This window comes from Salipiger pallidus (assembly GCF_014643635.1).
In the GTDB taxonomy this organism is placed as follows: domain Bacteria; phylum Pseudomonadota; class Alphaproteobacteria; order Rhodobacterales; family Rhodobacteraceae; genus Salipiger; species Salipiger pallidus.
On sequence record NZ_BMJV01000011.1, the window covers coordinates 1 to 56857 of the forward strand.

The 56857-nt window shown below is 65.7% G+C and carries 48 protein-coding genes and 2 pseudogenes (1 of these 50 cut by a window edge); 21 read left to right on the top strand and 29 right to left on the bottom strand.

Annotated elements, in window-relative coordinates:
* Positions 1–106 precede the first annotated feature (106 nt).
* Positions 107–858: pseudogene (locus tag IEX41_RS21620) on the top strand (IS5 family transposase); the annotation flags it as partial.
* 279 nt (positions 859–1137) lie between these two features.
* Here IEX41_RS21620 and IEX41_RS19300 read toward each other — a convergent pair.
* The 5 genes from IEX41_RS19300 to IEX41_RS19320 form a co-directional block, all read right to left on the bottom strand.
* On the bottom strand, positions 1138–2004 hold the full coding sequence (locus IEX41_RS19300; protein ID WP_188791964.1) for a hydroxymethylglutaryl-CoA lyase: 867 nt from the start codon (positions 2002–2004) through the stop codon (positions 1138–1140).
* A gap of 4 nt (positions 2005–2008) precedes the next feature.
* A complete protein-coding gene (locus IEX41_RS19305) occupies positions 2009–3331 on the bottom strand; it encodes a TRAP transporter large permease (RefSeq protein WP_188791965.1) in 1323 nt (440 codons plus the stop codon).
* A gap of 1 nt (position 3332) precedes the next feature.
* On the bottom strand, positions 3333–3872 hold the full coding sequence (locus IEX41_RS19310; protein WP_188791966.1) for a TRAP transporter small permease subunit: 540 nt from the start codon (positions 3870–3872) through the stop codon (positions 3333–3335).
* Between the two features lie 61 nt (positions 3873–3933).
* On the bottom strand, positions 3934–4968 hold the full coding sequence (gene dctP, locus IEX41_RS19315) for a TRAP transporter substrate-binding protein DctP (RefSeq protein WP_188791967.1): 1035 nt from the start codon (positions 4966–4968) through the stop codon (positions 3934–3936).
* Between the two features lie 22 nt (positions 4969–4990).
* Positions 4991–6304 carry a hydroxymethylglutaryl-CoA reductase, degradative gene (locus IEX41_RS19320; RefSeq protein WP_188791968.1) on the bottom strand — a complete coding sequence of 438 codons (1314 nt, stop codon included), beginning with the start codon at positions 6302–6304 and terminating at the stop codon, positions 4991–4993.
* A gap of 115 nt (positions 6305–6419) precedes the next feature.
* Between IEX41_RS19320 and IEX41_RS19325 the strand changes: the two genes are divergently transcribed.
* A complete protein-coding gene (locus IEX41_RS19325; protein ID WP_188791969.1) occupies positions 6420–7760 on the top strand; it encodes an aminotransferase-like domain-containing protein in 1341 nt (446 codons plus the stop codon).
* 243 nt (positions 7761–8003) lie between these two features.
* Here the strand turns inward: IEX41_RS19325 and IEX41_RS19330 are convergent, their stop codons facing one another.
* The 11 genes and pseudogenes from IEX41_RS19330 to IEX41_RS19385 form a co-directional block, all read right to left on the bottom strand.
* The gene (locus IEX41_RS19330) at positions 8004–9029 is read right to left on the bottom strand and encodes a LacI family DNA-binding transcriptional regulator (protein ID WP_229673380.1); all 1026 of its coding nucleotides are present in this window, start codon (positions 9027–9029) and stop codon (positions 8004–8006) included.
* A gap of 50 nt (positions 9030–9079) precedes the next feature.
* Positions 9080–10354 (bottom strand): D-tagatose-bisphosphate aldolase, class II, non-catalytic subunit, encoded by a 1275-nt coding sequence (locus tag IEX41_RS19335; protein ID WP_188791970.1) that lies wholly within the window; start codon positions 10352–10354, stop codon positions 9080–9082.
* A 32-nt stretch (positions 10355–10386) separates the two neighbouring features.
* Positions 10387–11331, bottom strand: coding sequence for a tagatose kinase (locus IEX41_RS19340; protein WP_188791971.1), 945 nt, complete (start codon positions 11329–11331; stop codon positions 10387–10389).
* A gap of 3 nt (positions 11332–11334) precedes the next feature.
* Positions 11335–12309 (bottom strand): ABC transporter permease, encoded by a 975-nt coding sequence (locus tag IEX41_RS19345; protein WP_188791972.1) that lies wholly within the window; start codon positions 12307–12309, stop codon positions 11335–11337.
* Positions 12306–13814 carry a sugar ABC transporter ATP-binding protein gene (locus IEX41_RS19350; RefSeq protein ID WP_188791973.1) on the bottom strand — a complete coding sequence of 503 codons (1509 nt, stop codon included), beginning with the start codon at positions 13812–13814 and terminating at the stop codon, positions 12306–12308. Before IEX41_RS19350 ends, IEX41_RS19345 begins: the two co-directional genes overlap by 4 nt.
* Before the next feature lie 90 nt (positions 13815–13904).
* The gene (locus IEX41_RS19355) at positions 13905–14792 is read right to left on the bottom strand and encodes a substrate-binding domain-containing protein (protein WP_188791974.1); all 888 of its coding nucleotides are present in this window, start codon (positions 14790–14792) and stop codon (positions 13905–13907) included.
* 334 nt (positions 14793–15126) lie between these two features.
* Positions 15127–16227, bottom strand: a pseudogene (locus IEX41_RS22050) (transposase).
* Positions 16228–16988: 761 nt separating this feature from the next.
* On the bottom strand, positions 16989–18038 hold the full coding sequence (locus IEX41_RS19370) for an ABC transporter permease (protein WP_188791977.1): 1050 nt from the start codon (positions 18036–18038) through the stop codon (positions 16989–16991).
* A 12-nt stretch (positions 18039–18050) separates the two neighbouring features.
* The gene (locus IEX41_RS19375) at positions 18051–19583 is read right to left on the bottom strand and encodes a sugar ABC transporter ATP-binding protein (protein WP_188791978.1); all 1533 of its coding nucleotides are present in this window, start codon (positions 19581–19583) and stop codon (positions 18051–18053) included.
* 75 nt (positions 19584–19658) lie between these two features.
* Positions 19659–20660, bottom strand: a complete 1002-nt coding sequence (locus tag IEX41_RS19380) for an autoinducer 2 ABC transporter substrate-binding protein (RefSeq protein WP_188791979.1) — start codon at positions 20658–20660, stop codon at positions 19659–19661.
* Between the two features lie 81 nt (positions 20661–20741).
* Positions 20742–21752 (bottom strand): ABC transporter permease, encoded by a 1011-nt coding sequence (locus IEX41_RS19385; RefSeq protein ID WP_188791980.1) that lies wholly within the window; start codon positions 21750–21752, stop codon positions 20742–20744.
* Between the two features lie 254 nt (positions 21753–22006).
* On the opposite strand from IEX41_RS19385, the gene IEX41_RS19390 reads away from it, so the two are divergent.
* The 5 genes from IEX41_RS19390 (at position 22007) to IEX41_RS19410 (ending at position 27375) form a co-directional block, all read left to right on the top strand.
* On the top strand, positions 22007–23011 hold the full coding sequence (locus tag IEX41_RS19390) for a dihydroxyacetone kinase subunit DhaK (protein WP_188791981.1): 1005 nt from the start codon (positions 22007–22009) through the stop codon (positions 23009–23011).
* Between the two features lie 12 nt (positions 23012–23023).
* Complete coding sequence (gene dhaL / locus IEX41_RS19395) at positions 23024–23656, top strand: dihydroxyacetone kinase subunit DhaL (protein WP_188791982.1); 633 nt, start codon at positions 23024–23026, stop codon at positions 23654–23656.
* Positions 23657–23853: 197 nt separating this feature from the next.
* Complete coding sequence (locus tag IEX41_RS19400) at positions 23854–24465, top strand: DAK2 domain-containing protein (RefSeq protein ID WP_188791983.1); 612 nt, start codon at positions 23854–23856, stop codon at positions 24463–24465.
* Entirely contained in the window at positions 24462–26552 is a 2091-nt protein-coding gene (locus IEX41_RS19405) for a bifunctional sugar-binding transcriptional regulator/dihydroxyacetone kinase subunit DhaK (protein WP_188791984.1), read from the top strand. Before IEX41_RS19400 ends, IEX41_RS19405 begins: the two co-directional genes overlap by 4 nt.
* Before the next feature lie 295 nt (positions 26553–26847).
* The gene (locus IEX41_RS19410; RefSeq protein ID WP_188791985.1) at positions 26848–27375 is read left to right on the top strand and encodes a type 1 periplasmic-binding domain-containing protein; all 528 of its coding nucleotides are present in this window, start codon (positions 26848–26850) and stop codon (positions 27373–27375) included.
* Here IEX41_RS19410 and IEX41_RS19415 read toward each other — a convergent pair.
* Positions 27356–28105, bottom strand: coding sequence for a class I SAM-dependent methyltransferase (locus IEX41_RS19415; protein WP_188791986.1), 750 nt, complete (start codon positions 28103–28105; stop codon positions 27356–27358). The two genes, IEX41_RS19410 and IEX41_RS19415, sit on opposite strands and share 20 nt — an antisense overlap.
* Before the next feature lie 124 nt (positions 28106–28229).
* Between IEX41_RS19415 and IEX41_RS19420 the strand changes: the two genes are divergently transcribed.
* Genes IEX41_RS19420 through IEX41_RS19430 form a run of 3 tightly spaced genes read left to right on the top strand, consistent with a single transcriptional unit; the run spans position 28230 to position 31217 of the window.
* Positions 28230–29366: an ABC transporter substrate-binding protein gene (locus IEX41_RS19420; protein ID WP_188791987.1), complete on the top strand. Its 1137-nt coding sequence runs from the start codon at positions 28230–28232 to the stop codon at positions 29364–29366.
* A gap of 43 nt (positions 29367–29409) precedes the next feature.
* Positions 29410–30471, top strand: coding sequence for a FecCD family ABC transporter permease (locus IEX41_RS19425; protein WP_188791988.1), 1062 nt, complete (start codon positions 29410–29412; stop codon positions 30469–30471).
* Positions 30465–31217 (top strand): ABC transporter ATP-binding protein, encoded by a 753-nt coding sequence (locus IEX41_RS19430; RefSeq protein ID WP_188791989.1) that lies wholly within the window; start codon positions 30465–30467, stop codon positions 31215–31217. Before IEX41_RS19425 ends, IEX41_RS19430 begins: the two co-directional genes overlap by 7 nt.
* A gap of 35 nt (positions 31218–31252) precedes the next feature.
* Here the strand turns inward: IEX41_RS19430 and IEX41_RS19435 are convergent, their stop codons facing one another.
* The 3 genes from IEX41_RS19435 to IEX41_RS19445 form a co-directional block, all read right to left on the bottom strand.
* Entirely contained in the window at positions 31253–32482 is a 1230-nt protein-coding gene (locus IEX41_RS19435) for a type II toxin-antitoxin system HipA family toxin (RefSeq protein WP_188791990.1), read from the bottom strand.
* Positions 32479–32784, bottom strand: coding sequence for a helix-turn-helix domain-containing protein (locus IEX41_RS19440; RefSeq protein ID WP_188792075.1), 306 nt, complete (start codon positions 32782–32784; stop codon positions 32479–32481). Before IEX41_RS19440 ends, IEX41_RS19435 begins: the two co-directional genes overlap by 4 nt.
* A gap of 498 nt (positions 32785–33282) precedes the next feature.
* The gene (locus IEX41_RS19445) at positions 33283–33975 is read right to left on the bottom strand and encodes a GntR family transcriptional regulator (RefSeq protein ID WP_188791991.1); all 693 of its coding nucleotides are present in this window, start codon (positions 33973–33975) and stop codon (positions 33283–33285) included.
* A 175-nt stretch (positions 33976–34150) separates the two neighbouring features.
* On the opposite strand from IEX41_RS19445, the gene IEX41_RS19450 reads away from it, so the two are divergent.
* From IEX41_RS19450 to otnC, 6 genes are all read left to right on the top strand, one after another.
* Positions 34151–35551, top strand: coding sequence for an NAD(P)H-dependent oxidoreductase (locus tag IEX41_RS19450; protein WP_188791992.1), 1401 nt, complete (start codon positions 34151–34153; stop codon positions 35549–35551).
* 71 nt (positions 35552–35622) lie between these two features.
* Positions 35623–36573: a tripartite tricarboxylate transporter substrate binding protein gene (locus IEX41_RS19455; RefSeq protein WP_188791993.1), complete on the top strand. Its 951-nt coding sequence runs from the start codon at positions 35623–35625 to the stop codon at positions 36571–36573.
* 189 nt (positions 36574–36762) lie between these two features.
* The gene (locus tag IEX41_RS19460) at positions 36763–37266 is read left to right on the top strand and encodes a tripartite tricarboxylate transporter TctB family protein (protein WP_188791994.1); all 504 of its coding nucleotides are present in this window, start codon (positions 36763–36765) and stop codon (positions 37264–37266) included.
* A 22-nt stretch (positions 37267–37288) separates the two neighbouring features.
* On the top strand, positions 37289–38788 hold the full coding sequence (locus IEX41_RS19465; protein WP_188791995.1) for a tripartite tricarboxylate transporter permease: 1500 nt from the start codon (positions 37289–37291) through the stop codon (positions 38786–38788).
* A gap of 46 nt (positions 38789–38834) precedes the next feature.
* A complete protein-coding gene (gene otnK, locus IEX41_RS19470) occupies positions 38835–40088 on the top strand; it encodes a 3-oxo-tetronate kinase (RefSeq protein ID WP_188791996.1) in 1254 nt (417 codons plus the stop codon).
* A complete protein-coding gene (gene otnC / locus IEX41_RS19475; RefSeq protein ID WP_188791997.1) occupies positions 40085–40729 on the top strand; it encodes a 3-oxo-tetronate 4-phosphate decarboxylase in 645 nt (214 codons plus the stop codon). The genes otnK and otnC overlap by 4 nt, the downstream gene beginning before the upstream one ends.
* 260 nt (positions 40730–40989) lie before the next feature.
* Here otnC and IEX41_RS19480 read toward each other — a convergent pair whose 3' ends face one another.
* Genes IEX41_RS19480 through IEX41_RS19490 form a run of 3 tightly spaced genes read right to left on the bottom strand, consistent with a single transcriptional unit; the run spans position 40990 to position 43712 of the window.
* Positions 40990–41862 (bottom strand): isocitrate lyase/PEP mutase family protein, encoded by an 873-nt coding sequence (locus IEX41_RS19480; protein WP_188791998.1) that lies wholly within the window; start codon positions 41860–41862, stop codon positions 40990–40992.
* A 12-nt stretch (positions 41863–41874) separates the two neighbouring features.
* Entirely contained in the window at positions 41875–43029 is a 1155-nt protein-coding gene (locus tag IEX41_RS19485; protein ID WP_188791999.1) for a PrpF domain-containing protein, read from the bottom strand.
* Positions 43026–43712 (bottom strand): GntR family transcriptional regulator, encoded by a 687-nt coding sequence (locus IEX41_RS19490; protein ID WP_188792000.1) that lies wholly within the window; start codon positions 43710–43712, stop codon positions 43026–43028. The genes IEX41_RS19485 and IEX41_RS19490 overlap by 4 nt, the downstream gene beginning before the upstream one ends.
* A gap of 210 nt (positions 43713–43922) precedes the next feature.
* Between IEX41_RS19490 and IEX41_RS19495 the strand changes: the two genes are divergently transcribed.
* From IEX41_RS19495 to IEX41_RS19510, 4 genes are all read left to right on the top strand, one after another.
* Positions 43923–44915, top strand: coding sequence for a tripartite tricarboxylate transporter substrate binding protein (locus IEX41_RS19495; protein WP_188792001.1), 993 nt, complete (start codon positions 43923–43925; stop codon positions 44913–44915).
* A 169-nt stretch (positions 44916–45084) separates the two neighbouring features.
* Positions 45085–45552 (top strand): tripartite tricarboxylate transporter TctB family protein, encoded by a 468-nt coding sequence (locus tag IEX41_RS19500; protein ID WP_229673389.1) that lies wholly within the window; start codon positions 45085–45087, stop codon positions 45550–45552.
* 1 nt (position 45553) lies between these two features.
* Positions 45554–47062 carry a tripartite tricarboxylate transporter permease gene (locus IEX41_RS19505; protein WP_188792002.1) on the top strand — a complete coding sequence of 503 codons (1509 nt, stop codon included), beginning with the start codon at positions 45554–45556 and terminating at the stop codon, positions 47060–47062.
* Positions 47063–47066: 4 nt separating this feature from the next.
* On the top strand, positions 47067–48131 hold the full coding sequence (locus IEX41_RS19510; RefSeq protein ID WP_188792003.1) for an AbrB family transcriptional regulator: 1065 nt from the start codon (positions 47067–47069) through the stop codon (positions 48129–48131).
* A 144-nt stretch (positions 48132–48275) separates the two neighbouring features.
* Here the strand turns inward: IEX41_RS19510 and IEX41_RS19515 are convergent, their stop codons facing one another.
* Genes IEX41_RS19515 through IEX41_RS19540 form a run of 6 tightly spaced genes read right to left on the bottom strand, consistent with a single transcriptional unit; the run spans position 48276 to position 56147 of the window.
* Positions 48276–49685, bottom strand: a complete 1410-nt coding sequence (locus IEX41_RS19515) for an L-serine ammonia-lyase (RefSeq protein ID WP_188792004.1) — start codon at positions 49683–49685, stop codon at positions 48276–48278.
* Positions 49685–50959 (bottom strand): serine hydroxymethyltransferase, encoded by a 1275-nt coding sequence (gene glyA / locus IEX41_RS19520; protein WP_188792005.1) that lies wholly within the window; start codon positions 50957–50959, stop codon positions 49685–49687. The genes IEX41_RS19515 and glyA overlap by 1 nt, the downstream gene beginning before the upstream one ends.
* Before the next feature lie 46 nt (positions 50960–51005).
* Positions 51006–51554, bottom strand: coding sequence for a sarcosine oxidase subunit gamma (locus tag IEX41_RS19525; RefSeq protein WP_188792006.1), 549 nt, complete (start codon positions 51552–51554; stop codon positions 51006–51008).
* Positions 51551–54571 carry a sarcosine oxidase subunit alpha gene (locus IEX41_RS19530; protein WP_188792007.1) on the bottom strand — a complete coding sequence of 1007 codons (3021 nt, stop codon included), beginning with the start codon at positions 54569–54571 and terminating at the stop codon, positions 51551–51553. The genes IEX41_RS19525 and IEX41_RS19530 overlap by 4 nt, the downstream gene beginning before the upstream one ends.
* Complete coding sequence (locus tag IEX41_RS19535) at positions 54568–54882, bottom strand: sarcosine oxidase subunit delta (RefSeq protein WP_188792008.1); 315 nt, start codon at positions 54880–54882, stop codon at positions 54568–54570. The genes IEX41_RS19530 and IEX41_RS19535 overlap by 4 nt, the downstream gene beginning before the upstream one ends.
* A gap of 11 nt (positions 54883–54893) precedes the next feature.
* Positions 54894–56147, bottom strand: a complete 1254-nt coding sequence (locus tag IEX41_RS19540) for a sarcosine oxidase subunit beta family protein (protein WP_188792009.1) — start codon at positions 56145–56147, stop codon at positions 54894–54896.
* A 140-nt stretch (positions 56148–56287) separates the two neighbouring features.
* Here IEX41_RS19540 and IEX41_RS19545 point away from each other — a divergent pair, with 140 nt between their 5' ends.
* Positions 56288–56857, top strand: partial view of a GlxA family transcriptional regulator gene (locus IEX41_RS19545; protein ID WP_188792010.1) — the 5' portion only. The gene runs 456 nt beyond the window's last position; 570 of the gene's 1026 nt are visible here — the first part of the coding sequence; the start codon lies at positions 56288–56290; its stop codon lies beyond the right edge, outside the window.

Consider the following 56857-nt stretch of genomic DNA (forward strand, 5'->3'; position numbering starts at 1 on the left):
CAATGCTAACCTTCTCCATGGACGCTTCCTCCTCGTAGCGAATTTCGACACCGCTACCTTGGCACAGCGATGCCGTGAGGGGGCGTCCACACCATCAAGAGGGGGCAAAGCCCTGTTCAGACTGTCGCTGCGCCAGGCTTCCGTGATTGTGGCGAGCCTGCAGCCTCTGGCGGGTCTGGACTGGCCTAAGCGGGATTTCTCGAGGCCGTGCCGCAGGCAGAAAACCCCGGCCATTCAGCTCCCCAAGTGCCACGCCGACGGGCCGCTGAACCTGCTCGTGCCCTCTCGGGTAACAGACAACACGAGAATGATGTTCTTTGGCGACGGTGACGGCGAATGACAGGCCCGCGAGTATGGCCCGCAGGGCGAGCGGCAGTGGCGCAAGGTCCATCTGGTCATGGATCCAGCCACTTCGGGCACCCGCGCCGTGGAATTCACTCTCAGCCGTGGCGGCGACAGGCCCGTGCTGCCAGAGCTGCTGAGCCAGATTGCGGTGGGCGAGCAGATCGGCACAGTCACCGCCGATGCGCCTACGACGCGTGCCTCTGCCACAAGGCCCTCATCGGGCGTGATACTGTCCCGATTATTCCGATCCGCAGGAGTGGACGCATATAGAAGGAGGACTGCCCGGCGGCATGCGTCCGGAACGAAACCTTGCGCGCCATCCGAGACTATGACCGGGCCTTCTGGAAACGTTGGACGGGCTATCACGCCCGAAGTCGGGTCAAGGCAAAGTTGCGCTGCCTGAAAGCCTTCGGCAAGCGCATCGCCGCAAGAGACCCCGACTGCCAGACCGCCGAACTCCACATCCGCAGCGCCCTCATGAACCGCTTCTCGGCCCTCGGCACCGCCGAGATCAAACCGTGGCATGACCTCAGAGGGATAAGGGAAGTCACGCTTCAAGCCGGACTTTTGCAGCAATGCCGTCTGTCTGCTTGCCTGGGACACAGGATCGGAGACGAAGGCGGCGAACCGCAAATGGATGACCTTCCACAACCACCAGCGCCCTCACTCTGCCCTCGGCGGCAAGCCACCGGCGCGGGTGTACCGGCAGAGCAATGATATTAACCACCCGATCAACAGGTGCACAGAGTCGCTTAATTTACGCCAGAACCTGTCCAATGATCCGGGAGTAGCTCAGATGCTGGTCAGCTCATGCGCGATGCGCTCAGCTTCCGCCAGTTTGCCAAGGTCAATCCCGTGAGCCAAGCCATACGCTTCGATCACTTCGAGCACGCTGCGTGTGTCGACATTGCCGCGCGCTCCGGGAGCGTAGGGGCAGCCGCCGAGTCCCGCAACCGAAGCGTCGAAGGTCCGCAACCCCCTCTCGAGCGACAGCTCGACAAGCTCTGCCGCGCGACCGGTGGTGTCGTGGAAATGCCCTGCAAGCCGATCAGGCGGTGTCTCGTCAAGCAGCGCCGCAAGCAGCGGCTCCAGGGTGTCCGGGGTGCCTGCGCCGATGGTATCCCCCAGCGATACCTCGTAGCATCCTGCCTCGATGAGGCGCCGCGTCCAGCCCGCCACCGCACCTGGCGCGGTCGGGCCGTCGAAGGGGCAGGAGATGACCATGGACAGGTAGCCCCGCACCGGCACGCCTGCGCCCCGTGCCGCTTCAAGCACGGGGGCAAAGCGAGCGAAGCTGTCCTCGATCGAGCAATTGAGATTGGCGCGGCTGAACCCCTCGGAGGCGGAGGCAAAGACCGCCACCTCGTCGCAGCCCGCCGCCAGCGCGCGTTCGAAGCCGGTGAGGTTGGGCGTGAGCGCGGCATAGCGCACGCCGGGAGCACGGACGATCCCGGCCATCACCTCGGCGGCGTCGGCCATCTGCGGCACCCAGCGCGGGCTGACGAAGCTTGTCGCCTCGATCCGGCGAAAGCCGCTGCGCGACAGGGCGTCTATGAGTGCGATCTTGCCCGCGGCGGGCACCATGCCGCCGCGGCTTTGCAGCCCGTCCCTTGGGCCAACCTCGAACAGGGTTACCTCGGGGGGCGCTTGGGGGGGCATGGCGTCACCTGGCATTGGCCGACAGCGCCTCGGGCAGCCATGTCACCAATCCCGGGAACAGTGCAAACAGGATCAGGATCACTAGCTGGATCAGGAAGAAGGGCACCACGCCGCGATAGACTTGCCCAATGCCGATGCCCTTGGGCAGCACGCCCTTCAGGTAGAACAGAGTGTAGCCGAAGGGTGGGGTTATATAGGCCATCTGCGCGGTGATCATGAAGAGCACGCCGAACCACAGCGGATCGAAATCAAGCGCGGTGATGATCGGCAGGAACACCGGCACGCAGAGCAGGATGATGCCGATCTCGTCTAGGAACAACCCGAGGAAGATCAGGATCAGCATCATCGCCGCCAGCACCAGCCAGCGCGAGGCTTCCAGTGTCTCGACGAAATTCAGCAGAGAATCCGCGCCTCCGGTGGCCACGAAGGTCGAGATGAAGGCCCGCGCGCCGATGGTGATCCACAGGATCATGGCGGTGACGCGCAGGGTGTCGGTGGCGCTGTCCGATAGCATCGACAGCGAGAAACGCCGCGTCACCAGAGAAGACGCCGCAGCGCCGAGCACGCCCACCGCAGCCGCTTCGGTCGGGGTGGCGATGCCGGTATAAATCGAGCCCAGTACGCCGACCACAACGAAGGCGGGCAGGATCAGGCTTTTGAGTTTCGACAGCTTCTCCCGCAGCGGTACGTCCTGAATGTCGTCTGGTGTGGGGGCAAGCTCGGGGTTGATCCAAGTTCGCACCAGGATGTAGGCGATATAGCTGCCCGCAAGGATGAGGCCCGGCAAGATGCCCGCGGCGAACATCTGCCCGATCGAGATCTGCGCGGTGATGGCGTAGACGATGGTGATGACTGACGGCGGGATGAGGATGCCCAGCGTGCCGCCCGCGCAGATCGCGCCGAGCGCCAGCGGCGGGTAGTAGCCGCGTTTCAGCATCGAGGGCAGGGCGAGGATGCCCATGGCCGCCACCGCCGCGCCGACGACGCCGGTCATCGCTGCAAGGATGGTGCAGATCGCGATGGTGCCCACCGCGAGCCCGCCGTTGACCCGCGCGAACCATGTCTCCATCGCGTCGTAGAGCGCATCGATGATCGCCGATTTCTGCAGGATCGAGGCCATGAGCACATAAAGCGGGATCGCCATGAGGCTTTCCGAGGTCATCGTCTCGAAGGTATTGAGCACCGCCACGATGAGCGCCGCCGGCCCCCACAGCAAAATGGTCGAGATGAAGGCGATGGCCCCCAGCACAAAGGCTAGGCCCGCGCCGCTCAGCATGAAGATGATGAGCGAGACGAACATGAAGGCGAGGATGAGCGAGCTTTCCATCTCAGTGCGCCTGCATGTTGTTTACGGGGCTGGTTTGAGGGTCGGGCCCCGGGCCGGGGTGAGTGCCATGCAGCACCGCGATGGCATCGGCCAGCGCCTGCAGGGCGAGCAGCAGGGCCGCCAGTGGCAGGAACAGCTTGGCGGGCCAGATCTGCGGGTTCCAGGCGGAATAACTGGTTTCACCGTAGCTGTAGCTTTGCCAGACCAGCGGGGCGGAGAACCACAGCAGGATGAGGCCGAAGGCGGCTGCCAGCAGCAGGCCCATGAGGGTCAGCACTGTGGCCAGCCGTCCAGTGGCCTTGTCCGACACGATGTCGACCGCGACATGGCCACCGAGATGCAGCAGGTACGGCCCGCCCAGCAGGAAGAACGGCCCGAAGACCAGCGTTGCCAGCTCGGGGGCCCAAGAGGTGGGGGAGGCAAGCAGGTAGCGCGACAGCACCTCCCACAGCATGAGAAGGACGATGGCATAGACGAGCCATTTCGAGGCAGCGAAAAGACCGCGGTTCAGCGCGGTGATGCCACGGGCGAGGTGCAGCATGACGGACTCCGGGAATGGGGAAGGGCCGGCCGGGCGGTGCCAGCCAGCCCTTTTGGGACGCTCAGAGCAGGCGCAGCTCTTTCATCAGGGCGATCTGCGAGTCCATCATGCGCTTCGACAGATCGTCGCTCGCGGCCTTGGCCCAGCTGTCCACCGCCTTGGCGCGGTTCTCTGCGACATCCTGCGGATCGAGGTCGATCACCTCAACGCCCGCCTCCTGGAACTTGGCGATGTACTCGCCGTTGGCCACGATGATGTTCTGCCGCAGCGCGCCCGAGATCTCACGGGCGGCAACCGCCAGCGCGGCGCGCTGCTGGTCGTCGAGTGCGTCATAGGCGCGGGTGTTGGCGACATAGGAGGTCGCGGTCGAGGGCTGGTGGAAGCCCGGCAGGATCAGGAACTTGGCGACCTCGTGCAGGCCTTCCTCGTAGTTGGCCTTAATGTCGCCGCGGTCGGCGATGTCCACGAGCCCCTTGTCGAGCGCCGAGTAGACCTCGGAGGTCGGCAGCGGCGAGACCGAGACGCCGAAATCGCCCATCACCGCGGAGGCAAGGCCCACGAAACGACCCTTGAGGCCGTTGAGGTCGGCAATGGTCCGGATCGCGACGCGTGAATGGATCGGCTCTTCGCCATAGACCGTGGGGGCGACATAGGTAAGCCCCGCCGGGGCGTAGCTTTCCCGCGCCAGCTCAAGCCCGCCGCGTTCGTAGAACCACGCTTCGTACTGGTCCGCCTCGGGGAAGCCGAAAGGCACCGTCGAGGAAAAGCCATGCGCGGGGATCTTGCCCGCAGTGTAGCCGTCGAAGGTCTTCATCATCTCGAAGGCACCGCCGCGCACAGCGTCGAAGGCCTGTGCCGCGGGGACGATCTGGCCGCCCGCAAAGGGCGTGATCTCGAGCGAGCCACCGGTAAGCTCGGCGACACGGGCGCAGAACCGCTCTTCGAAGATCTGCGGTGTGGTGCCGCCGCCCCAGAGCGCCTGCATGCGCCAAGTGGTCTTGCCCTGCGCGCGCACCGAAGTGGCGGCAACGATGGCGGGGGCCGCAAGAGCGGCGGCCCCGAGGCGCAGCATGCTGCGCCGGGTCGAAATGGTCATGGTCTTCCTCCCTGTCTGATCTTCAGGTGCCCTCCAGCACCCGCTTTGCACGGGCGACGCTGACGTCCCCCGCTGCGACGATGGCCTTGGCCACCCGGTCGATATCGGCACCGGCAGCACCGGCGGTGATGGCGATGTTGCGCGCGTGCAGGGTCATGTGCCCGCGCTGGATGCCCTCGGTGGCCAGCGCCCGCAGCGCAGCCATGTTCTGTGCAAGGCCCACCGCTGCAGTGATCTCGGCCAGTTGCTGGGCAGAGTCCACCCGCATCAGCCTCAGCGCCGCCTGCGCTGCCGGGTGGGTCCGCGTTGCGCCCCCGACGATCCCCAGCGCCATCGGCATCTCAAGCGTGCCGACGAGTGCCCCTGCGCTGTCGATCTCCCAGTGGGTAAGCGAGGTATAGCGCCCCGAACGCGCCGCATAGGCATGGGCCCCGGCCTCGATGGCGCGCCAGTCGTTGCCCGTGGCCACGACCACGGGGTCGATGCCGTTCATGATGCCCTTGTTGTGGGTCGCCGCCCGATAGGGATCGACGATGGCGAGGGCGCAGGCCTCGACAATGCCGCGCGCCACTTCGGTGCCGTCCAGCGACTTTGTGGTCAGCGCTTCGGCGGGCACGCGCACGCTGGCGGTGACCAGACGGCGGTCTGCAAGGTTCGACAGGATGCGCAGCCGGACCTTGCCAGAGGTGATCTCTTCGATCCGGGGGGCGAGCAGTTCGGCCATGGTGTTGACCGTGTTGGCACCCATGGCGTCGCGCACGTCCACCAGCAGGTGCATGACCACCATGGGCCCGATGGGCGTGTCGTCGAAGACATGTACCTCGAGATCCTTGCACCCGCCGCCAAGGCCGACCAGCACGGTATCACGCGAATTGGCCAGCGCGATCAGCTCGTCGCGATGCGCGAGGATCCGGGCCCGCGCGCCGCGCGGATCTCCTAGGCCCAGCACCTGAACCTGCGCCCGCATGATCGGGGTGGTACAGGTCGCGGTGAAGCCGCCGCCGCTGCGCGCGATCTTGGCCATATAAGAGGCCGCGGCCACGACCGAGGGTTCCTCGACCGCCATGGGCACGAGATGCTCGCGCCCGTTCACCACGAAATTGGTGGCAACGCCCAGTGGCAGCTCGAACATGCCGATGACGTTCTCGATCATGCCGTTGGCCGTGGCGAGCGGCAGCACGTTGCCTGCCAGCCGGCCTTCATCGGCTGCATCGAGCCCGGCCGCTGCCACCACGGCGCCCAGGCGCTCCTGCGGTTCCATGTCGCGCATGCCTTCCACGCGCGATCCACCGTGCTGCGCGGCACCGGCCTGCACTGTTTGAGCTGTCCCGGTCATCTGGTCCTCCCCCTCGTTCGAGCCGGATACTGACCGGTTTCCACCGGCATGTATTGGTACAGTTGGAAAAATTGCGCCTGTACTGTACACGTCGTTTTCAGGGTACAGATGGCGCATGGCACAGACCAAGACAGACCGTATCTTCGAGGCGCTCGAGACCCGCATCCTGCAAGGCGAGCTACCCAACGGCGCCCGGCTGGACTCGCTTCGGCACGCCTGCGTGCAATATGGCGTGTCCAAGAACATCATGGTCACTGTCTACGACCGGCTGGTGGCGCGGGGGCTGGTGAGCTCGCGGCAGGGGGCGGGGTTCTTCGTGGCGCATACGCCCTCGATGGCGGAAGAGCCGCAGAACCTGCAGGAGGCGATCGACATCGTGTCGCTTCTGCGCGCGCAACTTGACCGGCCACACAACGTGCTTGCCGGCGACGGACGCCCGCCGGAAAACTGGCTTCTGAACGCCGTGCCCAGCCTAACCCTGCCCACGGGCGAGGGCGGCTACGGCACGCCGCATGGGCTTTTGGCCCTGCGCGAATACATCGCCGCAGCGCAGCTGGCGCAGGGCATCGAAACGTCGCCCTCGCAGATCGTCACCACCTTCGGGGCCAACCATGCGCTTGATCTGCTGATCCGCCGCTTCGTGCGGGAAGGCGATGCGGTGCTGGTGGATGACCCTGGCTACTACCCGCTCTTTGCCAAGCTGAGGCTTGCGGGGGCCATGGTCATCGGCGTGCCACGGCGCCCCTGCGGTCCCGATCCCGATGCGCTGCGCAGCCTCGCGCGGGCGCATGGTGCAAGGCTCTTCTTCACGCAGTCTCTGGGGCAGAATCCCACGGGCTGCTCCATCGACCTGCCCACCGCCCATGCCATCCTTCAGGTCGCCGACCGGCAGGACATGCTGGTTGTGGATGACGATCCCTTCCTCGACCTGCCGGGAATCGAGGGCACGCGGCTGGCGCATCTCGACCAGTTCAACCGTGTGATCCAGATCGGCAGCTATTCAAAGACGCTCACGCCGTCGCTGCGGTCCGGATACGTCATCGCGCGGCCCGATATCGCCTCAAGCATCGCCGAGCTGAAGATGATCCTTTCGGTCAGCAGTTCGAGCTACACCGAGCGCATCATTGCCAACCTGATCCGCAGCCGCCGCTACGAGAAGGTCAAGGGCACCATGGCCCGGCGGCTTGCGGTGGCTCGGACCGAGGCAATGCAGCGCCTGTCGGCACTGGGCTTACGACTGTTCGCGCAGCCGCAGGGCGGGCTTTACGGCTGGCTCAGGCTGCCGGAGGGTCTCGACGATCTCGAGGTCGCGCGTGAGGCGTCTGCGCAGGGTATCTTCCTCGCGCCTGGATCTCTGTTCCACGCGGACAGTGCAAATCAACCGCCAAGCATGCGCATCAATTGGAGCCGGGTGAACGACAGCCGCTTCTACTCCTTCATGCGGGGACTCTCATAGGAATACGACGGGCCTGTCTGCACGTTCTGGGCCCACCTTGCCCCGAGGGCGATCGGCAGCCGGCTGGTGCCCTTGTCACTAGAGGTCCATTCGAACCCCTACGCCCCGTGACTTTTTTAACTACGGTTCCGATGCCGACCGCGCAGCGTATGATGCCCAACCTATCGTGTAGCTTCTCATAGGATCGCGCTCTCCAGCGAGCAGACCTTGTCAGTCTCGCTGCGCCGCAGGCAAAGCCAAGGATCAGGCGGATTCGCGCAGCTTCAGCTCAGCCCGCAACAGCATGTTGCGCGGTTTGGGAGTTCGGTCCCTTTCGATGCAGGCGATCAGCTCGGACATGGCAAGATGCGCCATCTCGCCATAGTTCTGCGCCACGGTGGTGAGCGGCGGGCAGGCGAACCGTGCCTGCGGATGATCGTCATGCCCGGCAATGCGCAGATCGCAATCCTCCCCGCGCCCGACCTTCAGTCCTGCCTCCCACGCCGCAAGCTGCGCCCCGAGCGCAATCCTGTCGTTGGCGCACAGCAGCGTACGGCTGGGCAGTCCCTGCGCAATCGCCGCGCAGGCGCACTCACGTCCGAAGCGCTCGAACTCCCAGCTGTCGTTTTTCGGGATCGGCAGCACCTGGGGCGTATGGCCCGCCGCCTCCATCGCCCGCTCATAGGCGTCAAGGCGCGCCGCCGCATTGCGGTTGATCCCCGGCATCCCGAGATAGCAAGGTGCCTCGCCAGAGCGGCAGAGGTAGTCGACTATCAGCCCCATGCTCTGAGCGTTGTCGGTGCCCACGAAGGCCGCCGGATGGTCGGGCGGGCTGTCCACGTAAACCAGCGGGATCTCTCCCTCGAGCTGCTCGAGCCGGGCGCTGTGGCCGGTGGCGCCGGTGGGAACCACGATCAGCCCTGCCACGGTCATGGATTGCAACCGGTCGATGGCAGAGCTTTCCAGTGCATGCTGCCCATTGGTCGAGAGCATGAAGGCAAGGTAGCCGGCCTTGGCCGCCAGTTCCTCGACCGAGCGGGTGAGCTCCATGTAGAACGGGTCGGTGGAATTGGGGATGATGATGCCGATGATCCGGCTGCGCCGCCGCTTGAGGTTCACCGCGAAGATGTTCGGGCTAAAGCCGCTTTCCTTCAGCGCCGCCTCGATGCGGCTGCGGGTGGTGTCGCGCACGGAGCCGGGATCGTTGAAGAATTTCGACACGGTCGGGCGCGACAGCCCGACGTAGGCCGAGAAATCCTCCATCGTCCGGATGTCAGTGCGTTTCACCATGCGGCCCGTTCCAATCCTGTCCTGTTCCCCTTGCGGCCCAGCTTCTAGCCTCAGGCTCCGCAGGCGGAAAGGTAATCGTGCATCATCGCCTCGACCGCAGCCAGCGCCAGCGGCTCTGCCTGCGCCTTGAGCGTCCCGCCCCGCACGGCAGCATAGCGCGCACCAAGGTACTGGCTGATCAGCGTTTCGGGCAGGGTCCTGCCCTCCAGGAGCGCAAAGAGCTCGGCCACCGCCGCCTCGGCATCGGGCTGGGGCCAGTAGTAGCGGATGCGGTCCGAGTAGCTGAAATGCCGTTGCAGGGCACGTTCCGCGTCAGTGCCTTCGTAGTAGCGGTCCCAGTTGGCCGGCGCGGCCTGCATCACGTCCTCCATGGTCTGGCGCAAGGTGCGGGTGCGCTGGCCAGGGAACAGCTCCTCGGCGATCTGGTCGAGCCCGTAGAGCGCCTCGCGCAGCATGAAGGTCAGGCCCGGCCCGACCTTGAGGATGGCAAAGCCGTCCCGAACCAGCGCGGCCAGCCCGGCGCGGCGCTGGTAATCGGTGGAATGCGCCTCGAAGCAGAGGCCGGGCAGATCCTTCAGCGCCTCCGACAGGGGCTGCGCCGCCGCGCTGTCATAGTCGATGACGTTATGGTTGCCGAACTCCACGCCCGGCTGCACCACGGCGGCGATGACGCGGGCGAAGGCATCGTCCTCTCCAGCGGCGGCAAAGGCCTTGCGGTGCACCTCGACCGTGGTGCGTGCCGCATCGGGATCGGTCAGCTCGAGCGTGTCCAGCTCTTCCATTGCACCGCCGGGGATCGGGACCTCGGTGCCGATGATGTAGACCGGGGCAATGCCGCCCTCGGGCCGCGCCGCTTCGGCGGCGGCGGCGAGGCGGGCGGCGCGGGTGGCGGTGGTGGCATCGTCAAGCGCCACCGGCTCGCCCTTGCAGCCCATGGAGCAATCAAGGTGCAACTTGGTAAAGCCCGCCGCCGAGAAGGCGCGGATCATCACGTCTGCCTTTTCCATCGCCTCCTCCGCGGGCAGGGCCTTCCACGGGTTGGGGCCAAGGTGGTCGCCGCCAAGGATGAGGCGGGCGGGGTCGAAGCCCTCGCGCGCGGCGATGTCCTCGACGAAGGTGCGGAAGTCCACGGGGGTCATGCCGGTGTAGCCGCCATCTTGGTTGACCTGGTTGCAGGTCGCCTCGATCAGCAGGGGCATGGCGGTGGGGGCGGTGGCGCGCATGGCGGCGCGCAGCACCATGGCATTGGCCGAACACACCGACGGAATGCCCGACGGCCCGGCCTTCTGGCGCCAGCTTGCGATGTCGTGCAGGGGGTTGGTCATGGGATCTGTCCTAAGTGTTCAGGCTATGGTTTTCAGGCGGTTTCGCTGGCGCTCAGCAGGCTGGCCAGTTCCGCGAGGGTGGAGGTGCCCTCCATGGGGCCAAGCTGCGTAACGGCCCGAGCCCCAGCGGCGTTCGCATGGGCAAGGGCGCTGGCGGGATCGGCCCCATTCACCCAGAAGCTGACGAAAGCGCCGCCAAAGCAGTCTCCCGCGCCGGTCGGATCGATTTCTTCCACGGCAATCGGCGCGGCTTCGGTGCGTCCTGCAGCGTTGAAGTGGCTCGCGCCTTCGGCCCCGCGCTTGATAACGATCTCGCCCACGCCGCGCGCGAGCAACTCAGCGACCGCCTCAGCCTCGGTCCGGGCCTTGGTGAAGAGAAAGATCTCGTCGCCCGAGGGCAGGAACAGGTCGGTCTGCGCCAGCACCTCGTCCAGCGCCTCACGCAGGCCGGGGGTGCCCAGGATCTCGGGCCTCAGGTTGGGATCGAAGCTGAGCGTTCCGCCGTTTCCCTTCACAACCGCGATCGCCTCCATGGCGCGCTCCGCAAGGCCGGGAGCCGACAGCGCGGTGCCCATGACATGCATGTGCGTGCAGCTTTCCATCACCGCGCGGCCATTGGGCGTGGCGGGCAGGGTGCCGCAGGCGGCGTTGGCGATGTTGAAGACGAACACCCGCGAGCCGTCCTCACGGTAGCGCACGAAGGCCGAGCCGGTGGTCTCGCCATGGGCGATCTCGACCCCGCTCACGTCCACCCCGTCGGCGCGGAGCCGGTCGAGGTTGAGCTGGCCAAAATCATCCCCCCCCACGCGCCCGAGGATGGCGCAGGGCGTACCGAGCTTGCCCACCTGATCGATGAAGATGGCAGGCGCTCCCGAGGGGAAGGGGCCAATCAGAGGCTGCGCCTCGAGAAAGCCGCTGCCCTTGGTGGTGGCGACGATCTCCACGAGGATCTCGCCGACGGTCAGGACCTTTGCCATGGCTCAGCCCTGCCGCTGCTTGGAGCGCACGTCGAGCCAGACGGCGATGAGGATCACCAGCCCCTTGACGATCAGCTGGTAGAAATAGGGCACCGACAGCATGTTCATGCCGTTGTTGAGCACCCCGATGATGAGCGCGCCGATCAGCGTGCCTACCATGGTGCCGACCCCACCCGCCAGCGATGTGCCGCCCAGCACGGCAGCGGCGATGGCGTCAAGCTCGTAGCTCATGCCAGCGTTGGTCTGCGCCGAATACAGCCGCGAGGACAGAAGGATGCCCGACACCGCCGCCATCACGCCCGAGATCATGAAGATCTTGATCTTCATCGCATCGACGTTGATCCCGGAATAGAGCGCCGCCTCGCGGTTGCCACCCGTGAGGTACGCCTTGCGCCCGAAGGTGGTGTGCGCCAGCGCGATATGGTTGACGAGGAACAGCACCACGACGATCCAGATGATGATGGGCAAGCCGAGGAAGCTGTTCGCGCCGATGGCGATCCAGGTGGGGTCCATGTTCATGGCCGGGGCGCCGCCGGTGGGCAGGCTGACGAGGCCGCGGTAGATGCTCATGGTCGCCACGGTGACGATGAAGGATGGCAGCATCAGCTTGGCGGTCATGGTGCCATTGAACAGGCCCAGCACCGCCCCCGCCGCCAGTGTCAGCACCAACGCTGGGACAAAGCCCCAGCCCAGCCCGATCACCTGCGCGCCGACCATGCCCGCCACAGCGATGATCGACCCGATGGAAAGGTCGATCTCGCCCAGCAGGATCACCCATGTCATCCCGAAGGCGGCAATGGCGATCACGGCCACCTGCTGGAAGATGTTGGTGAAATTGGCCAGCGACAGGAAGCGGTCGTTGGTCACCGAGAAGATGATGCAGAGCGCCAGCAGCGCCAGCACGATGCCCGCGTACTGGCGGATCATAGCGCGCAGATAGCTATGGCCGGCGGTTTCGGTCGTTGTGGTATCGGTCATTGGACATGTCCCGTGGCAAAGGTCATCACCCTCTCGGGTGTTAGCGTGTCGCGGGGGGCGGTGGTCGCCACGCGGCCCTCGGACATGATCATCACGCGGTCGGCAAGCCCCAGCACCTCGGGCAGTTCCGAAGAGACCATGAGGATCGCCGTGCCCTCCGAGGCAAGCTCGCGGATGATGCGGTAGATCTCGAATTTTGCGCCTACGTCGACGCCGCGGGTGGGCTCGTCAAGGATGAGGATGCGCGGTCTGGTGGCGAGCCACTTGGCTAGCACCACTTTCTGCTGGTTGCCGCCCGACAGAGTGCCGGTCACTGTCTCGATGGACCCGGTGCGGATGCCAAGGCGCTTGACCTCGCCTTCGGCGGCGGCGCGTTCGGGGCCGCTGCGCATGAACCCGCGCCCGGAAAAGCGGTCAAGCGCGGCCATGGTCACGTTGGGCCGCAGCCCGTGCGACAAGACCAGCCCCTGTTCCTTGCGGTTCTCGGTGACGAAGCCGATCCCTTGCGTGATCGCCTGCGCGGCGCTGGTGATGCGCACCTCCGCGCCGTCAATCTCGATCCGGCCCGTATCAGGCGGCAGCATCCCGAAAAGCGCGTTCATCACCTCGGACCGGCCCGAGCCGACAAGCCCGAACACCCCGAGGATCTCGCCCGCCTTCAGAACAAAGCTCACGTCCTCGAAGGCATCCTTGCGGGTCAGCCCGCTAACGCTGAGCACGGGCGTGTCACTGGGCGAGGCCACGACATCGAGCCGGGGCGGGTAGATCTCGTCCATGCGGCGCCCAACCATCATCGCGATCAGCGCGTCGATGGTGGTGTCGTCCTTTTCCACCGTGGCGACATATTCGCCGTCGCGCACCACGGTGATGTCATCCGACAGGCGCATGATCTCTTCCATGCGGTGCGAGATGTAGATCACCGCCTTGCCCTGCGCGATGAGCTTGTCGATGATCCGGAACAGGATCTCGGCCTCACTGTCCGACAGCGACGAGGTCGGCTCGTCGAAGATCACCACCCGCGCGTCATGGCTGAGGCCCTTGGCGATCTCGACAAGCTGGCGCTGAGCGATCGACAGGTCCGCCACCCGGGCGTTCACGTCAAGTGGCAGGCCGAGCTCGGCCACCAGTGCGCGGGCCTGCGCCACCAGCTTGCGGTCCGAGATGAAGCCCATCCGCGTAGGTTCACGCGTGGCGAGGATGTTCTCGGCAACGGTTAGGTTGTTGCACAAGCTCAGTTCCTGAAAGACGATGGCCAGCCCGGCGGCGGCGGCCTCCTGCGGGGTGCGCGGACGGAAATCCTTGCCGCCAAGGGTGATGTCACCCTCGGTGGGCAGCTGCACCCCCGCAAGGATCTTCATCAGCGTGGACTTGCCTGCACCATTCTCGCCAAGGATCGTGTGAACCCGGCCCGCGCGGACCGTCAGGTCCATGTGCCGCAGCGCGACGATGGGGCCGAAGGTCTTGCGGACCCCGGTCAGGTGCAGGACGACGTCACAATGCTCCATGGCGGCCTCCTTTGGGAACTTTGGCTAAGGGCTGGCCCGCCGCGCGGGCGGGGTGGGACCGGCAGCTGATATACCGCCGGCCCCAAAGGCTTATTGCCCGGTGTAGACGCCCGGAACGATGGGCTGCTCGGCGGGAACCTCTTCGCCGTCCATGATGGCAAGCGCGGTGTCGACCGCCATCTTGCCCATCTGGTCGGGGAACTGCTGGATCACGCCGATCATCACGGGATCGCTGTCGACCGCGTTCCGCGCCTCTTCCATGCCGTCAAAGCCGATGACCTTGACCTGCTCGGCGAGCCCTGCGCTTTTCACCGCCACGGCGGCGGCGAGGGCGGCATCGTCACCGAAGCCGAAGATGCCGTCGATCTCGGGGTTGGCCTGCAGCATGTTCTGCGCCGCCGCAAGCGCCTCGGCGCGGGTGATGCCGGTCTGCTGTGCGACGATCTCGATACCGGGGAACTCTTCGAGCCCCTTCTTGAAGCCGTCGATGCGGGCCACGACCGATTGCACGGTGGGATAGTCGATGATTGCCACCTGGCCTTCACCGCCCAGCTGTTCGCCCATCAACTTTGCCGCTTGCACGCCGCCGGCGTAGTTGTCGGTGCCGATGTAGGAGGTCACGTCCACGCCCGTCGCGGGCACGTCCACGGTGATGACCTCGATCCCGGCGGCCTTGGCCTTCATGATCGCGGGCAGAGCGCCCTGGCTATCAACCGGCGAGATTACCAGCACGTCGACACCTTTGACGATGAAATCCTCGACGTCCGCCAGCTGCTTGGACAGGTCCTGGTTCGCGATGGACACCTCGAGCGGAACGTCTCTGGCCTCGGCCTCGGCCACCATGGCGTTGTTGATCTCGATGTAGAACGGGTGCTGCTGGGTCAGTAGCGACGCGCCGATACCCTCGGCCGATGCGCCGGTTGCCGCCAGAAGCGCTAGCGTCGTCGACGCAAGGAGATTGCGGGTGATGGTCTTCATGGTTGTTCCTCCCAGAACATATGGACGCGCCCATGAAATGCGGGCGGAGTCCCCTCCGATGTGTACTCGAGTATAATATAATTTTACTTGAGTAAACTATAGAGACGGGATTTTCTTCAGGCAGAAACGGGATCCCACTCATGAGCTACGATTTGGTATGACCTCGGAGCGCCAATCCGCTGACAGGATGCTCAGCTCCTACCCCAGCTCTTGTGCACAAATCGCGTGAGAGATCCCCCTCGTGAACCCCGAATGGCAGCAGATCTGAATGAGCAGACCCGCCCCCACCTACAGGACCACCCGATGTGCGCACTACTTGAAGCGCGCGCACCCATTACCTGCGACGGTAGGGGCGTCGGCCCCTTTCCCCCACCATCATTTCGAGGAAGAGCTCGGCCGGTGCCGCCATCCGAGACATTTGCGAGGCGCGTTGTTGAGCTGGTCGCAGAGTTGCTTCAGCTCGAGCTCGGTCGTGGCCGCGACGTCGCGCTGCCTTGGAAGCCAGTGACCAAGTTGGCGGTTGGTGTTCAGGGCTGTGCCTGTCTGCCAAGACGAGGAGGGGTCGCAGACCCAGGTCTGGGTTCCTAGCTATGCCTGCAGGTGCGGCCATGATACGAACTCCGTGCCGCGGTCGAAGGTGAGGGATCTGTGGCCCGCCAGTTCAGATCCCGAACCGCCTTCACGAACTATGTCCCTCTCGGCAGATTGCGTCATGCTCTAGCACGACGCAACCGCCTGCCGGGCAGTGCATGACCGGTTTTGCGCGCCTGTTGGCGTTCTTCAGCAGCACGACACGTTTGACCAGAGAAGTGACGTTGGTCTGACCTGGATTGATTGAGCAGCATTAAATCAGCCTCCCAGTGTCCAAATTCCCCGCGGTGTGCGACATCATCCGGGCGGAAGAGGATACTGACATCACGGTCGATTTTCAGCGCGGCGCTTGCGGGCGCGATGTGGTTGGCGGGCCTTTCAGTATTCGGGTAGGTACCACAAAAGCTCCTGCGCCATGCCTTCCTTCAAGTAGATGTAGTGGTAGATCGTTTCCTGGCAGACCCGGAGCGTCACACCTTCGTGGACCAGCCGGTTGCCGATTTGCTCGGGCGTCCCGTCGACCGGCAGGCGCGTGCGCAGCATACTGCCGAGAGGGGGCCGTTCTTGATCCGCTCGACCACCTGATTTCGAAGCTAAGGATGCCGGATCAGCTTGCGCTGGCGGGCGCCCCGACTGTTGGCTCGGTGATGCGCAGCGGCGCCGTAGTAGCCATCATAGCCCGGCAGGCACTCATCGCTGAACCAGTTTCGTTTGGCCTTGCGATGATAGTGGCTTTCGAGCGAGGCAACACGCGCGCCATCTCCCGGACAGGGGACTTTGCCAGCTTCCAGCGTTCGATCTGGACACGGTCCATGACGCTCAGTTGCGCGCAAATCGCTCCAATGGTAGACTCTCTCCATTAGATAACCATCTGTTTTCTAAGGGGAGTCGCACTTGAGGGTAGCGCGCACCCCTGCCGCCATGGTTGCCGCGTAATGAGGATTATGAATTATAATTCAACCCTCCGATTGACACTTTTCATGGTCCGTCGCGCCTCAGAGCCCATCATCGGCCTGCCTTCCGAATGCACAAGGCCGTATGATGGTGGCTATAGCGACCTGGGCCCATATCCGGCTCTCAACAGCCCGAAGACCCTGGGCGACGCCAAGGACTGTGCAGTGCCGGGGAGGTGCAGTACCGGCCCGCAAATTCCCGGCAGAAACGAACGCAGCGATTGGACTCTGAGGATCGGCACAAGCCACAGGTCGAACAGCAGGCAGCTCTTCGACCTGTGCAGCGGTCTGCGCGGCCACGGCAGCCTTGCGACGGCGCAGACCGCGATCAGCGCATCGGCCGCACCTGGTACCAGGGTCCCGCCAAAGGTTCGCGCCGCAACTATGGGCGGTGTGGCCTTGGTCACCTAAGCGAAGCCAAGCTCGAGGCGGATCCGATCAGCATCCTGCAGCCTCAGCGCCCCCCCTTGGACCGAGACCCTGCCTACGCGGTGGCGGCCTCGCGGGTCCTGACGGTGCACGGCGGGCGGCAGATCGAGCTTGGTACCAGCCGCGGCATCGCCGGCGGCGACGCCAATCCACAAATAGGTCTGTGGACAACAGTCCGCCACCGCTTGCTATGTTGGTGACTGCCCGGCGACGGCAGGATGGGTCAGGTCGCGCGCACCTTGTCGAGCCGGGCAAAGAACAAGCCGGCCACGAGAATGAAGCCGCCAAGGATCGCCGTCTGCCAACTGCTCGGGATGCCTACGAGGATCAGCACGTTGCTGACCAGCGTGATGAGCAGCACGCCCAGCAGCGTGCCCTGCACCGTGCCCGACCCGCCGGTGATACGGGCGCCGCCGAGGACCACCGCTGCGATGACCGGCAGCTCAGTGCCCGCGAGATCGAAGGGGTTGGCAAGGCGGTTGGCGGTGACGTGTATCACCCCCGCCAGTCCCGCCAGCAGACCGGCGAAGGCAAAGGCAAAGACCCTCACCCGGCCCACCCGGTAGCCCAGCCGCGCCGCGATGTCGGGCTTGCCGCCCACCGCGAAGATCGCGCGGCCGATCATGGTGAAGTTCAGCATCCACCACGTCAGCAGCGCCGCTACCACCAGCACGAGGAAGTAGACCGGCAGTTCCACTGCCAAGCCACGCTCGGTGGTGACCGAAATCAGCGTAAGCCGTCCAAAGCCGTCCATCGCGGCGGGAATGTTCATGAAAAGCGCGGTGCCGATGAAGGTCAGCAGGAAGCCGCGAAAGGCGTATTGTGTACCGATAGTGACAATCAGCGCCGGCGCTTTCAGGACGTTGACCAGCAGCCCGTTGATCGCCCCGAGCCCTGCCCCGGCCACGGCCGCCAGCGCAAGGATCGGCGCCATGCCAAGCTCTGGCGCCACGTTCACCACGAACAGCGTCAGCGTGTACATGACCAGTGCCCCGATGGCGGTGAACGACACGTCGAGCCCTCCCGAGGCCAGCACCACCAGCACCCCGAGTGCGAACAGACCCCGCACCACAGAGGCGCGCAGAATGTCGAAGAGGTTGGCAAGCTGCCAGAAGTCGGTGTTGATCGCCCCCACCACGAGGCAGGTCAGCACGATCAGCACCGCAGGGAAGATGGTCGGATGCTGCGCCGACCATGTCCAGAAGCGGCGGCTTGCGGACGGACCCTGCGCGGGATCGGCGGCGTGGGAAGTCTCGGTGTTGGTTGTGGTCATGTCCGGGGGTCCTTACGCCACGGCCAGCGCATGGGCGCCCGCGATGGCGGTGTAGAGCGTGTCTTCGTCCAGCGCCTCGGCGTCGTGGGTCTCGTGGATGCGGCCCTCGCGCATCACTGCGATGCGGTCGCAGTTCTGCAAAAGCTCAGGCAGGTCGTCCGAGACGATGATGATGCCCATGCCCGCTTCGGCTTGCGCCTGGATAATGCGGAAGATCGTGTCCTTGGAACCGACGTCGACACCCACGGTGGGACCGTGCAGGATCAGCAGGCGCGGCTCGGTCGCGAGCCAGCGTCCAATGAGCACCCGCTGCTGGTTGCCCCCCGACAGGGACGAGACCGGTGCCTCGACGTCGCTTGCCACGATGGCCAGATCATCCAGCGTTTGCTGCGCCCGGGCGCGGGCCCGGCCACGGTCCACCAGCCCCAACGCACCCTTGAGCCGCTCGAGGATCGACATGGTAATGTTCTCGGAAATCGGTTTTTCGAGGAACAGGCCCTCGGTCAGCCGGTCCTCGGGCACATAGGCCACCCCCGCCTCAATGGCGCGGTGCGGGGCCGACACGTCGAGCGGCGCGCCCGCAAGCGTCACCGTGCCCGCCTCGGGCGGGGCGAGGCCGGCGAGGCTCAGCGCAAACTCATTGCGGCCCGAGTCCGCAAGGCCGGTCAGTCCAAGGATCTCACCCGCGCCCACCTGCAGCGACAGGTCCGTGTAGTGGCCCGGCAGCGACAGGCCCTGCACATCGAGCAGCGGCATCACGTCACCCTTGGCTGACGCGCGGTAGCGGCCCTGTTCCAGCTCGCGGCCCGTCATCCAGTAGCCGATCTCGGCATTGGTGGCGGTGCCAACGTCCACGGTCTGCACCAGCTCGCCGTCGCGCATGACAAGGCCGGTGCCGCCCATCTCGCGCGCCTCGTCAAGCTTGTGAGTCACGAAGAGCACGGCGGCCCCGTTCTCCTGAAGGCGGCGCACCGTGCGGATGAGATTGTCGACCTCGCGCCGGGTGAGGGAGGTGGTCGGCTCATCCATGATCACCAGCCCTGCCTCGCTGGCCACAGCACGGGCGATGGCGACAAGTTGGCGCAGCGCGATGGGCAGCGTGTCGATGGGACGGCTCAGGAAGGCGCGGTCGGCGGGCAGGCCGACGATCTCCAGCGCGCGCTGCGCCGTCGTGGTCACCCGCTCCCGGTCAAGCCGGCGGAACAGCCCGCCGTGCCCCTCGACCAGCTGCTCGGAGAGGCCGATGTTCTCAGCCACCGTGAGGTTCGGCAACAATGACAGATCCTGGTAGACCGTTTCGATCCCCGCATCCAGCGCCTGGATCGGGTCGAGGCCGGTCATGTCGCGCCCCTCGATCAGCACTTGCCCAGAGGTGGCGGGCTGGGCGCCGGAGATGATCTTGATGAGCGTGGATTTGCCGCAGCCGTTCTCGCCAAGGAGGTGGTAGAACTGCCCGCGCTCGATGTGGAGGCTGACACCCTTCAGCGCGTGCACGCCGCCGTAGCGCTTGTGCAGGTCGCGGGTTTCGAGAAAGGCAGCGGTCATGTCTCGGCTCCTGGGAGGGGGCGGCAGGCGAGGTCGGGCAGCGGCGCGCAGCGCCCCTGCCCTTTCAGTATCGGATCAGAACGGGAAGTCGGACCAGTTGTCCTTGGTCACGTCGACCCAGGCCTGGCCACGGACGATCTTGCCATCGCCGGGGCCATCGCTGACGGTCACGTTGGTATAGCCCGGCACGCCGAGATCGTCGCCGGTGGCGATCTCTTCACCGTTCAGCACCTTGTGGGCCAGGATGTTCATGACGTAGCCGGCATCCTTGGGATCCCAGAAGGCGATGCCGTCGACGGCACCGCTCTCGAGATAGGCCGAGCTGTCCTTGGGAAGGCCGAGGCCATAGACACAGGTCTCATCCTCGAGCCCTGCTTCCTCGACCGCGCGGCCGATGCCGATCACATCGATGGCCGAACCACCTTGGAAGCCCTTGATGTCGGGATGGCTGCGCAGGATCTCCTTGGCCAGCTCGTAGGCGCGGTTGGCGTCGTTGAAGCTCTCGTTCTTGGGCGAGACCAGCTCCATGTCCGGGAACTGCGACATGTATTCCTCACCACCATCAGCCCATTGCACGTGGGTCAGCGAGCCGAGAGAGCCCACGAACGAAGTCCACTTGCCACTCTCGCCCATGCATTCTGCGATGTCCTCGGCGAAGTGTGCGCCGAACTCGGCATTGTCGAAGGCCTCGAGGTCAAGTTGCGTGTTCTGCATGTTGTCGGCTTCGTGGGTGATCACGGTGATCCCCCGCCCCTGCGCCCGGCGCAGCACGCCTTCCAGCGTTGAGGGGTCCATCGGCACGATGGCCAGCGCGTCGACACCCTGCGCGATGAGATCCTGCACGATGGCGGCCTGCTGTGCCGCGTCCGCACGGCCCGGGCCCACCTGACGGGCGGCAATGCCGTCGGTCTCTTCGTTGTAGGCGTTGACGCCCTCTTCCATGCGGGTGAACCAGTTCTCGCCCGTGACCTTGACCACAGTGACGATTTCCTTGTCCTGTGCCTGCGCGGCGCCCGCGAGGCCCAGCACCGCCACGGACGTGGCAAGTGCGCTCAGCATCGGTTTCCTGAATGTCATGATGTTTCCTCCTCCGGTATTCCGTTTTGCCCCAGAGCGTTGCCGGTGCCGTGCGTCGGGGCCGCGCACGCCGGGGTCGTGTCAGCCGGTCGTCGCCGGGTGTCGGCGCAGCACGGCGCTGGTGTAGTGCCCCCAGTCCAGCCGCGCGTTGGCCAGGAACAGCAAAAGCAGCAGACCCCAGGCGCAATCACGGAAGAAGTTGGAGATCTGCATGAAGTTGAACAGGCTCGACAGGATCTGCAGCGCGATCGCCGAGAGCACGACGCAGACCACCCGGCCATACCCGCCCTCGGGGCGCACCCCAGCCATCACGGCGATGAGGATGGCCACCAGCACGTAGGAGCTGCCGTAATCCCATTTGATTGACGAGGTCCGCGCCGCGATGATGATGCCCGCGACCGACGCGAGCACCCCCGCCAGCAGGTAGGTGCGGAACAACATCGCGCCGACCCGGATGCCAGCAAAGCGCGCCGCCTTGGGATTGGACCCCATCAGGAACAGGTGGATGCCGAAGCGCGAGAACCGCAGCATCGCCGCCAGTGCAAGCGCGATGATCACGAAGATCGCGAAGGTGCGCGGCACGCCCATCCAGGGCATGTTGCCGAAGTCGTCGATCACCGGCACATAGCCCAGCTGCAGCGCCGAACCGCCGGTGAGCCCCACCGCGATGCCGGTGAACAGCAACTGGGTTCCCAGCGTCGCGATGATTGGCGTCATACCGGCAAAGCCGATAAGCGCGCCATTTAGCGCCCCGCCCAGCACGCCAGTCAGCAGCGCGATGACCGAGAACATGGCGAAGAAGGCCACCGGGGCGTCGGACGCATCGAAAAGGCCCGGCGCCAGCAAGAAGGCCACCACCCCCGACAGGTTCGCCAGTGCGATGCCCGACAGGTCGATGCCGCCATTGCCCGACACCATTGCCAGCATGACGCCGAGCGCCAGCAGGCCGAGCTCTGGCACCTGCGTGCCCATCGACTGGAAGTTGTAGAGTGACATGAAGCGATCGCCGACCAGAGCCATGGCGGCCACGACGATTGCCGCGTTGATGCCCACAAGGAACACCAGCTGCGCATCCATGCGTCCGGCTTTCATGACGATCCTCCTCCTGCGGCCGGTCACGGACCGCTTTCGTCGCGGCCCCAATCGCAGGTCCGCGTCTCCTCGCCCACAAGGAAGCGCGCATTTCCACTTTTGTCAACGCCAATGTTTGTTTTGTAAAAATAGCCACGCGATTTCGGTTGACAGCCCAGCCATCTGTCGGAAATGAAAGAGGAAGGGCGGCGGTCCCGCGCATGGAATTCCGCCGGGACCGTGCTGGCTAAACGGCGCGACAAGGAGGAGATTTCATGCAACGACTGTTCAACGATCCCGATGATATCGTGGACGAAACCGTCTCTGGATTCGTCCGGGCACATGCCGACCATGTGACGCTGTCGCCGGACAATCCGCGCGTCGTGCTGGCGAAGGGCTGTGGCGAAACGGGCCGGGTCGGCATCGTGACGGGCGGCGGATCGGGCCATGAGCCTGCCTTCATGGGCTATGCGGGAGAGCGCATGGTCGACGCGGTTGCCGTGGGCGAACTGTTCTCGTCCCCCACCGCCAAGGCGTTCCTCGAAGCCATCCGTGCAGCCGATGGCGGCGCAGGCGTGGCGGTGCTCTACGGCAACTATGCCGGCGACAACATGAACGTGAAGATGGCCGCACGCATGGCTGCCAAGGAGGGCATCGAGGTGCTCACCGTAGTCGCCAACGACGATGTCTGCTCGGCACCCATTGATGAGCGCGCCAAGCGGCGCGGCGTCGCGGGTGAGATCCTGATGTGGAAGGTGGGCGGGGCCAAGGCGGCTACGGGCGCTTCGCTGACGGAGGTGCAAGCCACCGCCCAGAAGGCGATCGACGCCACCCGCTCGGTCGGGGTCGGCCTGGCGCCCTGCACCCTTCCCGCCAACGGCAAGCCCAATTTCGACATCCCCGGCGGCAAGATGGAGGTCGGCATCGGCCACCACGGCGAGCCTGGAACCGAAGTGGCCGATCTCGAATCCGCCGACGCGGTGGCGGACCGGATGCTGAAGATCGTGCTCGACGACCACGACCTCGCGTCGGGCGACCGGGTCTGCGTGCTGCTCTCGGGGCTTGGCGCAACACCGATCAATGAGCTTTACGTGGTCTACGATCGGGTGGCCAAGGGGCTGGAGGAAAAAGGTATTTCCGTGCACCGCCCCTTCGTGGGCAATTATTTCACCTCGCTCGAGATGATGGGCGTGACGCTGACCGTGATGAAGCTGGACGACGAACTGGAGGCGCTGATCGACGCACCCGCCAGCGCCCCCGGCATGGCCGTGAAAGGCTGAGGAGGACCGAAGATGGCAAGTTTCGAGAACGCAGGTTCGGGCGCTATGGTGCGCAAGGTGGCGGCGGCAGTGGTCGAGAACCGCGCTTGGCTGTCCGAGATCGACGGCAAGATCGGCGACGGTGACCACGGTAACAACATGGCCAAGGGCTTTGGCCGCGCCGCCGAGCGGATCTCCGACGGGGACACGCTGGATGCGGCCTTCGCCACCGTCACCGACGTGCTGATGGGCGAGATCGGCGGCTCGATGGGGCCGCTCTACGGCATGTTCTTCTCGGACATGGCAGACGTGGTCGCCGGCAAGGAGCGTATCGACGCCCCCACCTTCGCCGCGATGCTGGCCGCCGGTGCCGAGGGCGTCATGGCCATCGGCGAGGCGCGCCCGGGCGACAAGTGCCTTCTCGATGCGCTCTGCCCCGCCGTGACCGCCGCCGAGGAGAATGCCGCAAAGGGCTTCCCCGAAACACTCGTCGCGGTGCGCAAGGCGGCCGAAGACGGCCGTGATGCCACCGTTGACATGATCGCGCAGATCGGCCGCGCCAGCCGGCTGGGCGAACGGTCGCGCGGGGTGCAGGATGCAGGCGCCACCTCCTGCGCGCTGATCCTCGTGACCCTTGCCGACGCCATCGAGGCTCGGCTTTCCTGAGGGGGGCGGCCTGAAGGCGCTGGTCCGACCACCAGGGCCTTACGACATGGGCCTGACAACGCGGTCCTGAAAATGCACACCTGACGACCCTGGGGGCGGCCACGCTGCCGCCCCGACCCAGGCCGACGCCCGGCAGAGAGCCGTTGCATTGCCGCGCCCCCGACGCCACTGTCGCCGTCGCAAGCGGAGAAGAGCGGATGACCCAAGACCTCGACCGGGCGGCGATGGCCGCTTTCCTGAAACGCGCCGCCCAGCGGCTGGAAGAGTGCCGCACCGAGCTAAGCACCCTCGACGGCGAGGTCGGCGACGGCGATCATGGGGCCTCCATGGCCGACGGCTTCTCCGCCGCCGCCACCGGTTTCGAGACCGAGGGCGACGACCTGCCCGGCGCCTTGCGCGCCGCCGGGCAGCGGTTCCTGAGCGCGGTCGGGGCGACGGTTGGCCCGCTCTATGCCACCGCCTTTATCGAGGCCGCCGGGCGCAGTGGCCCGGACAGCATCCCGGCCCCCACGCTCATCGCGGCCTTTGACGACGGCATCGCCCGTCGCGGCAATGCCCAGCCCGGCGATTGCACCATGCGTGATGTCTGGCTCCCCGCAGCGCGCTGCGCCGCCTCGGGCAGCATGCCCGAGGTGCTCGAGGCCGCCGGGGCCGGGCTCGAGGCGACACGGACAATGGTCGCAGCCAAAGGCCGCGCAGCGCGGCTCGGCAGCCGCACGCTGGGCCGCATCGACCCCGGAGCGCGCTCGGCGCTAGTGATCCTTGAGGCCCTGTCAAACACCTTGGGCGGCGAAGGCGACAGCGCATGAGCGAGAGCCGCGCGAAACGGTCCGGCGCTCCTGACGCCAGCAAGCGCGCGCCGCTGAAGTTCGGCGACGATCCCCTGCTCTGGGCCGCCTGGCTCTATTACGAAGAGGGCATGACCCAGAGTGAGATTGCCGCCACCATGGGCCTGTCGCGCCCCACGGTGATCACCTATCTGTCCGAAGCGCGCGAGCGCGGCATCGTCAATATCTCCATCGCGGTGGACAGGCTGCGCAGCCTGTCGCTGGCACAGCAGATGGTCGACCATTTCGGCCTGCGCGATTGCCTCGTGGTGCCCACCGAGGGCGGCGAGCGCAGCCTGATCGACCGGCTCGGCGATGCCGGGGCCCGCACGCTGGGCTGGCACCTGCGCCCGGCCCAGACCGTGGGGATCGCCTGGGGCCGGACCATGCTGGCCGTTGCCGCCGCCGTGCCGCCGCAGCATCTTGCCGACCTGCGCGTGGTGCAGGCCACCGGCGGCACCACCGCCGCCATCCCCTACACCCCTGAGGCCGTCGCCACCCGCCTGTCCGAGGCGCTCTCGGCGCAGGTCGTTCCGATCTCCGCGCCCTGCATCGTCTCGCAGCCGCAGGTGCGTGACCTGCTGCTGCAGGAACCTGTTCTGCGCGAGCAGATGCAGTCCCTGTCCGAACTCGACATGATCGTGCTGGGCGTGTCCTCGCTGCGGCCCAACTCCACCATCCACACCAGCGGCTTCTTCGCCAACGCGCTCGAACAGCACGACCATTACCGCGATGCGGTGGGCTCGCTGGTGGGGCGGTTCATCGACGCGCAGGGCACGCCAGTGATCGGCCCGCTTGACGGGCGCACCATCGGCCTGCCGCTCGAGGCCCTGCGCCAAGTGCGCACCCGCATTGGCGTCTCCGGAGGGTTCGACAAGGTGCCCGCCCTGCTGGCGGCGTTGCGCGGCGGCTACATCAACGTCCTGGTCACCGACGCCGACACCGCCGAGGGCATCCTGCGCGCCGACGGCGCCGAGGTGCAGCGCCAGAGCCTGTCGCGCCGGCCGCCGTCCTCGCCTACGCCCGAGCCTGCGCCGGCGGTCGGAACCCCCGCCCCACCCCCTTTTGTCAAGAAGTTGCTCAACGACCCGCGCGCCGCGGTCGACGAGGCGATGGAGGGGCTGCTGCGGGCCCACCCGGGCCACATTGCCCGCATCGACGGCTCGTTCCGGGCCATCCGCCGCGCCACGCCCGCCCCCGAGGGCAAGGTCGGGCTGGTGATCGGCGGCGGTGCCGGACACGAGCCACTTTTCCTGGGCTACGTTGGACCGGGCCTCGCCGACGCGGTGGCGGTGGGCAACATCTTTGCCGCACCTCCGCCCGACCGAATCCTCGCCTGCTGCCGCGCGGCATCGTCCGGCGCGGGCGTTCTGCATGTCTTCGGCAACTACTCGGGTGACGTGATGAACTTCGAAATGGCCGGAGAGCTGGCCTCCGCGATGGGCATCGAGGTGCGCACCGTGGTGACCACTGACGACATCGCCTACTCGCCCGCGTCCGACCGGGACGGTCGGCGCGGCACCGCGGGCAACGTTTTCATCTTCAAGATCGCCGGGGCCGCCTGCGACCGGATGCTGCCGCTCGAAGATTGCGAGCGGATCACGCAAAAGGCCAACGCGGCCACTTTCACAATGAGCGTCGGCCTCACGGCAGGATCCCTGCCCGAGACACGCCGCCCCTCGTTCGAGCTTGGCGCGGACGAAATCGAGATCGGCGTCGGCATCCACGGCGAGCCGGGCGTGCAGCGCGCTCTGATGATGAGCGCGGACGACATCGCCGACCGCATCATGGACGGACTGTTTTCCGAGGCCGGGCTTTGTCCCGGCAGCCGCATCGGGCTATTGGTCAACGCTCTTGGCGGCACGCCGATGATGGAGCTGGGTATCCTGAACCGACGGGTGCACCAGCGTCTTGCCGCACGCGGGGTCGAGATCGTGCGGACCTGGCTCGGCCCATACTGCACGTCGCTCGACATGGATGGGGCTTCGGTCTCCGTGATCGTCCTGGACGAGCAGCTCGAAGACCTGCTGCTGGCCCCCTGCGACGGCTTCGCCTTCCGCGTTGGCTGAGGCTGAAAAGCAAAGATGGGGGCACCCTCTTTCAGGCCTGCAATAGCGCTATCGCCGGAACCACGGCCAACGAGGGCATCACTGGTCCTGACCGCAGCCCCTCTGGCCTCGGCCGCAAGCCTTGGCACGGCTCTGCAGGCGCAGGCGCAGGACGTGGGCTCCGGGTCACTGGTGCTCGGCACCTTGGGCGCTCCGTTTTACCAGGCGCTGCGATGCAGCGCCATGCCCCGCGCCGAAGAACTCGTTCTCTGCCGGTGACCAGTTCGCCGCCGACAGCCAGATCACGGTGGATGCGGTGACCGCCACCGCCCCCGACGTGGCCGCCGTCGTGCCCACGGACATGCAGGTGCTGGTCCAGCCAATGCGTGAGCTGGCCGAACGGGCCACCCGTTTCATCACCGTGAACCAAATCGTCGTCGGCAGCAATTTCGACGAGACCGAGGTGCTTACAGACAACAAGGGAGGCGGCAGCACGGTGGCCAATGTCATGGCCGAATTCTTCGGCCGTGGAGACGAGATGCTCGTGGTCATTCAGCCGCCAAGCTCTCTGGCCCGGCCCCCCACCGCCGGGTTCGAGACCTACGACGGCATCGACTACCTCGGTGGGCAGGACCAGTCCGATGACCCTAAGAAGGCCGCCGAGATCGTCCCCTCGACTGTCTCCGCCCGCCCACATCCTGTAATGGCTGCCTCTCCGCAGGATTTGCTTCGGACGGTGCGGCGTTCAGGCCTGCTGCCCGTCATCCACAAGTGCACGCAGAGCGCACGCAGGAACCGGACAAGCCATCCGTCACCCGGTTCAGTCACCTGCGGCGGGCGCTGATCGCATATCGGTGTTCCGACCGGCGCAACACGGATTTCAGCCAGCCGAACTGAACCGCCTGCGCCCGGTGAATCGCACCGAGATCAGTGTCGACCTGCACATCCTCGAACCCAGCCGCACGCAGGAGTGCCACGACCTCCCTCCCCCGGGCCCCATGCGCGAAATGAACCCGCGACAGGATCTCGGCATGCCGGGAGAAGCCGGGTCGAGGCCGCGCCGTCGCCACTTTACCGACCAGCCGCGACAGCCAGCTTCGCGAGACGAAATCGCCGTCCACAACCAGCAATTGGCCGCCGGGGGCGAGGATTCGGTGCCACTCTGCAAAGGCCGCTGCCGGGTCGACCAGTGTCCAGACAAGGTGGCGCGTCACGATCACGTCCGTTGACGCATCCGGCAGCATGGTGCGCTCGGCATCGGCCTGCAGGAACGTCACTCCGGGTAGCTTGGCGCGCGCCCGATCCAGCATGGGTTCCGCCCAGTCGAGGCCGGTGACCGCGAAACCCATGTCCCGGCACAGGCGCGCGATCTCCCCGGTGCCGGAGGCAAGGTCAAGCAGCCGTCGCCCCTCGGCCAGGCCAAGGTGACGGGTGAAGAGCGCCCGCCAGGCGGACATCTCTGCACCGTCCGCGATACGATGGCCCGGGTCGTTGTCAAAGGTCGCCGCACGGTCCGACCAGTACTCGCGGATGTCGTCGCGCAGGTCGCGGTTGGAAGGGGGGACTTGCGTCATCCTGGCTCTCCGTATTTGCCCTTCCGACTTCGGCGGAGACCGGGATCTTGTCAATCTATATTCTTGACTGAATAAGTCGGCAATCGTAAGTGGGCCGCGGACAACCCCCAGGAGGACCCATTCCATGACCCTTCGTTCCGTTCTCGGCGCCTCCGCGCTGAGCCTGATCGCCGCCAGCCTTGCGCAAGCCGACCCCATCACCCTGACCGACATCGCCGGTCGCGAGGTCACGGTCGACGCGCCGGTCGAGCGCGTGATCCTCGGCGAAGGGCGGCAGGTCTTCTTTACCTCCGTGCTCGACGGCGATGCTCCGTTCGACCGCGTCGTGGGCTGGCGCGATGACCTGAAGCAGGCCTCGCCCGAAAGCTACGACGCCTATGCCGAGAAGTTCCCCGACCTGGCTGACATCCCGACCTTTGGCGGCTTCAAGGATGGCACCTTCGACATCGAGCAGGCAGTGTCCCTGCAGCCCGACGTCATGCTGATGAACCTCGAAGCGAAGCAGGCCACCGATGAAGCCGGCTACGAGGAGAAGCTCGCCAAGGTGGGCATCCCCATCGTCTACATCGATTTCCGCGAAAAGCCGTTCGAGCACACCCCGGCCTCAATGGAGATCATCGGTAAGCTGTTCGGCAAGGAGGACCGCGCCTCCGAGTTCAACACCTTCTACACCGAGCAGATGGCCCTCGTGACCGACGTGATCGACGCCCAGTCCGATCTTGAGCGCCCCCTGACCTTCGTCGAGCGTGCGGCAGGCTATTCCGAGGATTGCTGCATGTCCTTCGGTGACGGCAACTTTGGCCGCTTCGTCGAGCTTGCGGGCGGCGAGAACATGGCCTCGCCCTTCATCCCTGGCACCTTCGGCACTGTGAACGCCGAGCAGATCATCGCCTCGAACCCGGACCAGATCATCGCGACCGGCGGCAACTGGGAGGCCTACGTTCCTGGCGGCGACTGGATCGGCGTCGGCCCCGGTTCGGACGAAGACGAGGCACGCCGCAAGCTGGCAGCGCTGATGGAGCGGCCCGCCTTTACCGGTGTGAAAGCCGTCGAGACCGGGCAGGTCCATGCCATCTGGCACCAGTTCTACAACACGCCCTACAGCTTCGTCGCCGTCCAGCAGCTGGCCAAGTGGATCCACCCCGAGCTGTTCCCCAACCTCGATCCCGAAGCAACGCTGGAAGAGCTGCACGCACGCTTCCTTCCCGTCGACTACCGCCCGGGCTACTGGGTCTCCCTCGGCAATACCGAAACCAACTGATGGCGGGTGGCGGCCTCCGGGCCGCCCTCGACACGAGGCCCACATGTCAAGCGTAACCACCCAGCCCGCCACGCGGGCGCTGAACTACCGGGGACTGGTCGCACGCCGTCTTCTCATCCTTGCAGGTCTGTTGGCGCTGCTGATCCTTTCGGTGGCGACCGACGTGTCGCTCGGCCCGGCGCGCTATGCGCTGCCGGACGTACTGCGGACCATCTTGGTGCCGGGATCGGCAGACCTTCAGATGCGCGTGGTGGTCTGGGACATCCGGATGCCCATGGCCCTGCTCGCGGTGACGGTGGGCGCAAGCCTGTCGCTGGCAGGGGCCCAGATGCAGACGATCCTTGCCAACCCGCTGGCCAGCCCCTTCACGCTGGGGCTTTCGGCGGCGGCCAGCTTCGGCGCGGCACTGGCGATGGTCCTGGGGGTGGCGGTCTTCCCGGCGGCGGTAGGACTGATGGTTCCGATCAATGCCTTCGCGATGGCCATGGCCGCCTCACTTCTGATTTTCGGCCTGTCGACCATGCGCGGCGTGACGGTCGAGACGATCGTTCTGCTTGGGATCGCGTTGGTCTTTACCTTCAACGCCGCCCTGGCGCTGCTGCAGTATTTTGCCTCGGAGCAGGCCCTTTCGGCGGTGGTGTTCTGGACCATGGGCAGCCTTACCAAGGCTACCTGGGGCAAGGTCGCGCTTACGGCAGCCATCCTTGCCATCTGCGCACCGCTCTTCGCGCGGCGCGCTTGGGCGCTTACGGCGATCCGCCTGGGTGAGACCCGTGCCGCCGCCATGGGCGTGCCGGTCAAACGGCTGCGGCTCGAGGCGCTGTTCCTCGTTGCCCTTCTTGCCGCCGTGCCTGTGTCCTTCGTCGGCACCATCGGCTTCATCGGCATCGTGGGCCCGCACGTGGCGCGGCTGCTTCTGGGTGAGGACCAGCGCTTTTTCCTGCCCGGAGCGATGCTGTCCGGCGCAGTAATCTTGTCAGCGACATCGGTGATCTCGAAGGCCCTGCTGCCAGGCGCAGTGCTCCCTATCGGGATCATCACCGCATTGGTGGGCGTGCCCTTTTTCGTGGCGCTCATCCTGACGAAAGGACGCAAGGGATGGTGACCCTGGCATTGAACGGGCTTGGCGCGCGCTATGGTCGGCGCGAGATCATCGCCGAGGCATCGACCCCACCCATCCAAGGCGGCGTACTGACTGCGCTGGTCGGAGCGAACGCAGCGGGCAAGTCCACGCTCTTCCGGCGCATGGCCGGCCAGCTGCGCGGAGCGGGTTCGGTTCGCCTGTCCGAGGCCGTAGCCCACGATATCCGGTACATGCCTCAGGACACCGCGATGACTGCGGCGCTGACGGTCTACGAGTCGGTGATCCTTGCCCTCAAGCAGGGCGGTGGCGGCTGGCGCCTGACGGCAACCGAACTGGCCGCCGTCGATGACGTGCTGCACCGGTTTGGCATTGCGCAACTAGCCGAGCGCCAACTGCCTGAGCTGTCAGGGGGACAGCGGCAGTCGGTATCGATTGCCCAGACGCTGGTATCTCGGCCGAAGATCGTCCTGATGGACGAACCGACCTCGGCGCTGGACCTGTACCGCCAGTTCGAAATCCTCGAGGCCCTGCGCCGCTATGCCGCCGAAACCGGGGCCGTGGTGGTGCTTGCCCTGCATGACCTCAACCAGGTGATGCGCACCTGCACCACGACCATCGCCCTGGCAGGAGGGCGCATCATCGCCACCGGCCCGACGCTGGAGGTGCTGACACCGGAGCTGATCCGGGAGCTCTATGGTATCGACAGCCGGGTCGAGCGCTGCTCGCAAGGTTGCCCCATGATGATCGTGGACGGCCCGGCTATGTGATGCGCGGCGCACCGGGCCTGGCGCAGGGTCGCCCCTCAGGGCCAGCCCCGCGCCTCTCGGATCGCCGTGCCGATCTCTTCCGCAAGAGCACCGGGCACCTCGTGCAGCGCGGCGAGCCGGGGCCAGTCTGCAAGCGCCGCGTCGACCTCATTGATGACCTTGGACGCGCGCGCCCGCCTTATGCCGGCGGCTTTCGCAACGCTGGCGATCGCCGCCGCCCCGGGCCTGCGCCCCTCTCCCGCGACGGCAAGAGACTGCTCTCCCCCCGGCCCCTCCGAGAAAGACACGTCATATGCCGGCGCCAGCGCCCATTGCCCATTACTGTCCATCACGAAGCCATGGTTGCGCAGGTGATCGTCGCGGTTCATCGCACGGACGTTGAAGACCATGCGGCGGAACATCTGTTCGACCGCGCCCATGTCCTGGCACAGGATCCGTGTCAGCTTCATGACGTCGCCATAGTCCACCGCCCCGTAGGCCATGCCACAATCCAGAAGGCCCGCAATGGTTGATAGGTGCAACCGCCCTGCCCCGGGTCTGTCGAACCGGTCCGTGACGAAGAAAGCCTCCCGCGCGCCATCGAGCCGTTTCATCGGACTGCTGTCGATGCCCGCCTGCCGCATGGCCGCGCCATAGGCCAGCTCGGCCTCGACACTGCCCCTGGGGTCGGAAGCCGCGCGGGCCTTGATGAGCACATGGCGCCAGCCGGGATCCGGCGGCAGGCGGTGGCTGCGCAGCTGGCTGCCCTTCATCTGTGCCACAAACTTGGGCCGGGCGCCCTGACTTCCGCCCGAGATCTTGCGCAGACGGGCAAGATCCTCGGCACTGGCACCGTCCTCCACATGGGGTATGATCTCTTCGAACCAGCGTAAGTCGATCTCGGCTGACGCATCCCCCGCGGCCTCGGGCAAGTAGGTCAGCGCCCCCGCGCCGTGACGCCCCACGAAGGCCAGTCGCTCCAGGTCTCCGATGGCGGCACGGCTGGTGCCACGGGCCGCCAGCTCACGGTCGAGCAAAAGCCGCCCCCAGCCATCGGGCAGACTGTCCTCGAAAAGGCCTGGAAGGGTAGCACCCCGCTGGCCGTCCGGCCGCAGAAGGCCGGAATACCCCTGACCCAACGGCATAAGTGGCAAACCCCTCGCGGCAAAATCCGCATCCCATTCCAGCACCGTGGTCCGGTTTGACGGGTCCCGTCCGAGACGGCCCACCGGTACTGGCGCAGCCCCGTTCCCGAACTCAAGCGTGACGGTCAGACGCTGGCTCATCCCCTGTCCCTACCGCTGGCACGAACCCGCGTCGGCGCCTGTTCCAGTTCATCGAGGGTTCGGGCCTCTGGCATGGGAAACAGCCCCGAGAACCCGCTCAGCACACCAAGCACCTCGGCCACGCGCAGCACGGTATCGAGGCTCGCTGGCCCGCCTGCCTCGAACCTGCGCAGGGTGGCGATGGCCACACCGGAACGCTTGGACAGGTCATCTTGCGTAATGTTCATGGCGAGCCTCCGGGCCTTAGCAGCCGAAGCGATATCGGCCCTGAGATCGTCAGCCGTCTTGATAGCGTTGAGCATCGACACTTCAGGCACCCCTACAGAAAATCATATTTGATTTATAAATGTGAAATACCCCCATAATATAGCACAGGTGATAGCTTAATGAACATGAGAGATTTGATAATCTTGGCGCTTGGCATTCATCCTGTACCTTGGCTTCGTGAAACCCGTCAGCCCTGCCAATCTGTCAGCTCCAGGAGATGCCTCGTCGCAGAACCTCATAAGGCCAAACGCCGCGTTCAATCAGGCCCGGTGCCGCACGTTGCCAGGCGCTGCAATTGCCTCGGTCGGCCTAAAAACGCCGTCTTGAAGGTAACCACCTACAGACAAAGGCGGCAGATGATCTGGGGACCACGCAGCATTCGCAGCGTCATCTTACCGTCCCGGGCCGCACCGCGGCTGCCCCCTTTGGGGAGGCAGGCAAAGCAATCACCCCCACCTGTTGCGCGCCAGGTCCCGACATTAAGCCAATGAGGGAACGGGAGAGCATCACGTCAACGCTGACATCGTGGCGGCCTACGGCGCGCCTTGGCCTTCATCCTCCTGCTGAAGCTCGAGGGCGCGGCGGGCAGCGCCCCAGCCTGACAGGTGATGCGCCCTCAGCATCTCCCGCAGCAGGGCGCCCTCACGGCGGCGCAGAGTGTCGAGGATGCGGGCATGCTCCTCGACCGCCCGCGCCCAGCGTTCGGGATCGCGGTTGCCGGCGAAGCGAAAGCGCCTGATGCGGGCGGATTCGCTGGCATAGACCCGCGACAGCGCCGGGTTCTTGGCGGCATCAACAATCTTCTGGTGAATTTCCTGGTTGAGGTGGAAGTAGGTCATCAGCACGTTGTCGCGCCACGCCTGTGTCATTTGATTGTGCAGATCTGCCAGCTCCACAAGCTCTGCCTCGGTCGCCCTTCGGGCGGCATGCTCGGCCGCGATGCTTTCCAGCCCGATGAGGACCTCGATCGACGCTTCCACGTCCTCGGTGGACAGCATGACCACGGTCGCCCCCGCGTTGGGACGGATACTGATGAGCCCCTCACCTTCAAGAATCTTGAACGCCTCCCGCAGGGGCGTGCGCGAGATGTCGAGTCGCTCCACCAAAACACGCTCGTTGATCCGGCTGCCCGGCGTCAGCTCGCCGCTGGTGATCATGTCCCGCACCTGCTGCGTCACAAAGGCAGAGCGCGTGCCCCGGCGCGGCTCGACAGTCTGGTCGTTCATAAGGCCCCCTCGATTGCATGCAAAAACCTACACCATGCGACGAAAATATGAAGATTGCATTTGACGAACCAATTATTGAATGCAATTGTTTATGAAATCGACCGAAATCGTCGATATATGTGAGAAATGCCGCATCCATTGCATGCAAACGGCGGATCTCGTGAAGGAGGACCGAATGAACCATCACGCCTATTTCGCCCGCGGGGACCGCACCGTCGACTGCACCATCATCGGCACCGGTGGCTTCGGTCGCAGCTTCCTTGCGCAGGGGCAGGTGGTTCCGGGGCTGTCAGTGCGGGTTGCGGTGGATCGCGACAGCGCCACCGTGGTCGAAAGCATGCGGTCGGTGGGCATCGCCGCAGCGGACATCCGTGAATGCACCACCCCCGACGAAGCCCGCAGGGCCTGGGATGAGGGCGCCTTCATCGCCGCAGGGGATTACGCCACCGTCGCCGCCCTGCCGGTATCCGTCGTGGTCGAGGCCACCGGCGCTCCGGAACCCGGGGCCCGCCACACCCGCTTGGCGCTCGAGCATGGTTGCCACGTCGCCATGGTCTCCAAGGAAGTCGACAGCGTGGTCGGCCCCGGCCTTGCCGCCATGGCGCGCGAGCGCGGTCTAATCGTCTCACCGGTGGATGGCGACCAGCCCAGCCTGCTGATCGGCCTTATCACCTGGGCCGAGGTGCTTGGCCTCGAGATAGTCGCCGCGGGCAAATCGAGCGAATACGACTTTGTCTATGATCGTGCCGCAGGCACCATGACCGTGGACGGACGCGTGGCCGAAACCCCCGATTTCGCCGGGCTTGAACGCATTGGCGATGGAGACTGCGCCGACATGGTCGCCCGCCGCGCCGCCGCCACCGCGATGCTGCCGCAGCGCGCCGTGCCTGACCTGTGCGAGATGACACTGGTGGCAAATGCCTGCGGCATGACGCCCGACCGAGCCGATCTGCACTGCCCCATTGCCCGCATTGACGAGGTGCCCACGATCCTGTGCGAGACCAAGGATGGCGGCATCCTGTCCGGGCCCGGTGTGCTCGACGTGTTTCACTGCCTGCGCGAACCGGGCGAGGTCAGCTTTGCCGGCGGCGTCTTCGTCGTGGTGCGCTGCAAGCATGACGAAAGCTGGGACCTGCTGCGTGGCAAGGGCCACGTGGTCAGCCGCAGCGGGCGCACCGCGATGGTCTACATCCCGCGCCACCTGCTGGGCATGGAAGCCGCCACCACGATCTTTGAGATCGGCCTGCGCGGCGTGTCCTCGGGGGCGGCCCAGCCCGGCCACCACGTCGACCTCGTGGCCCATGCGGACCGCGATTTCCCCGCCGGCACCCTGCTGGAGATGGGCGGCCATCACCACTCCATCGATGGCGTGTCATCGCGGATGTTGCCGGCGCAAACGCTCGATGCGCAGGCCCCCGCGCCGTTCTACATCGCCTCGAACTGCCGCCTTGCCCGAGACGTGAAGGCGGGAGAGTTGATCCGCATGCGCGATCTTGTCCTCGACGAGACGGGCGAGCTTCTTCGCCTCCGCCGCGAGCAGGATCAGCGCCATGCCGGGGAAAGGCTGTCGGCCTGACCACGACCGACAATTTCCGGTGTCGCGGCACCGGGAAACCGAACTACACGTTCACCAAAGGGAGGAAACCAATGAACGTCACCTATCGCACCCTTGCCGGCGCCACGGCACTTGCCGCACTTGCCACGCCGGGTCTTGCCCAGGACAGCTACAGCCCGTCCGAGATCACCGCCTTCGTGGCGGCGGGCGCAGGCGGCGGCACCGACAACTTCGCCCGCACCGTCCAGCCGATGCTCGAAGAGCGGCTCGACACCAACGTGACCATCATCAACCTGCCTGCCGCTTCGGGCGCGGTCGCCCACCAGCGCACCGCCACCTCCGAGCCGAATGGCGAATCCATCGAATTTGCCTCGTCGACCCTCATCACCAGCCTTGCTGCCGGGCAGAACCCCATCGGGCTCGACCTGCTGACGCCGGTGGCGCGGATGCAGTCCGACGTTCTGATGCTGGTGGTGAACCCCGAGAAATACGAGAGCTTCGACGCCTTCAAGGCCGCCGCCGAGGAAACCCCCGGCGAGCTCATCATCGGGGGCACCCACGCAGCCAGCATCGACCGCATGGCGTTCCTTGGCCTCAATGCCGAGGCCGGGTTCGACCTTAACTTCATCCCCTATGACAACGAGGGTGCCGCCTCGGCCAACCTGCTGAGCGGCAACATCGACGGCATGTTCAACGAGATCAGCGCCATTCAGGGCTACATGGAGTCGGGTGAGATGATCCCGGTGCTGGCGCTCGCGGATGACCGGCTGGAGGCCTATCCCGACATCCCCACCACCGCCGAGAACGGCTGGGACCTGACCTTTGGCAACGAGCGCGGCATCTTCATCAACGCCGAGACCCCGCCCGAGACCATCGGCGCCATCGAAGCAGTGTTCGAGGATATCTATGGCTCGGAAGCCTACCAGGATTACGCGGCGCGGACCTTCCTCGACGTGCGCCCCGGCTGGCTGGGAAGCGAGGAATACCGCGCGGAGCTTGAAAAGAACCTCGCGTATTTCCAGGAACTCATGGCGGCCAACTGATCCATGCAGCCTTACCGCGCCCGCCGCTCACCGGCGGGCGCGGACCGCATGATCCGGCAGCCCAGATGCGATCGGGCTGCGGGTCCGGCCAGACAGACCGGCAGCAGGGACCGGATCCTCACCGAAGGCCATCAAGGCCGGACCAACACCGACACCTGCCCGACACAGACACCGACAGGAGGCACCGGAGTGACCGCTCGTCTTTACATCTTCGTAGCCGCCGCATTCCTCGCCGGGATCGGCTTCCTGTGGCAGGCGGCGCAATTCCCGCCCAGCCACGAGGTCTCGACCCTCGTGGGGCCACGCACCTGGCCCTTTGGTGTGCTGGTACTGATGCTGGGGCTGGTGGTGCTCATGGGGCTCTTGCTCTGGACCCGGGGGCCGGCACAGTTCACCGGCGCGGATGACGATGCCACCTCTACGGATCAGCCAGAAGAGCAGCCTGACGAGGCCGTGGTACGCGATGCGCCGACCGGCGCGCGGTGGCGGCATCTCGTGATCCTCGGGCTGACGCTTGGCTACACCTTTGTCATGACCCTGACCGGCTATCTCGTGGCGACCGCGCTGTTCACGGCCCTCGCCACCCTGACCCTGGGCGAACGTCGCCCGCTGCGCGTGGCGCTCAACACCGCGATTGCCGTCGCCATCGTCGCGCTTGTCTTCGACCGGCTTCTCAACATTCCGCTGCCCTGACAGACGGCTGAAAGGACATCCCATGCTTAGCGACCTGATGGGCGGCTTCGGAGTCGTTCTCCAGCCGATCAACCTGCTGATCCTGGCCTCGGCCGTTCTGATCGGCTTTGTCGGCGGCGCCCTGCCCGGCATCAGCGGTGTGATCCTCGTGGTCATCCTGCTGCCCGTGACCTATTCCATGGAGCCCACCGGGGCCTTCATGCTGCTCACGGCGATCTACGCCTCAAGCGTATTCTCCGGGCTGATCACCGCCATCCTCTACCGCGCCCCCGGCACCCCCGAGGCGGTCATGACCGCCATCGACGGCTACCCGATGACCCAGAAGGGCGAGGCGGGCAAGGCGCTGGGGGTTGGCATCCTGTCCTCGGCCATCGGCGGGGTGCTCGGCACCGTGGTACTGATCGTGGCGACGCCCCTGCTGGCGGACATCGCGCTGCAATTCTCATCGCCGGAGTTCTTCGCGCTGGCGGTGCTTGGCCTCACGGTGGTGGCATCGCTTGGCGGTAACCTCATCATGGGGGTGATCGGCGTGTGCATCGGGCTGATCATCGCCTCGGTGGGCTTGGATCCGCTGACCGGCACCCAGCGCTTTACCTTCGGCAATCTCGAACTGATGAGCGGCATCAATCTGATCCCTGTCATCATCGGCCTTTTCGCCATCTCCGAAGTGCTCAAGCGCAGCCAGGAGGGCGATGTTCACCTTGCCAGCAAAAAGTTCAGCATCCGCATCTTCGACTGGCCGGTAATCCGCCAGATCCGCGGCGCGATCCTGCGCTCGTCCATCCTTGGCACCGCCATCGGCATCCTGCCGGGCATCGGAGCCTCGACCGCCGCCATGGTCGCCTACTCGGAAACCGTGCGCTGGTCGAAGGACCGTTCCCGCTTTGGCAAGGGCGCGCCCGAGGGCGTCGCGGCCCCCGAGGCCGCCAACAACGCCGCCGCCATGGGCGCGCTGGTGCCGCTGTTCGCGCTTGGCATTCCCGGCTCGGGCACCACGGCGGTGATCCTTGGTGCGTTCATCGTGCACGGGCTGACGCCGGGGCCGACCTTCATGACCGGCAACACCGATCTCATCTACGCGGTCTTTGTCGGGCTGCTGATCGTCAACCTGCTGATCCTGCTGTTCTCGAAGCCGTTCATCGCGCTTCTGTCGAAACTGCTCGACGTGCCCTATTCGGTGCTTGGCCCGATCATCGTGATCTGCTGCGTCGTCGGCACCTATTCGGTGCAGAACTCGCTGATGGACGTTTGGCTGATGCTGGGCTTCGGGCTGGCGGGCTTCCTGCTGGAAAAGATCGGCTTCCCGCTGGTGGCGATCATCCTTGGCGTCGTGCTTGGCCCTATCGCGGAAAGCGAGCTGCGCCGGTCGCTGGCCATGTCGCGCGGAGACTGGTTCGTGTTCTTCGACCGTCCCATCAGCGCCATCCTGCTTGCCATTGCCGCGCTGCTTCTTGTGTTTACCGTGGTGCTGCCGATGCTGCGCCGCAAGCGCGAGACCCCCGCCGAGGTCCACGAACAGTGACCGAGGCAAGACCCAAGACCAACTCCAGGACCAGGGGAGCCAGATCATGAAACTTGGATGCATCGGTGACGATTTCACCGGCTCTTCCGACCTTGCCTCCATGCTCGCCAAGAACGGCATGCGGGTGATTCAGTTTTCGGGCGTGCCCGAAGGCGAGGCCCCCTCGGACGTGGACGCAGGCGTTGTCGCGCTCAAGACCCGCACCATGCCGGTGGACGAGGCGGTGCGCTGTTCGCTCGAGGCGCTGGACTGGCTGAAGGCCCAAGGCTGCGAGCAGTTTTTCTTCAAATATTGCTCGACCTTCGATTCCACACCCCAAGGCAACATCGGCCCGGTGACCGAAGCGCTGATGGACCGGCTGGGGGCCGAAAACGCCATCGTCTGCCCCGCCTTCCCCGCCACCGGGCGCACGGTCTACCAGGGGCATCTCTTCGTGCATGACAAGCTGCTGTCGCAATCGGGGATGGAGCATCACCCGCTCACCCCCATGTCCGACCCGGACATCCGGCGCTGGCTGGCGCTGCAATCGACCCGCGCGGTGGGGCATGTCAGCATGAGCGCTGTCACCGCAGGCCCCGAGGCCATCGCCGCCGCGATCCGGTCCGAGACTGCCGGGGGCCGTCCTCTCGTGGTGATCGACGCCACAAGCGACGCCGACCTGCGTGCCATCGGCGCCGCCGCCAGGGGCATGCCCCTGGTCACCGGCGGATCGGGCGTGGCCATGGGCCTGCCCGCCGGCCTGCTGGGGGCTGGCGCGCTGCATTCGGTGGCAGGCGACTGGCGCGGCGAGGACGGGCCCGCCGCCCTTATTGCGGGCTCGGCATCGACCATGACCCGCGCGCAGATCCGCCGCTGGTCCGAGACCAACCCCGCGCTCGAGATCACCGCCGACGCGGTGATGGATGGCAGCGCGACTCCCGACAAGGCCGCCCGCGCTGCCATCGACAGCTCCTCGCCGCTGCTGCTTTATTCCTCCGCAGACCCCGAGACCGTGAAGGCGGCGCAGGACAGGTACGGCCGCGAGATCATCGCCGCGCGACTCGAGGCCTTCTTTGCCGAAACCGCCCGCCTGCTTGTCGCGGGCGGCATCCGGCGACTGGTCACAGCTGGGGGCGAAACCTCGGGCGCGGTGGTCGAGGGGCTTGGCCTCACCGCGCTGCGCATCGGCCCCGAGATCACGCCGGGCGTGCCCGCCGTCGCCGCCGAGGGACGGCCCCTTGTGCTGGCGCTGAAATCCGGCAACTTCGGGGATGAGGATTTCTTCGAAAACGCGCTGACAACGCTGGAGGGCCGCCCATGACCGAACTCTCCCGCCTGCGCGAACAGGTCTGCACCTTTGCCGCGACGCTGTACAAGCAGGGTCTGACCCACGGCTCGACCGGCAACATCTCGGTCCGCACGCCCGATGGCGGGCTGCTGGTAACGCCCACGGGCTCGTCCTTCATGACGCTCGATCCCGCGCGGCTGAGCCTGTTCGATGCGGGTCTGCGCCATGTGGACGGTGACAAGCCCACCAAGGAAATGCCCCTGCACAGCGCCTTTTACGAGACGCGTAGCAAGGCGGGAGCCATCGTGCACCTGCATTCGTGCCATTCCGTCGCGCTGTCGATGATGCCCGATGCCGATGAGGACGACTTCCTACCGCCCCTTACCCCCTACCCGATCATGAAGCTCGGGCGGGTGAAGCTGCTGCCCTATTTCATGCCTGGAGACCCCGCCATCGGTGATGCCATCCGCGGCCTGGCGGGCCGGCGCTCGGCGGTGATGCTGGCCAACCACGGCCCCGTGGTCGCAGGCAAGGATCTCGAAGCGGCGGTCCATGCCATCGAAGAGCTCGAGGCTGGGGCGAAGCTGGCAATGATGACCCGTGGCCTGTCGCCTCGACGGCTCACCGACGCGCAGGTTTCGGAGTTGGTCACCAAGTTCGACGTGGACTGGTAGGCTCGGGGTCGCTCTGCACAAGGGCGCGGGCCGGCAAGTGCCGGGGCCACGCCGGAACGGAGCAGGCGCAGAAAGTCGATCTGCCAAGGATCGGCAGCGAAGCGTGAAAGAATGGTCATGGCATTCGGACCGGCGGCTTCCCCCCCGGTGCTGGCCGCGGACGAGCCGGGGTGAGAAGCCCGGCGTCACCGCGTTTAAGCGGCACAATTTCAAACATGTCCGGGACGGGGACCGGCGCTTTGAGGTCCCCGTCCCCGAGATCAGTAGGCGTAGCGCTTGTCTAGATCGTCGAAGAGTTCCTTGCGCACCACCCGCTGACGTTCGACAAAGCCCGCGAGCGGCCCGCTTTCGTCCATGCGGCCCTGGTCCCGCAGCTGGGTCAGCGCGGTCTGCATGCCGTAAAGCGCCGATTGCAGCGCGACGTTGGCATACAGTACCAGCGAAAAGCCCATGTCGCTGAATTCATCCACTGACAGGATCGGCGTCTTTCCTCCGACCACGAGGTTCACCAGCTGCGGTGTGCCCGGCAGCGCCGAGGGGATCGCGCGCAGATCGTCCACGGTCTGGGGAGCCTCGACGAAGGTGATGTCGGCGCCATCCTCAATGAAGGCCGCCGCGCGGTCAAGCGCCTCGGTCATGCCGTCGGTGGCGGCGGCATCGGTGCGGGCGACGATCAGAGTGTTCTCGTCCTGCCGCGCGTCCACCGCAGCCTTGATGCGCGAACGCGCCTCGGCCAGCGGCACCACTTCCTTGCCCGAGAAATGCCCGCAGCGCTTCGGTGTCTTCTGATCCTCAAGCTGGATCGCCGAGGCCCCTGCCCGTTCAAGCGTGCGGATGGTGTGGCGCACGTTCAGCCCGTTGCCGAAACCGTTGTCCGCATCCACCACGATGGGCAGCTCGGTGGCGTCGCGAATGGCGGCGGTGTGCTGGGCGATCTCGGGGAGCGACACGAACGCAAGGTCGGGCATCCCGAGGAAGGTGTTGGTCAGGCCCGCGCCCGACAGGTACACCGCCTCAAATCCAAGATCCTCGATCACCCGCGCTGCAAGCGCGTTGGCGGCACCGGGCAGCATCAGGGCACCGCCCGAGGCGATGCGATCCTTGAACCGTTTGTTCACTTCATGATTCAGCATGGGGTAGCTCGCTTATTGAGTTGTCTTGGAAAGGGGCACGTAGACGCGGCCATCCATCAGCCGCCGCTGGGTGCGCAGGATGCGGGCGGCGGTGATCGTGCCGGTCTGGGGATCGCGCGTGGCGCCGACCGAGACGATGCCCGACGGCGTGCCGATGCGCAGGGTTTGCGGGTCGCTGCCGGGTGCGATCTGGCCCTGCACGACCGAGCCGCTGACGGCGGCGGCGCAGGCAAGCGCCAGGGCGCCGGTGACGGGCACTGCGCGGTGGGCCTGCCCGGCCGAGATCATGCGGATTTGCAGGTCGTGGCTTTCAGGGGCATGACCGTTGCCCGACAGGTCCTCATAGGTGGCAGGGGTGCCGACCATGGCGACCTTGGGGGTGGCGATGCGCGTTTTCGCCGCCTCAAGGTCAGAGGTCAGCCCCATGGCGACCGAGGCGAGGCGGCGGATCTCTTCCAGCCGCGCCATCAGCGCTACGTCCGCGTCAATGGCGGCGGGGTGGGCGCTGGTATCGCCCGACACATCCTGCGCCGCTACGAAAACGGCCGGGACGGCGGCGTCGATCATCGTCACCTGAACCTCGGTGCCGTCTGCCAGCGTCAGCCTGTCGATCCCCTGCCCGCTTGGCAGCGCTCCATTGCCGTTGGTGTCCGTGGGGTCAAGGAAATCAAGCGCAACAGGTGCGCCGATGCCCTCGACGCCGGGAATCTGCAGATCGCCGCTGACCTCGGCGCGTCCGCCCGACACCCCGAATCGAGCGGCGATGACCTTACCGGAGTTGGTGTTGTGGATGCGCACCACGGCCTCGCCATCCCGGGGGCCATCGACAAGCCCCTCGTCATAGGCAAACGGCCCCATGGCCGAGCTCATGTTGCCGCAATTGCCCGAGAAATCCACGCTGTCATCGACCACGCCCACCTGGGCGAAGGTGTAGTCAATGTCCGCATCAGGTCGGGTCGCGGGACCGATGACGCAGATCTTCGACAGGGAGGAGATCCCCCCTCCCATGCCGTCAAGCTGCCGCAGGTTCGGATCGGGCGATCCGAGCATCGCCGCAAAGAGCGCGGGCCAGCGGGTTTCATCGGTCGGCAGGTCGCGGCGATGCAACACCAGCGCCTTTGAGGTGCCGCCGCGCATGAACACGGCGGGGATGGCAAGTTGGGTCACGTGGTCTCCTCCGGGGTATCGATCAGCTGCGCTTCGAGCGCGTTCCAGCTGGCAAGAATGTGGCGGCGCATCAGCAGGGCGGCGACCTCGCCGTCTCCGGCAGAGATGGCCTCGGCGATGCGATGGTGTTCACGCAGTGCCGCCTGCCCGCGGCCGGTGACATTGCGGTGCTTGACCCGCAGCAGCGACAGCTGGGGATAAAGCTCGCGGGTGAGATAGCGCAGGATGATCGGGTTCCCTGCCATCCGGGCGATGACCATGTGGAAGTCACGGTCACCGGGGACCTGCAGGTAGGCGCCCTGGGGATGGGCCGAGATCTCATCCGCGTGCAGTCCCAAAAGGCGGCCGAGCGCGTCTCCGGCTCCCGCCTCGGCGTGCTCGGCGGCCAGCCGTGCGGCTTCGGATTCCAATGCTGCACGCACCTCGTAGAGCGCGCGGGCGTCGTCACGCCCCAGCTCGCGCACGCGTGCGCCGCTGTTTGGCACGATGGAGACAGTGCCGGATTCGGCAAGCTGGCCGAGCGCCGTGCGCACCGGCCCGCGGCTCACGTCGAAGCGCTCGGCAATGGCAACCTCGCCCAGGCGCGTGCCCGGTAGGAGCGCGCCCGACAGGATTTCCTCTTGCAGCGCGTGGGCGATCCGCTCTGCGACAACGCCCCGTGCTTCATCCAGTTTTGTTGACAATATTGAGCGCCCTTCTTTCTGACAGTCGCCATGGATTGTCACCAGCGCCCTGCCGTCAGCGCTGATATTGCGACTAAATAAGCGATAATGCCGTGCAATTGTCAAGAATCGTTACCGCCTTGACAGCATGGCCCCGCCGGGCGTAAGTCTGAGCATCGGCAAAATTGTACTACAATAAAGCCGAAACATGAGACATGAGGGGAGGACTCGATGAATTTCACCAAACGCGCCTTTTCCGCGGCCACGCTTGCTGCGCTGCTGACCACCGCCGTTTCGCCGCTCGCGGTGTCGGCCGCAGAGAACTGGCCGCCGCGCCAGATCACTTTTGTCGTGGCGCTCGGGCCGGGCGGCTCAGCCGACCGCACCGCACGCGCCTTGGCGCAGCGCCTTCAGGAAGAACTCGACACGCCGATCTCGGTGATCAACCAGGAAGGCGGCGGCGGCCATGTGGGCCACACCTACTTCATGAACATGCCCGATGACGGCAGCTACTTCCTTGCGACCTCGATCCACCCCTACGTGTCGAACGCGATCCTGAACTTCGACGCGACCTACAGCCTTGAAGACTTCGCGTTCATCAACGGCCAGTGGAACGACTTCGACATCTTCGCGGTGAACGCCGAAACGCCCTATGAATCGCTCGCTGATTTCATGGCTGCGGCGAAGGAAAACCCCGGTAGCCTTAGCGTGTCGGTGGTGCCGAACTCGTCGGGCGCAATCAACCTCAGCCTCGCGCTTGAAGCATTCGGGCTGACCGAGGATGACGTCAACGTGGTGACCTACGAATCCGGCGGCGCGGCGCGGACAGCAGTTGCGGGCGGGCAGGTTGACATGACCGTGCTTGCGGCAGACGGCACGCTCTCCATCGCTGAATACGTCCGTCCGCTGGCCTATGCCGCCGACGAACGGTCGGACGACTGGGATGCGCCGACGCTCGACGAAGCGCTCGAAGCCTCCGGCCATGATCCGGTGACCACCCTTGCGGGCTCCATGCGCGGCCTTGCGGCCCATGCTACCTTCAAGGAAAATCACCCCGAGGCCTTCCAAGCCATGGTCGATGCCTACAAGACGGTGATGGAAGACGAGGAATTCGTCGCCAGCCTCGAGGCGCAGGACATGGGCGCGGAATGGCTCGGGCCGGAGCGCACCACCGAGATCATCATGTCCAACTACGAGATCCTCAAGCGCTTCGCGGACGAGTGATCCTCTCGGACTGACCGGACGGGGGCGCTGAGGCGCCCTCGTTCCCGAGTTTCCGGTCCCGCGACCGCAGGCGGGACCGACCCGATCCCCAGATACCGGCTGGACAACAATCAGCGATTAGCTCACCGCGACCCAATGACTGGCAGCCAAGACCGCAGGAGGCACCCCCGTGACAGGCAAACCCGTGACAGCCAGGTTTCAGGCCACCCACGCCGCGCTGATCGGCATCATCCTAGCCGTCTCAGGGTTCATCACCTGGAGCGCGGTGAACGCGCGGGCCAGCATGGACAACCTGATCGTCGTTGCTCCAGTGGCGGCGGTGATTGCTCTGATCTGCGTCGTGCTGGTCGTCGCGCCGATGCTCAAGGCGCGCGTTACCGAGGCCGAGACCGAAGCCACGCCTGACAGTGCCATCTGGGGGGATATCCTGCTGCTCGCCGGCTTTGCACTGTTCTGCTACGCGCTGACCCATATCGGCTTTGACCTGGCCACTTTCCTCTTCGTCTGGGGCGGCGTGGTGATGAGCGGGGGCAAGGGCTGGTGGCAGCCGCCTCTCTTTGCCGCAGTTTTCACCGTCCTGCTGGTCTACGGGTTCGGCAGCCTCTTCCCCTATCCCATGCTGACGCTGGTGCTTTGAGATGATTGACCAATTTGCGCTCTCGCAGGCATTCGACCTGCTGTTCTCGAGCTACGCGCCGTGGCTCTGGGTCATTCCCGGCCTGCTCATCGGCCTTGTCTTCGGCTCGATCCCGGGGCTTCAGATCTCCATGGCGATGGCGGTGTTCCTGCCGGTCACCTTCGGCATGGACTTCCTGCAGGCCATGCTGTTCCTCACCTCGATCTTCACCGGCGGCGCCTACGGTGGCGGGGTGACGGCGATCCTGATGAACATCCCCGGCTCTTCGTCATCTATCGCCACTGCCTTTGACGGCTACCCCATGGCGCGGCAGGGCAAACACAACGAAGCGCTCGGCATAGGCCTTGCCGCCTCGGTCGTGGGGGCGTTCGTGGGCTACATCCTTCTGATGCTGCTGATCCAGCCGCTTGCCGCCTTCGTGCTCAAGATCGGCCCTCTCGAGATGGTGGTGGTCGTGCTATGGGGCCTGACGCTGATCGCGACGCTCAACGACAGCCGGATGTCCAAGGGGCTGCTGGCCGGGTTCTTCGGCCTGATGCTAAGCCAGATCGGCATGTCGACCACCGGCGTGATGCGCACGCAGGTGGGCATGCCCTACCTCATCGACGGCCTGCCGGTGGTGCCCGCTATGATCGGCATCTTCGCCGCCTCGGAACTGCTGCGTCTGCGCGGCGAGACCTATCTCGTGCGGGACGAGACGCAGCGCGACATCTCGTTCGGGCGCATCCTGAAGGGGGCGGGCGAGACGTTCAAATATCCCGGCGTGCTGATCCGCGGCAGCCTTCTGGGCGCGGTGATCGGCGCCATCCCCGGCGTCGGCTCGTCTGTGGCAAACCTTGTTTCCTACGGCGAGGCCAAGCGGTCCTCAAAGACGCCCGACCGCTTCGGCAAGGGCGCGCCCGAGGGCGTGGTCGCCGCCGAAAGCGCCAACTCCTCGTCCGAGGGCGGGTCGATGACGGCGCTGCTAGCGCTTGGCATCCCCGGCGGCGCGGCGACGGCAGTTCTGCTGGCGGCCTTCTCGTTCCACAACATCATCGGCGGCCCCAGCTTCATCCGCAACCAGACCGACATCGTCTACTCGATCATCCTCGGCAACCTCGGGCAGGTGCTGCTGCTGGCGGTGCTGGGCCTGCTGAGCCTGCGGCTTCTGGGGCTGGTCGTCCGGGTGCCACTGTCCTACCTCGTGCCGTCGGTGCTGGCCATGTGTGCATGGGGGGGCTACGGCATCACCGGCACAATTGCGGGCCCACTGACCGTGGCGGGTTTTGCGGCGCTTGGCTGGCTGATGCGGCGCCACGACTACCCGGTGGCAGCGACGGTGATCGGCCTGCTGCTGGGCCGGATGATGGAGGGCGAACTGGTGCGCACCATGCAGATCTCGCGCGGGAACCCGCTGGGCTACATGCTCGAGCGTCCCATCGCGCTGGTGCTGTTCGCGGTGATGCTGCTGGTGCTCGTGGGCGCGCCGCTGCTTAGGGCCTATCGCAAGCACCGGTCAGCTCGGGCCTGACCGCATGAACGCTGCCATCTCACCGGCCCTTCGTGGCCTGATGACCCTTGCCATCGGTGCCGCGGGCGGCAGCCTGTTCTTCTTCTTGAACCTGCCTTTGCCGTGGATGCTGGGCGCGATGTTCGCCAACGCGCTGCTGGCGCAAGCCACGCCGTTCCAGCCAAAGCTGCCTGCCGCGTGGCGCGGCTACGCGATGGTTGCCATTGGCACCATGCTGGGAACGGGTTTTACCCATGATGTGGTGGTCCGCGCCCAAAGCTGGATTCCCAGCCTGATCGCCATGGCATTGTTGTCATTGGTGTTCTGTCTTGGGGCCTACTGGGTGTTCCGCAGGGTTGCCGGCATGGATCGGGCTACCGCGCTTTTCGCGGCGATGCCCGGCGGATTGTCCGTGGTAACCATGCTGGCTGAGGAATACGGAACCCAGGTCGGCCGCATCGTGCTGTGTCATACAGCCCGGCTCGTGGTGCTGCTGATCAGCGCGCCGCTGCTCATCCAGCTGATCTCGGGGATCGACCTTGCCGATGCCAATCAAGCCAGCTTTGCCGAGGCAGAGCCGCTTGACCCGTTGCGCCACGGTGCGATGGCGCTGGTGGCGGTGGCCTGTTGGTGGCTGGGGCAGCGCGTCAGCTTCCCGTCGGCCCTACTGCTGATCCCCCTCTTTGCCTCGGCCGCGCTGCACATGACAGGGGTGCTTACCGTCCACGTGCCGCCGCTGCTGTCCGCCGCCGCGCAGATCGTGATCGGCGGCTCCGTGGGCGCACGTTTTGCCAGCTATACCCTGCGCCAGATCGCGAGGGATGGCAGCATCGCCGGAGCAGTCGGCATCGTGCTCGCCCTCGGCTCTCTGGCCGGAGCATATGCCCTCGCCCCGCTGATTGGAGCCCCCGTCGAAGCGCTGTTCCTTGCATACCTGCCCGGCGGCGCGCCCGAGCTCGGGGTTGTCGCGCTGGCGCTGGCGATCGACCCGGCGCTCGTCGCCGCGCACCATGTCTTGCGGGTCTTCCTGATCGTCGCTGCCCTACCGCTTCTGGCAGCCCGCAGCGCGGGCACCGGCCGCCGGCGCTGACCTTTCACTGGATCGCGCTATACCCGCCCCTAGGTAGCATGTCATCAGCCGCTAGCGCTGCCCCGTGCGCACCAGCCGCCTTGTCACGTCACCGGGGATGGCAGAGCTGGCAGGCGCGACCTTGCAGCCCCCTCCCCTGCCCTGTCAGCACTCAGGAAGGTTCACGGCGATGCCGCCGGTGGAGGTTTCCTTGTACTTCTCGTTCATGTCCTGCCCGGTTTCGAACATCACCCGGATACAGTTGTCGAGCGGCATGAAATGCTCGCCATCTCCGCGCAGGGCCAGCGACGCGGCGGAGACCGCCTTGATCGCGCCAAGCGCGTTGCGTTCGATGCAGGGCACCTGAACAAGCCCTGCGGCCGGATCACAGGTCATCCCGAGGTGATGCTCGAGCGCGATTTCAGCAGCGTTCTCGACCTGCTCATTGTTGCCGCCCAGCACGGCACAAAGACCGGCGGCAGCCATGGCGGCGGCGCTGCCGACCTCGGCCTGACATCCCGCCTCGGCGCCCGAGATCGACGCATTGTGCTTGATGAGCCCGCCGATGGCTGCGGCGGTCAGCAGCAGGTCGCGGCAGCCCTGACGCGTCGCCCCGACGCAATGGTCCCGGTAGTAGCGCAGGACCGCCGGTACCACGCCCGCTGCGCCGTTGGTGGGCGAGGTCACCACGCGGCCCCCCGCGGCATTCTCTTCGTTGACCGCCATGGCGTAGACACTCATCCAGTCGTTGGCCTGATGAGGTTGGGCAAGGTTCATGCCCTTCTCGGCCTGAAGCTGGTCGTGGATCGCCTTGGCGCGGCGCCTGACCTTGAGGCCGCCGGGCAGGATGCCCTCCTGCTCCAGCCCCCGCGCGACGCAATCGTCCATGGTGTCGAGGATGCGATCGATCCTGTCATCGAGCGCACCGCCATGAAGCACGCGTTCATTGGCGCGCTTCATCTGGGCAATGCTGAGCCCCGAGGTTCGGCCCATCTCCAGCATCTCGGCGGCGGTACCGAAAGGGTACGGGAAGTGATGCTGCACTTTCTCGTCATGCAGATCGGGCGCGCCCGAGCGCTGCGCCTCGAGCTCGGCGGCGGTCAGGACAAAGCCGCCGCCGACGGAATAGTAGGTCTGCTGGTGGTACATATTGCCCGCCGCGTCCCAGGCCTGCAGCACCATGCCGTTGGCATGCAGCGGCAGCGGCGGGCCGAAGTCGAAGACCAGATCGTTTTCGGTGTCGAAGACCAGCTCGGGCAGCCCCTCGGGCACCACCTTCGCGTTACTCCGCACCTCGGCTTCGAGCGCCTCGGCGGCATCGGGATCAAGGGTTTCGGGCACCAGCCCGCAGAACCCGAGGATGACCGCGCGGTCAGTGGCGTGGCCCTTGCCGGTCCAGGCGAGCGAGCCGTAAAGCCGCGCGCCAAGCCGGTGCGGGGTGTCCGAGCCTGGAATCTTTTCAACCCCGCCACGCAGATCCGACAAAAAGCGCGCGGCGGCCACCATCGGCCCCATCGTATGCGAGGACGATGGGCCAATGCCTATCTTGAAGACGTCAAAGACGGAAAGGAACATCACTCGACCGTGGCATAGATCGGGTGGTCTGCACAGAGGGCGCGGACCTTTTCACGCACCTCGGCCTCGACCTGCGCATCGCCATCGGGGTTTTCCGACAGTGCGTCGATGACCTTCAGGATCAGCTGGCCAATGAGCTCGAACTCATCGATGCCGAAGCCGCGGGTGGTGCCCGCCGAACTGCCAAGCCGGATGCCCGAGGTCACGAAGGGCTTTTCGGGATCGTTCGGAATGGAGTTCTTGTTGCAGGTCAGGCCCGCCCGTTCCAGCGCGATCTCGGCAACCTTGCCGGTGACGCCCTTGGGGCGCAGGTCGACCAACACCATGTGGCTGTCAGTGCCCCCCGACACGATGCCGAGGCCACCGACCATGAGCACGTCAGCCAGCGCGCGGGCGTTGTCGATGACCGCCTCGGCGTAATCGGCGAAGGAGGGCTGCAGTGCCTCACCGAAGGCCACGGCTTTCGCTGCGATGACATGCATCAGCGGTCCGCCCTGGTTGCCGGGGAAAACGGCCGAGTTCAGTTTCTTGGCCAGCGCCTCGTCATTGGTGAGGATGACCCCGCCGCGCGGACCGCGCAGGGTCTTGTGGGTGGTCGAGGTCACCACGTGGGCATGGGGCACCGGGTTCGGGTACTGGCCGCCCGCGATAAGGCCTGCGTAATGCGCCATGTCCACCATCAGGTACGCGCCGACCTCGTCCGCGATCCTGCGGAAGCCTTCGAAGTCGATCTTGCGCGGATAGGCCGAGGCCCCCGCCACGATCAGTTTCGGCTTCGTTTCCAGCGCCTTGGCGCGGACTTTCTCCATGTCGATCAGGTGGCTGTCCGGCTCCACCTGGTAGGAGACGACGTCGAACCACTTGCCCGACATGGTGACAGGCGAGCCGTGGGTCAGGTGCCCGCCATGGGCCAGGTCAAGCCCCATGATCCGGTCGCCCGGCTGCAGGAGGGCAAGGAACACCGCCTGGTTGGCCTGCGCGCCGCTATGGGGCTGCACGTTGGCATACTCGGCCCCAAACAGCTGCTTGAGGCGGTCGATGGCCACGGTCTCAACCTTGTCGACGAATTCGCAGCCGCCGTAGTAGCGCTTGCCCGGGTAGCCTTCGGCATACTTGTTGGTCAGGACCGACCCTTGCGCCTCCATCACATCGGCCGAAACGATGTTCTCAGATGCGATGAGTTCGATCTGAGTCTGCTGTCGGTCAAGCTCTTCGGCGATGGCATCGGCGACGAGCGTGTCGGAAATCGTGGTCTTCTGCAGGTGGTCGAACATGGCGAAATCCTTTCGCTGGGTCAGGTCAGGGGACAGTCCGGACAGGTCAGGCGACTTCGGCCGCGAGCTCCCTCGCGCCAATCTTCAGCAGGTCGATGAGGTGGGGTGCGAAGCTGTTCCAGACATCCATGCGGAAGCTGTCCTCGGCATCGCGCCACAGGATCACGGTCACGCCGTCGAACACCGTGCGCCGGCCGGAGCCAGGCTCGATCTTTGCGATGTCGCGGGGGCAGCCGATGGTCAGCAGCTCGGCGGCGCGAGGGCCTTCGATGACCACCGTCACCTCACGTGCGGACACCGACACGAGGCTGTGGGGGTGCGCATCATAAAGGGCCGCGCAGGCGCCTTCGATAGCGGCTGCATCCGAAGGGGTGCTGTGCAACATCCACTCGTCCGGGGCAAGACGGATGGTCTCACGGCTGCCCGTGCTTGCGCGGGTGCCGAGGGGGCCGCCAAGGCTCAGGCCAAGGGCGGCCTCAAACGGGGCGAGGTCGCCGCGGGCGCGCAGGGAAAACCGCGCCTTAGGCTTGGCCAGAAGGATCCGCGCGGCGGAGGTCTCGAGGATCGCGGTCGGGAGGGACGTCAGGGCATTCATGCGGCAACTCCTTTGTTCTCGGCGCTCGCGGGGATCTTCAGCTTGGCATTGTCCGGGTCGACAAAGATCGTCCCGGTGATCTTGGCGGAGATGGTACGGTCCGGCATCGGAATGAACACGGTCTCGCCCATGCGTGAATGGCCGCCCTCGACCAGCGCCAGCGCAATGGGCTGATCCGTGGTGCCCACGTCATAGGAGGACGTGACATGGCCGACCATCTTCATGGGGATGGGCTGGCTCGCGTCGAAGACGATCTGTGCGCCTTCCTCAAGCTTCGATCCGTCCTCGGTCACGAGGCCCACGAGTTGCTTGCGCCCCTCGGCCACGAGGTCGGGCCGCGCGAGGCCGCGCTTGCCGACGAAATCGGGCTTCGCCTTGCCCACGGCCCAACCCATGCCCGCGTCATACGGGGTTACGGTGCCATCGGTGTCCTGGCCCACGATGATATAGCCCTTTTCGGCCCGCAGGACGTGCATGGTTTCCGTGCCATAGGCGGTGATGCCGTATTGCTGGCCCGCTTCCCACAGCGTCTCCCAGAGCTGACGGCCCATGGGCGCGGGCACGTTGACCTCGAAGCCGATTTCGCCGGTGAAGCTGACGCGGAACAGACGCGCAGGCATCCCCGCCACCTCGCACTCCACGCAGGACATGTGCGGGAAATTCTCCTCGGTCAGGGTCACGTCGGTAAACGGCTGCAGCAGCTTGGCGGCGTTCGGGCCATTGAGCGCGATGGTGGACCATTCCTCGGTGGTCGAGGTCAGCCAGACGTTGAGGTCGGGCCATTCGGTCTGAAGGTAATCCTCCATCATGTTCAGAACCCGCGCCGCGCCACCGGTGGTGGTGGTAACGTGGAACTTGTCCTGCCCCAGACGCCCGATCACGCCGTCGTCGCGGATGAAGCCATCGTCACCGCAAAGCAGGCCATAACGGCATTTGCCGACCCCGAGCTTGGTCCAGGGGTTGGTGTACATGCGGTTCATGAACTCGACCGCATCAGGGCCGACGACCTCGATCTTGCCCAGCGTCGAGGCATCGAAGATGCCAAGCGACTTGCGCGTCGTGGCGCATTCCCGGCGCACGGCGTCATCCATGGATTCGCCACCCTTGGGGAAATACCAAGCCCGCCGCCACTGGCTGACCGGCTCGAACACAGCGCCGTTTTCCTCGGCCCATGCGTCGATCTGGGTCTTGCGCGTCACCTCGAAATGGCTGCCACGGTGGTAGCCCGCGAAGGCCCCGAAGCTGGTCGGCGTATAGGGCGGGCGGAAGGTGGTCAGGCCCACCTGAGGCTGCTTCCGGCCAAGCGCGTCCGACGCGATGTTGAGGCCGTTGATGTTGGACATCTTGCCCTGATCGGTGGCCATGCCGTTGGTGGTGTAGCGCTTGACGTGCTCGATCGAGCGCATGCCCTCGCGCACCGCAAGACGCAGGTCCTTGGCGGTCACGTCGTTCTGGTAATCGACAAAGGCCTTGGCCTTGCCGGGCGACAGGTCGGTCGGCAGTTCCTTCATGGAGACGCCGGACCCGGTGCGGTCCTCCGCCACGGTGTAGGAGACGGCGTTTCCTGCCTTGCCAAGAGCGGCTGCGACCGCCCTGCCCTTCTCGGCCCCGTCGTTCAGCGCGGCCTCGATGCCCCACAGACCACGGCTTGCACCGGCGATGACGCAATCCTCCGGGGTCATCTCGGGCAGGAAAGTGGTACGATCATCATCCCACGCCAGCTTGCCCTTGGTGTGCGAGAAAAGGTGCAGCGACGGGGTCCAACCCCCGGACATCAGCACCGCATCGCACGAGATTTCCTCGGCCGCGCCGACGGTGCCGCCCTGCATGCGGTTCACACGCAGGGATTTCACCCGCAGGCGGCCCTTGGTGGCGGTGGCGGTGTAGGACAGGCGCACGGGGATGTTGCGATCGCGCGCGCCGGCAATCAACGCCTCGGACACGCCGTCGCGCACGTCGACGATGGCCTGCACCTTTGCCCCGGCATCAGCGAGATCGAAGGCCGCGTACCACGCGCTGTCATGCGCAGTGAGCACCACCGGGCGCTTGCCCACCAACACGCCGTAGCGGTTGAGGAAGGTCTGCGCCGATCCCGCGAGCATGACGCCCGGACGGTCATTGCCGTGGAACACCAGCGGCTTTTCCAGAGCGCCCTGCGCCAGCACGACCTGCCCGGCCCGCACCCGCCACATGCGCTCGCGCGGGGTGTCGGCGGGAAGGCTCGGCAGGTGGTCGGTGAGCTTCTGCACGAGGCCCACGAGGTTGTCGTTGTAATAGCCGATGGCGGTGGTGCGGGTCATGACCTTCACACCCTGCGCCTTGAGCGCGGCCAACTCCTGCTCGATCCAGGCCCATGCCGGGATGCCGTCGATCACCGCCTGCGGCTCGGACAGCAGGGTGCCGCCGATCTCGCGGTTCTCGTCGACGATGACGACGCTCAGGCCCTCGGCGCTGGCAGCCTTGGCGGCGGCGATGCCCGTCGGACCGGCGCCCACCACCAGCACGTCGATGTGCAGGTTGCGCGAAGCATAATGGTCAGGATCTTCCTCGGTCGGGCTGACGCCCAGACCGGCGGCGGCGCGGATGAAGGGCTCGTAGACCTTGTCCCAGAAGCTGCGCGGCCACATGAAGGTCTTGTAGTAGAAGCCCGCCGAGAACAGCATGTAGGCGGCATCGTTCACCGCACCCACATCGAATTTCAGCGACGGGTACTTGTTCTGGGCATTGGTCTGAAGGCCCTCGTAGATGTCCTGCACCGTGGCGCGGGTGTTGGGCTCGAACCGGCCTGGGCCGCGGCGGGTGCCGATCAGGGCGTTGGGCTCTTCGCTGCCCGCCGCAACGGCACCGCGCGGGCGGTGGTACTTGAACGACCGGCCCATCAGGTGGACGCCATGCGACAGCAGCGCCGAGGCGACGGTGTCGCCCTGCCCGCCGGTGTAGGACTTGCCCTCGAAGGTGAAGTTGATCTTCTTCGACAGGTCGACCCGGCCCTTGCCGGAAACGCGATACTGGCTCATTTGCCGCCCTCCGCCGGAGTGTTCACGAGAGTGTCGAGGTCGGGGCGCGGCGCGCCTGCCTCGTAGGTGGTGAGGAACTTGTCGGACACGGTGTCGCGCACCGCGTTGAAGAACCGGCCGCAGCCATGCAGGTGCCGCCAGCGCTCATAGTGGATGCCCTTCACGTTGGAGCGCATGAACAGGAACTCGGCCCATTCCTCGTCCGAGACCTCGGAGGGGTTCGCCGGGCGCGCGATATGTGCCTCGCCAGCGTAGGCGTATTCCAGCTCGGGGAGGGTTTCGTTGCAGTAGGGGCAATGGATCAGGAGCATGGTCTATATCCTCAGTGCGCGACGGCGGCGGCGGCGGCTTCGTCGATGAGACGGCCCGTGCGGAACCGGTCGAGCGTGAAGGGAGCGTTGATCGGGTGCGGCTCGTCCTTGGCAATGGTCCAGGCAAAGACATGGGCCGAGCCCGGCGTCGCCTTGAAGCCGCCGGTGCCCCAGCCGCAGTTGACGTAGAGGTTCGGCACCGGGGTCTTGCCGATGATCGGCGAGCGGTCCGGCGTGTTGTCGGTGATCCCGGCCCATTTGCGCAGCATCCGCATGCGGTTGAAGATCGGGAACACTTCGGAGATTGCCGAGACGGTGTGCTCGATCAGTGGCAGGCCGCCACGCTGGCCGTAGGACACGTACTGGTCGGTGCCCGAACCGATCACCAGCTCGCCCTTGTCGGATTGCGAGCAATAGGCGTGAACGGCATTGGACATGACCACGCAGGGGAAAACCGGCTTTACGGGTTCGGATACCAGCGCCTGCAGCGGCATGGATTCCAGCGGCAGCCGCACACCCGCGGTGGCCATGACCATGGAGTTGTGGCCCGATGCGCTGACCGCCACCTTCTTGGCCTTGATGAACCCCTTGTCGGTGTCCACGCCAGCGACGGAACCGTCGTCATTGCGGCGGATCGCCTGGACGGCGCAGTTCTGGATGACGTCGACACCGCGCGCCGCCGCACCGCGGGCATAGCCCCATGCCACAGCATCATGACGGGCGGTCCCTGCCCTTTCCTGAAGCGCGCCGCCCATGACCGGGTAACGCGAGGATTTCGAGATGTTCAGCGGCGGGCAGTATTCCTTGCACTCTTCGGTGCTCAGCCACCGGTTGTCGACACCGTTGAGCCGGTTGGAATGGACGTGCCGCTTGAAGCTTTGGACGTCATGCACGTTGTGCGCCAGCATTAGAACGCCGCGGTTCGAATACATGACGTTGTAGTTCAGCTCCTGTGACAGGTTTTGCCACAGGTCCACCGAGTGATCGAACAGCCGCGCGGATTCGTCGTAGAGATAGTTCGACCGGATGATTGTGGTGTTCCGCCCGGTGTTGCCGCCGCCAAGCCAGCCCTTGTCGATCACCGCGATGTTGGTGATGCCGTGCTGGGTGGCAAGGTAATAGGCCGCGCCAAGTCCGTGACCGCCGGCGCCGACGATGATGACATCGTACTCGGCCTTCGGCTGGGCATCGGGCCATTGCTCGGTCCAGTTCTTGTGTCCGGTCAGGGCATTCTTGAGAAGGGAGAAGGCGGAGAAATGCGTCATGGGGAACCTCGGGGCGTGAGGGCGGCGGGAATCTGAGGCCTAGCATTACGTTTCCATGACAGCAGGCGAGGGTATAATAGCGTCACCTTTCGGGACGAATCGCGCCACGCCATTTTCCCCTGACCGGAGGAGCCTGCGCCATGAAACCACAGACCCAAAAGCGCCTGCGAGTCGGGTTTCTATTGGCGGACCGGTTTACCCTGTCGGCCTTTGCCAATTTCGTGGACGTTCTGCGCCTCGCGGCGGACGAGGCGGACCAGTCGCGACCTATCTTGTGCGACTGGTCGGTGATCTCGGACAGCATGGCGGCGGTGAGATCTAGCTGCGGCGTGCGTGTCCAGCCTGACACCCGCCTGCGCGACGTGGGCCGGTTCGACTACATCGTCGTGGTCGGTGGGATCATGAGTGACGAGGCGGTGCTGAGCCACACCCTGATGCAATTTATCACCGATGAGGCAGCGCGGGGCGTGCCTCTCGTTGGGCTCTGCACCGGTGTTTTCCTGATGCAGGACGCGGGCCTTCTGCAAGGCTACCGCTGCTGCGTGAGCTGGTTCCACCACCAGGATTTCATCGACCGTTTCGAAACCGAGGTGCCGGTGTCCGACCAGATCTTCGTGGTGGACCGCGACCGCCTGACCTGTTCCGGGGGTCACGGTGCCGCGCACCTGGCCGCGTTCCTCGTTCAACGGCACGTGGGACAATCGGCGGCG

What these genes read in the sequence shown, in the direction of transcription:
- IEX41_RS19415 (WP_188791986.1), bottom strand. Translation starts at nt 28,105, where the DNA reads ATGACGCAAGTCCCCCCTTCCAACCGCGACCTGCGCGACGACATCCGC.
- IEX41_RS19535 (WP_188792008.1), bottom strand. Translation starts at nt 54,882, where the DNA reads ATGCTCCTGATCCATTGCCCCTACTGCAACGAAACCCTCCCCGAGCTG.
- IEX41_RS19405 (WP_188791984.1), top strand. Translation starts at nt 24,462, where the DNA reads ATGAGCGAGAGCCGCGCGAAACGGTCCGGCGCTCCTGACGCCAGCAAG.
- IEX41_RS19450 (WP_188791992.1), top strand. Translation starts at nt 34,151, where the DNA reads ATGAACCATCACGCCTATTTCGCCCGCGGGGACCGCACCGTCGACTGC.
- IEX41_RS19375 (WP_188791978.1), bottom strand. Translation starts at nt 19,583, where the DNA reads ATGACCGCTGCCTTTCTCGAAACCCGCGACCTGCACAAGCGCTACGGC.
- IEX41_RS19400 (WP_188791983.1), top strand. Translation starts at nt 23,854, where the DNA reads ATGACCCAAGACCTCGACCGGGCGGCGATGGCCGCTTTCCTGAAACGC.
- IEX41_RS19455 (WP_188791993.1), top strand. Translation starts at nt 35,623, where the DNA reads ATGAACGTCACCTATCGCACCCTTGCCGGCGCCACGGCACTTGCCGCA.
- IEX41_RS19465 (WP_188791995.1), top strand. Translation starts at nt 37,289, where the DNA reads ATGCTTAGCGACCTGATGGGCGGCTTCGGAGTCGTTCTCCAGCCGATC.
- IEX41_RS19420 (WP_188791987.1), top strand. Translation starts at nt 28,230, where the DNA reads ATGACCCTTCGTTCCGTTCTCGGCGCCTCCGCGCTGAGCCTGATCGCC.
- IEX41_RS19540 (WP_188792009.1), bottom strand. Translation starts at nt 56,147, where the DNA reads ATGACGCATTTCTCCGCCTTCTCCCTTCTCAAGAATGCCCTGACCGGA.
- IEX41_RS19445 (WP_188791991.1), bottom strand. Translation starts at nt 33,975, where the DNA reads ATGAACGACCAGACTGTCGAGCCGCGCCGGGGCACGCGCTCTGCCTTT.
- IEX41_RS19510 (WP_188792003.1), top strand. Translation starts at nt 47,067, where the DNA reads ATGAACGCTGCCATCTCACCGGCCCTTCGTGGCCTGATGACCCTTGCC.
- dhaL (WP_188791982.1), top strand. Translation starts at nt 23,024, where the DNA reads ATGGCAAGTTTCGAGAACGCAGGTTCGGGCGCTATGGTGCGCAAGGTG.
- IEX41_RS19355 (WP_188791974.1), bottom strand. Translation starts at nt 14,792, where the DNA reads ATGAAGACCATCACCCGCAATCTCCTTGCGTCGACGACGCTAGCGCTT.
- IEX41_RS19370 (WP_188791977.1), bottom strand. Translation starts at nt 18,038, where the DNA reads ATGACCACAACCAACACCGAGACTTCCCACGCCGCCGATCCCGCGCAG.
- IEX41_RS19300 (WP_188791964.1), bottom strand. Translation starts at nt 2,004, where the DNA reads ATGCCCCCCCAAGCGCCCCCCGAGGTAACCCTGTTCGAGGTTGGCCCA.
- otnC (WP_188791997.1), top strand. Translation starts at nt 40,085, where the DNA reads ATGACCGAACTCTCCCGCCTGCGCGAACAGGTCTGCACCTTTGCCGCG.
- IEX41_RS19330 (WP_229673380.1), bottom strand. Translation starts at nt 9,029, where the DNA reads ATGGTGAAACGCACTGACATCCGGACGATGGAGGATTTCTCGGCCTAC.
- IEX41_RS19515 (WP_188792004.1), bottom strand. Translation starts at nt 49,685, where the DNA reads ATGTTCCTTTCCGTCTTTGACGTCTTCAAGATAGGCATTGGCCCATCG.
- IEX41_RS19530 (WP_188792007.1), bottom strand. Translation starts at nt 54,571, where the DNA reads ATGAGCCAGTATCGCGTTTCCGGCAAGGGCCGGGTCGACCTGTCGAAG.
- IEX41_RS19310 (WP_188791966.1), bottom strand. Translation starts at nt 3,872, where the DNA reads ATGCTGCACCTCGCCCGTGGCATCACCGCGCTGAACCGCGGTCTTTTC.
- IEX41_RS19350 (WP_188791973.1), bottom strand. Translation starts at nt 13,814, where the DNA reads ATGGAGCATTGTGACGTCGTCCTGCACCTGACCGGGGTCCGCAAGACC.
- IEX41_RS19320 (WP_188791968.1), bottom strand. Translation starts at nt 6,304, where the DNA reads ATGACCGGGACAGCTCAAACAGTGCAGGCCGGTGCCGCGCAGCACGGT.
- dctP (WP_188791967.1), bottom strand. Translation starts at nt 4,968, where the DNA reads ATGACCATTTCGACCCGGCGCAGCATGCTGCGCCTCGGGGCCGCCGCT.
- IEX41_RS19440 (WP_188792075.1), bottom strand. Translation starts at nt 32,784, where the DNA reads ATGCTCAACGCTATCAAGACGGCTGACGATCTCAGGGCCGATATCGCT.
- IEX41_RS19425 (WP_188791988.1), top strand. Translation starts at nt 29,410, where the DNA reads ATGTCAAGCGTAACCACCCAGCCCGCCACGCGGGCGCTGAACTACCGG.
- glyA (WP_188792005.1), bottom strand. Translation starts at nt 50,959, where the DNA reads ATGTTCGACCACCTGCAGAAGACCACGATTTCCGACACGCTCGTCGCC.
- IEX41_RS19325 (WP_188791969.1), top strand. Translation starts at nt 6,420, where the DNA reads ATGGCACAGACCAAGACAGACCGTATCTTCGAGGCGCTCGAGACCCGC.
- IEX41_RS19340 (WP_188791971.1), bottom strand. Translation starts at nt 11,331, where the DNA reads ATGGCAAAGGTCCTGACCGTCGGCGAGATCCTCGTGGAGATCGTCGCC.
- otnK (WP_188791996.1), top strand. Translation starts at nt 38,835, where the DNA reads ATGAAACTTGGATGCATCGGTGACGATTTCACCGGCTCTTCCGACCTT.
- IEX41_RS19305 (WP_188791965.1), bottom strand. Translation starts at nt 3,331, where the DNA reads ATGGAAAGCTCGCTCATCCTCGCCTTCATGTTCGTCTCGCTCATCATC.
- IEX41_RS19345 (WP_188791972.1), bottom strand. Translation starts at nt 12,309, where the DNA reads ATGACCGATACCACAACGACCGAAACCGCCGGCCATAGCTATCTGCGC.
- IEX41_RS19505 (WP_188792002.1), top strand. Translation starts at nt 45,554, where the DNA reads ATGATTGACCAATTTGCGCTCTCGCAGGCATTCGACCTGCTGTTCTCG.
- IEX41_RS19480 (WP_188791998.1), bottom strand. Translation starts at nt 41,862, where the DNA reads ATGCTGAATCATGAAGTGAACAAACGGTTCAAGGATCGCATCGCCTCG.
- IEX41_RS19435 (WP_188791990.1), bottom strand. Translation starts at nt 32,482, where the DNA reads ATGAGCCAGCGTCTGACCGTCACGCTTGAGTTCGGGAACGGGGCTGCG.
- IEX41_RS19385 (WP_188791980.1), bottom strand. Translation starts at nt 21,752, where the DNA reads ATGAAAGCCGGACGCATGGATGCGCAGCTGGTGTTCCTTGTGGGCATC.
- IEX41_RS19380 (WP_188791979.1), bottom strand. Translation starts at nt 20,660, where the DNA reads ATGACATTCAGGAAACCGATGCTGAGCGCACTTGCCACGTCCGTGGCG.
- IEX41_RS19335 (WP_188791970.1), bottom strand. Translation starts at nt 10,354, where the DNA reads ATGACCAACCCCCTGCACGACATCGCAAGCTGGCGCCAGAAGGCCGGG.
- IEX41_RS19495 (WP_188792001.1), top strand. Translation starts at nt 43,923, where the DNA reads ATGAATTTCACCAAACGCGCCTTTTCCGCGGCCACGCTTGCTGCGCTG.
- IEX41_RS19430 (WP_188791989.1), top strand. Translation starts at nt 30,465, where the DNA reads ATGGTGACCCTGGCATTGAACGGGCTTGGCGCGCGCTATGGTCGGCGC.
- IEX41_RS19525 (WP_188792006.1), bottom strand. Translation starts at nt 51,554, where the DNA reads ATGAATGCCCTGACGTCCCTCCCGACCGCGATCCTCGAGACCTCCGCC.
- IEX41_RS19390 (WP_188791981.1), top strand. Translation starts at nt 22,007, where the DNA reads ATGCAACGACTGTTCAACGATCCCGATGATATCGTGGACGAAACCGTC.